Here is a 56,192-nt window from a genome sequence, read left to right on the forward strand (position 1 = left end):
TATAGCTCAGCTGGGAGAGCGCTTGCATGGCATGCAAGAGGTCCGCGGTTCGATCCCGCGTAGCTCCACCAAATTCTTGTTACAAGAAGCAAAAAGGCCACCGCATCGCGGTGGCTTTTTTGTTTTCTCCATCATTTATTTTCTCCATACGTCCGCGTCTTTCATTTGTAAATCCAATGACCTGAATGAAAAAGCCCGCGAGACTCGCGAGCTTTGCTTGCACTATCAGATACGCCAGTGGTTAACGGCGACGTCGCCAGGCCAGTGGCAACAGGGCCAGCAGGCCGAGTCCCAGTGCACCACCGCCTGAGGAAGTGTCCGGTTTGGTGGCATCGCTCTCCAGTCTCAGGTCGACGATGATGGGATCATGGTCGGAGGCACTGAAGGGGTTGTCAGACTTGAGCAGGGAGCCGGTGTACTGGCTGCCGTATTCGAACAGGGAGCTCTCGAAGGAGTTGATGTGCCAGTCGGCGACACCTGCCACCTTGCTGGCCAGCGCCGGGTTGGCGAGGGCGTAGTCCAGGGTGCCCAGCTCCCCGTCGTAGCTGTAGGAGATGGCTTTCTCCTTGTTGAATTTGACGTTGAGATCGATCAGGCCGTAGCTGCGAGTCACTTCGCGACCGAGCTGTTCATAGGACTGCTCACCGATAAAGGTGTGGGAGGCTGATACGATCTTCCGCTCGCTGGTGGCCGGGTTGTAGTCGGTCAGTACCCGGATCGGATCTTCCTTGGCGTAGGAGTTGAAGTCGCCCACCAGCAGCACCTGGCCCGGCAGTTTGCTGACCGCTTCACCCAGCACCTTGGCGGCAGAGACTCGGAACTCGGTGCACTTGCCCTGCAGATCGGCCGGTTCTGTCTTGCCATCGCCATTTTCGTAGCAGCCTGACCCCTTGGATTTGAGGTGGTTGACCACCAGCGTCAGCGGCTCCTTGCTCTTGGCGAGGGTGAAGGTCTGAACCAGCGAGTCGCGCTGACCGGCTGTCTTGGCCACACCACCAGTGGTGTAGCGCTGCTCCGGCAGCTTGATGACGCTGGCATCTCCGCTGGGGGTGAGCAGGGCAGGACGGTAGATCATCGCCACCATGATGGCGTCACCGCCGAAGAACTTGCCATCGGTAAGGGCAGTGACCGGCAGACGTACATAGGCGTAGTGTTTGCTCGCATCCTTCTGCTGTTCGTTGAGGCGGGTCACCAGATTGTGGAGGGCCGAGTTATCCTCGAAGCCGTTGTTCTCCATCTCCATCAGGCCGAGCAGATCGGCATCCATTGCTGTAATGGCATTGACGATCTTGGTGCGCTGTTTCTCGAACTCGGGCTGGCTCTTGGCACCCCGGTTGCAACCTTTGGTGCTGTCGGCATCTGCCTGATCCTTGCACAGGATATTAAGTGCACCGCCGATGCTGGAGTGACTGGTGAAGTAGTTGAGCACGTTGAAGCTGCCGATCCGCAGATCGCTGCCAGAGAGGTGAGCCGGTGCGTCTTGACGATCCTCTTCAGGGCTGCGCAGCAGGGCACCGGCAGTCAGGGTGACATCGCTCGGTACCACCAGACGGAAGGCATCCTTGTTGTAGACGATCACCCCTTCCAGCCCGGTCAGTTGATCACCGATACGCAGATAGCCCTGATCGGCATCCCAGCCCGAGAACCAGGGCAGTACGCCATCCGGCGCTTTGTAATCAGACTCGACCACCAGACGGTTGCTGCCATTTTTGGCTGCCAGAGCGACCGCTTCCGGACTGCTGGCAACATGGATCTGGGTCGGCTTGAGCAGCGGCGCCTTGTGTGAGAGTTCGACGTTGTTGCGATAAACCTTGTAGTCGAAACCGTAGTTGCGGGTCAGATGGAGATCGCTGCTGCTGTTGAGCCGTACCCGCATCCCTTCGTGGCGATTGAGCGCCTGTGCCAGCGTCTCTCCTTCATTGACCTGCAATATGCTGGTCGGCACATTCAGCCCTTGTGCTGTGACCTGCAGGCGGGCTTTGTTGGATTCGAAGGTAGGCTTGAGCTGGGTGCCGCCGTAATACTCCTCGACTTTGGCTTCGAGGCAGAGTTCTGCCCCCGGTTTGATGTCGGCATAGTTAGTCGCAAACTCCTTGTCGTTCAGATAGACAAAGATGCCATCGGAGGTCTCCGGATTACCATCACCCACCGGGTCGGTCAGATAGAAACCCTTGGTCAGACTTTGGCCCAGCGCCGTCACGATACCGCGAACATTGAAGGTCCCGGGGCTTATTTTGCCGGTTACATTACCGTTTTTGTCGGTCACCGTGTCGGTCGCGAACTGGCTACCTGAGCCTGTTCCCTGAATGGTCGGGATCGGGGTGAGTTGCGCCGGATCGGTGGGACAGACGAAGGCGGCATGGGCGCCGGGTGCAGCGAGGGCCAGCCCCACAGCCAGAGACAGTAGGGTGCGAGTACCTTTCATAAGTGTTCCTTTTTTATTTTTGCCAGTGTTTCCATAGCCTTGGTCGCTGACCAAGGGCGCGCATTGTCACATTTTCGGCATATCGTACCAGTGAGCCAACGCACATTACCGGGATACAAATGAGCGCAATTCGGCGTTTTTTGACTTGGCTAACACTCTGAAATTACTGATGAAAAACTTACCAATGGGCGTGGTGGGAAATGTGATCCCGCTGGCAACCACATATTTTTCTTCGAGAATGAAGATTGAGACACTGCGGGTTGATTCCTATACTCGACTTGTTCCTCACGGAACCCAGGTAAAGGGCAAACCGGTCGAAATGCCGGGACGCAAAACCTCCGGTCTGCCGATCAGACGATGATCCAGATAGCGGGGTTTCCCCGGGTGAAGAGGCTGTGTGCGGCGAGTCCATGGCCGGTAGTCTCCCGTCTTTCACGCAGGTTGCGTTTGTGCTTTGCCTTGGTCACCAATGCCAAGACAAAACAAGGAAGATAACAATATGCAACAGTTCCTGAGGCCCAGCCGGCTTGCCGTGCTGGTGGCCATCGCTGCCATGCCCGCCTGGGCGCAGGCAGCTTATCCCGCCTACAAGGCCGGTACTGCCTACAAAGCCGGTGATATCGTCAGCAATGCCGGCGCCCTCTATGAATGCAAAGAGTTCCCCTACTCGGGCTGGTGCGGGGCATCACCCTATCACTATGAACCCGGTGTCGGGGTGGTCTGGGCGGATGCCTGGAAGCTCTACGGCGGCGAAGTGCCGCCACCTGCGCTCGGTGTGGCCGTCAGCTCACCGGCTACCGGTGCCAGTTTCAACGAAGGGGCCAGCGTGGTGCTAGCGGTGACCCTGAGTGGCCCGGTCACTGCGCTGGTCAAGGTCGAATACCTTGTCGACGGCAAGCTGGTCGCCACGGCCAGCGCCTCGCCCTGGGGGGCCAGCTGGAGTGCTGCGGGCGTTGGGGCGCACGCCCTGAAAGCGCGGGCGCTGGATAAGGATGGCAAGGTTCTGAGCGAAGCTGATTCGAGCTTCAACGTTGCGGCCGTGGTAGCGCCAGAGGCGCCCAAGGTGAGCATCAGCAGCCCGGCCAGCGGTGCCAAGGTGACCCTGGGTCGCAGCGTGGCGGTGAGCGGCAACGTCACCGATGCCAACAACGATGTGGCCAAAGTCGAGCTGTTTGTCGATGGCAAGAGGGTAGGAGAAGACAATGCCGCCCCCTGGCAGGTGAACTGGACGCCGGATGCCAAAGGCAGTGCCGCCCTCAAGCTGGTCGCCACCGACAAGAGCAATCTGAGCGGCGAGTCGGCGGCGGTGACCGTCAATGTCGAGGAGGCCGCGCTGCCGCCCACCGGTGGCAACCTCTCTTGTGACATTCGCCAGATCTATCGTCCTGATGGCTACGAGTGCATGGGGGATGACCATGCCCGCCGGGTCATCGGCTACTTCACCTCTTGGCGCACCGGCAAGAATGGCCTGCCCGCCTATCTGGTGAGCGACATTCCGTGGAGCAAGATCACCCACATCAACTACGCCTTCGCGGCGGTGGACGAGCAGAGCCACACCATCAAGGTGGATGACTCGGCGACCAAGATGACCTGGGATGGCGTGCCGGGAGCCGAGATGGATCCGGAGTTCGCCTACAAGGGGCACTTCAACCTGCTGTCGAAGTTCAAGAAGCAGTATCCGGACGTGAAAACCCTGATCTCGGTCGGGGGCTGGGCCGATACGCGCGGCTTCTACACCGCCACCACCAAGGGCGACTGCTCGGTCAACACAGATGGCATCAATGCGCTTGCCACGTCTGCGGTGAGTTTTATCCGTCAGTACGGTTTTGACGGGGTCGATATCGACTACGAATACCCCACCTCCATGAAGGATGCGGGCAACCCCAACGACTTCCCGCTCTCCAACCAGTGCCGCAGCAAGCTGTTTGCCAACTACAAGGTGATGATGCAGACCCTGCGCAGCAAGCTGGATAGGGCGGGCAGCGAGGATGGCCGCAAGTACATGCTGACCATCGCCTCGCCAGCTTCCGCCTATCTGCTGCGCGGCATGGAGAACTTCCAGGTCACCCAGTATCTCGACTATGTCAACCTGATGACCTACGACTTCCACGGTGCCTGGAACCACTTTGTCGGCCACAACGCCGCCCTGTTTGACAACAAGGCTGACGCCGAGCTGGCGCAGTGGGGCGTTTACACCCAGAAAGAGTTTGGTGGCATCGGTTACCTCAACGCAGCCTGGTCTGCTCACTACTTCCGTGGTGCACTGGCGGCCGGCAAGATCAACGTGGGTGTGCCTTATTACACCCGTGGCTGGCAAGGGGTCAGCGGTGGCACTCACGGCCTGGCCGGCAAGGCAGCCCTGCCGAGTCAGAGTGATTGTCAGCCGGGTACCGGTGGCAGCACCATTCCGTGCGGCAACGGGGCGGTCGGCATCGACAACATCTGGCACGATCTGGACAAGAACGGCAAGGAGATCGGCGGTGGCGCCATCCCCATGTGGCATGCCAAGAACCTGGAACACGCAGCCGACTTGGGGATCACCACCATGCCGAGCTACGGTCAGGCCTGGGGTCTGGATCCCAACAACCCGGCGCACGTGATGCAGGGCAAGTATGTCCGCTACTACGACGACAAGGCCCATGCCCCCTGGTTGTGGAACGAGGAGAAGAAGGTGTTCCTCTCCACCGAGGATGAGGAGTCCATGGGTCACAAGCTGGACTACATCGTCAATCGTGGTCTGGGTGGTGTGATGTTCTGGGAGATGGCGGGTGACTATGCCTACGATCCGGTGAAAAAAGAGTACGGTATGGGGGATACCCTGACCACGCTCGCCTACGACAAGTTCGCCAAGGCGACCAAGTACAACACCAAGCAGAACGATCTGGCTGCGCCAACTGCCCAGCTCGACATCGCTGTGAGCCTCTCCGGCTTCAAGGAAGGGGATTCCAACTATCCGATCAACCCGACCCTGAAGCTCACCAACAACTCGACCCAGACCATTCCGGGCGGCACTCGCATCGAGTTTCTGGTACCCACCTCTACCTCCGACACCATCACTGACCAGAGCGGGGTGGGGCTGAAAGTGGTGGAGAGCGGTGGCAACCAGAACTCTGACGGGATTGCCAACGAGAAGGATTTCCACAAGGTGGCTCTGACGCTGCCGACCTGGAAAGCCTGGACGCCGGGCAGCGATGTGGAAGTGGCGATGACCTACTATCTGCCGGCAGCCGGTGTGCCGAGTGGCATCCGCATCATCAGCGGCAGCCAGACTGCGGGTCTCAAGGCCGAGTTCCCGACCCTGCCGGAGGCCGTACTGGGTTCGGGCGGTGGTGAGGGCGGTGCGACCTGCAGCAGCCAGAACATCAATCCGGCGGCCTACAAGGCTTACCCGACCTGGCCGCAAGGGGATCATGCCAACGCTGGCGATCGCATCACTCACAACAAGGTGGTGTGGCAGGCCAACTGGTGGACCAGCAGTGAACCCAAGGCCACCGATGGCAGCTGGAAGTCTGTATGTAGTTATTGATTTTGAAATCAATGAGATAAGTGAGGCTTCGGCCTCACTTTTTTTATCTGGGTGGTTGCTCTGGTTGAAAATGCGCCTGCCTTTCCTGGCTGGCTGCCTCTATACTAGAGTCGATTAATAATCAGATGGATATCAGCGTATGGCGAGTATATTGGATTCCGTTGATCAACGAACTCAACTGGTAGGGGAAAACCGCCTTGAGTTGTTGATGTTTCGTCTCGGCACCCGCCAGATGTTCGCCATCAACGTCTTCAAGGTGCGGGAAGTGGTCAAATTACCTCATCTCAGCAAGATGCCCGGCTCCCATCACAACATCAGCGGGGTGGCCAATATCCGTGGTACTTCTATTCCGGTGATCAACTTGCGCAGCGCTATCGGCATGCGCCCCATGCCCATCGACAGCGAGTCCAACCTCATCATCACCGAATACAACCGTACCATTCAGGGCTTTCTGGTGGGGCAGGTGGCCAATATCGTCAACATGACCTGGAAGGATATCCTGCCACCGCCGCGCTCTGCGGGGCGTGCCAACTACCTCACCGCCATCACCCGCATCCCGGAAGACGGGGTCGATCAGATCGTCGAGATCATCGACGTGGAGAAGGTGCTGGCGGAGATCATCACCTATGACATCCGCATCTCCGAAGAGGTGCTGGATCGGGAGATCCTGCCGGAAATGCATGGTCGCAAGGTGCTGATTGTCGATGACTCCAGTACAGCCCGTACCCAGGTGCGTGAGACCCTTGGTCAGCTGGGGCTGGAAGTGATCGAGTGCCAGGATGGCTTGCAGGCGCTGACCCTGCTCAAGGGATGGTGCGATGCAGGCAAGAAGGTGACCAACGAGATCCTGTTGATGATCACCGATGCCGAGATGCCCGAGATGGACGGCTACCGGCTGACCCACGAGGTGCGCAGTGATCCGCGCATGTCCGATCTCTTTATCACCCTCAATACCTCCCTGAGCGGCAACTTCAACGAAGCCATGGTCAAGAAGGTGGGCTGTGACCGCTTTATCTCCAAGTTCCAGCCTGACCTGCTGGTAGGCGTTGCGCAGGAGCGGCTGCGTCAGGTGCTGGGAACCTGACCGATACCAACCCGCTAGTCAGCCATACCAATGAGAAGCTCGGGAGATGCCATTCGCTGGTAACTCCCTTGCTCCGTTATTCCAATACTGCCAAATCCCCATTCTGGATGTTGAACGGTGAATATTTGTTCTGGCTGCTGATGATGGCGCCATCGTCGAATACCTGCACCACCTCGAACAGACCGTCGGCCGGGTTGCGCATCATGCGCGACTTGCCGTAAGGGTCGATGAAGTCGGCATTGTGCTGGATGCGAAACTGGTCGCCGAGCTTGACGCCGTTGCGCCGTCCCAGATTGATGTAGGGGCCGCGTTCGTTCTGGCCGACCACCCGGGCGGTGACCGGGGCGCAGGTAAGCTGGGCCACCAGATCCTGAGCGGCTTGCTGCAACTGGTAGTTGACCTCTTGGCCGTAGCTCGATTGCCAGAACTGGCCGCTGCTGCTGCCCACCTGATCCCGCTTGCCAAAGGTCCAGGTGGCGCGCCCTTCGTAGACCTTGCGGTTGATCAGGCTGCCGTTGATGCCGTCGAACAGGTAGAGCTGCATGCGAAAGTTGCGCACGGGATCCTCATACCAGCTGGTCAGCTGGTTGCCCTGTGGCTCGATGGAGAGATCATCGATGCTGCCGAGTACCAGATACTGGCTGTCGGTGCGCAGGCTAAGCGCCTTGATCTCTTCGAGGGCGCTGCGATCTCCCTGTTGCAGGTGGAGCGGATCAATGCGCAGGTTTTCATCCAGCCACTGGCGCACCGCGACCCCTTGCGGTGCGTTGGCGAGGGTTTCGAACAGCCGGCGCGAGAGATTTTCCGGCATGTCGTCCATGGCGCCATAGCTGGCCTGATCGGGGTAGCGCAGGCGTAGCCTGACCAATGTCAAATCCTTGGCGAAGTGCTGGGTCTGGCAGATCTGGCGCTCGGCCTGAATGTCGGCCACTAGCGTGATATACATGCGACCGTTGCGCACCTCTTCCCGCTTGAGCCGGTACTGGCGAATGTCGCCGCCGGAGCGGATCTGGATCTGCTCGGATCGCAGGCTGCCATTTTCCAGACGCTGGACGCTGGAAACGGCCGCGCCGCTAGCCAGCAGCGCCTGACGCAGGGCGTCGCGGGTCGCCTGCTCGCGGGCATAGACCTCATCGCCCCCCAGAATGGCGGCGCTGCCCTGCGCTTCGATAAGCTCGGCGCGGGCGCTCAGGCTGGCCAGCAGCAGGGTCAACAGCAGCGGTAATTTCATAACAGATACCTTGATTAGGCGACTCGTAGCCCCTTCTCTTGAAGAGGACATGGCGGGCCGACATGGATCACACCAGTTGTTCGATGACGTTTTTCTGACCATCCGCCAGAGATTGGCTCAACAGCGAAGCTTTCAGCAAGAATCATGCCTCATTCCCGGCTCAAGGTTTGTCCGGCGCGTCCGATAATAAGTCAGGTGCAGATACAGGAAAGGTATCCATGAACAAACTCATCACGGCGTTGGCGCTCGCCCTGGCATTGACCGGGTGCGGCTCCGACCCTATCAATCGGGATCTGGGTGACCCCCGCCAGGCGGCGCAGGGGATGGAGCTCAACTGGCTGGTGGCGCGTATGACCGATCAGCTGATGGAGCGCAAATCGCTGACCACCCTGACCGAGCCCATCGCGGTAGCCTCATTCGTCGATCTCGATACCCTGCAGGATACCAACTGGATGGGGCAGCAGATTGAGGAGAGCTTTATCTACGAGCTCAACCGCCGCGGCGAGGTGGTGGTGGACTTCAAGCTGACCGGTAGCATCAAGGTGACGCCACAGGGTGACTTTGTTTTGAGCCGCAACTACAAGGAGCTCTCTTCCCGCCTGCCCATCTCCCGCATTCTGGTCGGCACCTTCAGCCGCAACAACAAGGGGATCCTGGTCAACGCACGCATCATCGACATGCGTACCAAAATGGTGGAGACCACGGCTCAGAGCCTGATCCCGCAAAAATATCTGTTCGGTGCCAACAATTCGTTTGGTCGGGCATCGATCAATCGCGGTTATCTGATGCGTGACAGCCAGGCGCGGCCGGGCGGTCATCTGGTCAATCTGACCCCGTGAGGAGCGAGTCATGAAGATCCTGTTTGGTTGCCTGTTGGCACTCTTGCTCACCGGTTGCAGTGGTAACCGGGTCGTGGATTACACCCAGGGTGGCAAGCCCGATGATTTTCCGGTGCTCAAGGCGGTGGGGTATGCGGTGATCGACATCCAGCCCGGCCCTTCCCAGTCTGAGAAAATGTTGCAAGCCATTCGCGCTTCAAAGATGGATGCTTATCGCGAGCTGGCCGAGCAGCTCAATGGTCAGCAGGTCCGCGGCCAGAGCAGCTATCGTGACTTGACCCAGACCTCCAACTCGCTCGATGTGTCGGTAGCAGGCGTGGTGCGCGGTGCCCGGGTGGTGGCCTCTTATCCACGCGGCAACACCTATGCCACCGAGATGGAGCTCGATACCCGCGCCCTCTACAACATCAATCAGCTGATGGCTGGTCAGTTCTGAGTTATTGCCTGACCTGAAAACAGGCATCAACAAAAGGCGAGCAGGGTGCTCGCCTTTTGTTGTTGTGGACTGGTTAGCTCCCCATCAGCACCGGCGGCACTGCGGTGGGTTTCACATCCTCGCTCGGGTAGCAGCCAAGCACCTTGATATAGCGAGTGATTTTGGTCAGCTCCACCAGTGCTGCCTGCATCGCCGGGGTCTGCAGGTTGGCGGAGACATCCAGGTAGAACATCTCTTCCCACGGGTTGCCCTGCACCGGACGGGACTCCAGTTTGGTCATGTTTATCTCGTGGTTGCGCAGTACCAGCAGCGCTTCCACCAGCGAGCCCGGTTTCTGGGAGGTGGACATGATGAGGGTGGTCTTGGCCGGGATCTGCGGTGCCACGTCGATGGGCTTGCGCGCCACCACGATAAATCGACTGTAGTTCTCTTTCTGGTTGGCCAGCTGCTCGGCCAGCACGTCCAGGCCATAGAGCTCGCCACCAGCGGCGCTGCCGATGGCTGCCGCCTCTGGGCTCGCCAGCTCTTTGACCTTCATCATGGCGCTGGAGGAGGAGTCGCAGATCTCGTGACGGGCTCCTTCCAGCTTGCTCAGATAGTGGGAGCACTGCTGAAACACCTGCGGGTGGGCATAGAAGGTCTTGATGCGGCTTAACTCGGTCGGCACGGCGGTGAGAATGCAGTGCTCGATGGGGTAGGTGAGCTCACCAACGATGGAGAGGCTGGTATGCTGCATCACGTCATAGACTTCGTTGATGGAGCCCGAGCTGGTGTTCTCGATGGGTAGCACACCGAAGGCGGCGCGGCCTGACTCCACCGCATCCAGCACTTCGCGGAAGTTCTGGCAGTTCACCTCGATCACCTGATCCTTGTAGCGCGCCAGATATTTGCGGGCGGCGAGGCTGGAGTAGGAACCGCGTGGCCCCAGATAGGCGACGCTGGTCATCGGCTCTTGCTGCTCCGGGTTGAGCAGGCTCTGCAGATAGGCCTGCTGGGAGAGCACAGAGTCTTCGATGATGGTGTGATAGATACGGGTGATGTACTGGGCATCCAGCCCCAGCACGCGCCCTTTCTGGATCAGGGCGACCAGCAGCTCCTGCTCCCGCTGGTGATCACGGATGGGGCGCGGGTTGGCTTGCTTGGCACGGGCGACCTCGATGCTGAGGGTCTTGCGTTTTGCCAGCAGGGCAAGCAGCTCCTGATCCAACCGGGTGATGTCTTGTCTGATCTCGTCGAGCGTTGCCATGATTGTTCCCTATCCAAGTAATCGATTGATATTAATGCAAAAAAAAGCCTCCGCTAGGGGAGGCTCGATTCGTCTTTGCTTTCTGTTCACACGACGACAGGCCTTCCCTCAAGCGGGCCTGATAAACGAGAAAGCAAAGAAGAATGGTGCGTGCATAGGTGTGTCCTTGAAGTAACGTCATAACCATTAAGGGATTTGCCGCTGCGATGCAAGTAAAACTTGCCCGCAGGCTGGGATGGGGGCAGGGTATCCGGTTAAGAAAATGGCGTATAAGCGATGTTCTATTGACTCTGTTTTGATGATTGCAACCCAGTGGGGGAGGTAAAGACGATGGCGATTATTTTCGATCTGGGACGGGTGGTGGTGAGCTGGGATCCGGTAGGCATAGTGCGTTCGGTGCATGGCCCGCAAGGAGCCGAACAGTTGGCCGAGCAGCTCTTTAACCACCCGGACTGGCTAGAGGTAGACAGAGGCACCATGTCACTCCACACCATGGCCCGGGAAGCACAAGCGCGCACCGGCCTCTCGGTGGCGGAGAATCTGGCCATTTTACAGGCAGTTCCCGCCTCCCTGCAGCCAGATCCCGCTATGCTAACCCTGATAGCCGAGCTGCACGGAGCGGGCCATTCGCTCTATGCCCTCTCCAACATGGGGCATGCCAGCATCGACTGGCTGGAGCAGCACCAGGCTTTCTGGCGCTTTTTCAGTGGCAAGGTGGTCTCGGCGCGGGTGCGGATGATGAAGCCGGAGCCGGATATCTATCGCTATCTGCTGGTGTCGTTCGATCTCAAGCCGGCAGAGTGCATCTTCATTGATGACAGTCCCGCCAATATTGCGGCCGCCGAGGCCCTCGGCATCAGGGGGATCGTCTTTACCGACGTGGCGAGTTGCCGTCAGCAACTGGGTGAGTTGGGCTGTTTGCCTGTCACTGACAAGGGGTGATGCCCCTGTGGGAGCACTATGGAGCATGGCCGGTTTCGCAATTGGCTCAGTCACTATCCCGAGGCAACCCTGATTATCGCCTGCAAGGATGGCAGCGGTTATCAGCTCTGTATCGAGGCGGAAGGGGAGTATCTCTGTCTGACCGACAGCGAGGGGGAGCACCTGACCTTCACCTCACTGGATCAGGCGCAGGGTTTTTTGCGAGCCCATCGGGTACATCAGGCCAGATTGCGAGTGTATGACGCTCAAGATGTTGATTTTACGGATAAATCACGGGAAATAATCATCAAGTTTTAATTTTAACCTGACTCTGTAAGGGCCTATTCAGCTTGTTTCCCGCACAATAAGCCACCTGTTTATCATCCGGAGCTGTTTAATGGATGCCAATGTTGTTGTCTTGAATCAGGGATATGATCACTCTTTTCAAGCCAGGGAGCTGCAGCTGATTGAGCAACTGGCAAATTTTGACGAGCTGATAGTCTCTTTTTCGGGGCGGTTGGAGTCCTGTTACAGCATCGATCTGTGTCGTGCCAGCGGCGTCAAGATCCGCGCCATCACCCTCGATAATCCGACCCGCAGCCGCAGTGAGGTGGCTCGGGCCCGGCGTTATTGCCAGCGTTACGGTATCGACCACTGGATCATCAAGAGTGACGAGATCATCTTTTGCGATCGCCTGCCGAATATGGAGGGGTTGATCGATCCGGTTCGCCGCATTGGTGAGTATGTGCAGGCTCGTCCGGAATGGGCTCATCTGCCGTTGCTGGTCCCGGCCGCGGTGGAGGAGCGTGATGACTATCTTGCCCAGTTCGGCTCACTGCCTGCCAACACCATCTGGTTTTTTGCCGATAACGGGGTGATGAGCCGTGATTTTCGCTATGGCTTCAACAAGCGTCAGCTCGGTCGTTGGGGCAAAGGGAGCAACGGTTGTCTCAGCAATCGCTTCACCAATCCACGGCAGTTGAAGCAACGTTATCTACGAATGGTGGATCAGGCCGAACAGATGCTGGCCGACATGGGGCTGGATGAGGCGCAGGTCTTTTTCCATACCCTGTGCGACTGCTCTACCACCCTGGCCCGGGTGCGTCTGCCCGAGCATCAGCGTGCTCAGGCCTTTGATATGCAATCGGATATTCTCTCTGCCCTCAAGAGGACCGAGTTCGATCTGGTGACTCTGGATATGGCGCACAAAGAGCGGCACGATCTCGCCATCTAGCCCGTGGGCAAGCGACGCCGGAGCCGGAACGTGAGTGCTGTCATAGGCAAGGAGGGGGGCGACTGTTTATACTGTCGCCCTTTCACCCGTTACCGAGTGTTCATGCCATGAAAGCTTTCTCCCGTTTGCTGGTTGCTCTCTGTCTCTCGCCCGTGTTGGCGCAGGCAGCTCCTGTTACCCAGGTGACCCTGCCTGATGGTCGGCAGGTTCAGCTCAACGATGACTTTACCTGGGAGTATCTGGTGGTCAAACCGGCCGAACCCGTGCAGGGTATAGCTGCTGATGGGAAAGCGGGGGCCGTGGTGGCGGTTGCCGCCCCGGTACTGACCGAGCAGGCCAAGGCCAACCCCGAATTGCTGTCACAAGCGGCACGCGACGGTGTGGTGGTCAAGCTGGACAAGCTCGAGGGATCGGATCCGTTGGCGCTGACCTTTATGGTGAGCAATACCGGCAGCCGCAATGTGGTCGGGGTGCGCGGCATGGTGACTCTGTTCAGTGCTGACGGTGTGCAGTTGGTGCGTCAGGAGGCCCGTTTCTGGGTCGCCGAGAATCGCTTGCCGGAGACCTACCTGCGCAAGGGGCAAGCCCGTCCGTCGCTGGCCCTCGAGATCCCCCGTCCTGCCGGATTGACCGGGCAGCCCTTGGTCAGGGTCGAAATTGATGAGGTGGTCTTCCGCTGATTTGGTGTTGTCCGGCCCATGCAAACCGCTTGGGCCGGCAATTTGTTACCCCTGACATCTCGGGAAATATCTGCTTACATCTGACATGGTTTTGCAACAGCTTGCCACTCGGCAAGCCGGGATGCTGACCGCACAATGACTCCATACCAGCTCGCTAGCAACGGGCCCAATCACATGGAGTTATCATCATGAAAAAAGCAACTGTATCTCTTCTGGTTCTGGCCGGTTTCGCCTCTACTTCCGCTCTGGCACAGGATGCCTTCAGCTACGCAAAGGGCGGTTTGACCTGGGCCCACACCAAGTCTGATTACCTGAGCCAAGACAGCGCTGCATTTCCCCGTGATGCTGCCAGCAAAGGTACCCGTGATTTTGGCGGTCTGAGCCTGGATCTCTCCAAGAGCTTTGGTTCCAACTTCTACGGTCGTGCCGGAACCGAATTCACCTCCCGCAACGACGGCAACGACAGCATGTCCATCTCCAGCCTGGGTGTCGGTGTCTTTACCCCGCTGAGCACTGGCCTCAATCTCTATGGTGAGACCGGTTTGATGGGCTACAAGCTCGAGCGTGAAATGCTCAAGAATAACAATGGGTGGGACGAAGTGGCGCGCAAGAGCAGCGGCAGCATGTATGGTGAAGTGGGTCTGCGCTACGACATCGGCAATGTCGAGCTTTCCACCGCTTACCGTTACGCCAACATGACCGACGATATGCATGACTTCAAGGTAGGCGGTGCTTACAAGCTCAACCAGAACTGGGCGCTGACTGCCGACTACACCTATCGCAGCTGGGATCTGCAGAAAGGCTCCATCTCCAGCCTGGGTGTGAAATACAGTTTCTAATCCCCCTTCCAGTAGTCCGTAGTGTCTTGATTTTTACCCATGGCGTTCGCCATGGGTTTTTTCGTTTTCCAGTGATCTCTTTTTTCTCCTTGTGTCGTATCAGTCGGCGATAGTTATACAACTTCCATTTTTTTGTATAACTGCTATAACTGAATCAAGGTTTATACAAGGAGTGCCATCATGTACAAGATTAAAGTCGGTATCAGTGCTTGCCTGCTGGGACAAGAGGTGCGTTTCGACGGGGGCCACAAGCGCTCCAGCTTCTGCGAACGGGATCTTGGCGCTCACTTTGACTATCACCCCGTCTGTCCCGAGATGGCTATCGGTCTGGGGGCGCCTCGCGCCGCCATCCGGCTGGTCAAGCGCAACGGCGAGATCCGTGCCGAAGCGAGCAATGGTAGCTTCGATGTCACTGAAAAGCTGATTGCGTTCAGCGAGCAGAAGGCACGCCAGCTCGACTTCATCTCCGGCTATATCCTCTGTGCCAAATCACCCAGCTGCGGTATGGAGCGGGTCAAGGTCTATGGCGCCAACAATGAGGGGAGCGCCAAGGAGGGGATCGGCCTCTTTGCCAAGGCGTTGATGGAGGCCAACCCCCTGTTGCCGGTGGAAGAGGATGGCCGGCTCTGTGATCCCATCCTGCGGGAGAATTTCGTGCTGCGGGTCTTCGCTTACCACGACTGGCAGCAGCTCTGTGCGCGTGGTATCACCGCCTCTGCGCTGATCCGCTTCCACTCCCGCTACAAGTATCTGGTGCTCTCCCACGCCACCACCCACTACAGGGCGCTCGGCAAGCTGCTCGGCAATCTGGGCAAGTCCACCAATTTGCAGGAGGTGGCCGACAACTACATCAAGGGATTGATGACCGCGCTGACCCTGCGGGCCAACCGTCGCAGCCACACCAATGTGCTGATGCACCTGCAGGGCTACTTCAAGCGGGTGCTGACCCCGGCCCAGAAGCAGGAGCTGGCCGATACCATCGACAAGTACCGCACCGGCATCTTCCCCTTGCTGGTGCCGCTCACCTTGATCCGCCACTACCTGCGCGAGTACCCCAATCCCTATCTCGCCGAGCAGGTTTATCTCAATCCGCACCCCGATACGCTCAAATTGCGTTACGGGCTCTGAATCCGTTCTGTTGCCCCGGCGCATGGTTTGCATCGGGGCGCTTTACACCTCTGTTTGATGGACGTTGTCATGTCTGATTTATCGCAAGAAGTTGCTCCTCTGGCTGATGAGGGGATCTACCCCATTCGCGAGGTCTCCCGTCTCACCGGCGTCAACGCCGTGACCCTGCGTGCCTGGCAGCGCCGCTATGGTCTGGTGCAACCGGCCCGCACCGAAAAGGGCCACCGCCTCTACAGCGAGCAGGATATCCGCCAAATCGGCGAGATCCTGAGCTGGCTGGAGCGGGGTGTGAGTATCGGGCAGGTGAAGGGGCTCTTGAGTGAACCCCATTCCGAGCCAGTGAGCGATCACTGGCAGCAGACCCTGGAGCAGTTCAGTCAGGCACTGCTTGCCTTCAATCAGCGCAAGGCGGAGGCCGAGCTCAGCGATCTGTTGGCTAGCTATCCGTTCGAACTGGTGCGCAGCCGGATACTGCAACCGCTTGTGGAGCGGCTGCTGGGGTTGTGGCGCGAGCGGCCGGATGGCGAGTTGCTGCAACAGGTGTGGCTGGGCTGGCTCCATACCCGCTTCGCCCGCCACCTGATCGAGCAGGAGAAGGGCGTGCCGATTACGCTGGCGAGCTGGGGACAGGTTGGCCCCCTCGATCTGGTGTGGGCTGCTTACGAGCTGATCGGTCAGGGTTATGAGGTGCAACTGCTGGGGGCGGTGGAGCCCCGCCATGCCAGCCTGCTTGAGGGACGTGCTGCCACCCCTTGGTTGGTGCTGCTGGGGGCAGGGCTCGGTAAGCAGGAGCTGGCTACCGGCTGGCCCGCCGGCACGCGCCTGTTTGGTGAGCTGGGGCGCCTCTACGACGATGAGTGGCTTAAAGCCCATGGCTGGCAGGCGAGCCTTGCCGAGCTGATGGCGGATGCCCCAGATGCTGCTGGCACCAGCGGACGCGGGAGGAAAGAATCATGAAACTGGTCTGGTTTCGCAATGATCTTCGCCTTGCCGACAACCCCGCGCTGCGGCATGCCTGCGCTGGTGATGAGCCGGTCGCCGCCCTCTTTATCATCTCCCCCACCCAGTGGCAGCAGCACAAAATGGCCCCCATCCGTCAGCGCTTTATGTTGGCGCAGGTGAATGAATTGGGCCGCGAGCTGGCGGCGCTCGGCATCCCGCTTCATCTGCTGCGAGTGGAGACCTTTGCCGAGGTGCCAGCAGCGCTGGCAGATCTTTGCCGCGAGCTGGGCGTAACCCAGCTCTACGCCAATCAAGCCATCGAGATCGATGAGCTGCGTCGTGACCACACCGTCACTGCCGCACTGGCAGAGCAGGCGGTGAGCTGTCACTGGTTCAACGGCTGCTGCGTGTTGCCGCCGGGGCGTGTGCTGACCGGGTCAGGGGAGATGTTCAAAGTCTTCACCCCCTTCAGCCGTGCCTGGCTCAAGGCTCTCGACGAGGATGGTTTTGTCATTCATCGGGCGCCGACACCGCGTGGCGAGCCGTTGCCGTGGCAGCCGCTGGCCGAACGTGCGTGGGTTGATGAGGCTCTCGGCGAGCTGACGGCGGATCCCCGCTGGCCAGTGGGGGAGGCAGAAGCTCTGCGCCGTTTGAACATTTTTCTGGAGCGTGCCGTGGTTGACTATGGCGAACAGCGTGATTTTCCAGCCATCGCGGGCACGTCCGTGCTCTCCCCCTATCTGGCTGCGGGCATCATCAGCCCGCGCCAGTGTGTGGCGGCGCTCCAGCAGCGCCTTGGCTACCGGCCCCAGTCCAAGGCCCAGCCCGGCTTTGTCTGGCTCAATGAGCTCATCTGGCGCGAGTTCTATCGCCACCTGCTGCTGCTGATCCCGACTCTCTCCATGAATCGCCCCTTCAAACCAGAGACGGCAGCCTTGCCGTGGAGCTGGGATCCGGATGCCTTCGCCGCCTGGTGCGAGGGGCGCACTGGCTACCCCATCGTCGATGCTGCGATGCGCTGTCTCAACACCACCGGCTGGATGCACAACCGGTTGCGGATGATAGTGGCGAGTTTTCTTACCAAGGATCTCCATATCCACTGGCGGCTCGGGGAGGATTACTTCATGAGTAGACTGATCGACGGGGATCTGGCAGCCAACAACGGTGGCTGGCAGTGGGCGGCGGGCACCGGTGCCGATGCGGCACCCTACTTTCGGGTTTTCAACCCCACCACTCAGGGGCAACGATTTGATCCACAAGGGGAGTTTATCCGTACTTGGGTAACTGAACTGGCCGATATTCCCGCCGCTTACGTGCATCAGCCCCACGACTGGCTACGGCTCAAGAGGCGGCAGGATTATCCGGCCCCCATGGTGGATCACGCCATTGCCCGGGTGAGAGCCATCGAGATGTTTCGCTCTCTGGAGAAATAGGATGAACGAGCCGCTGGCCCGCTTTATTGGCCTCTATCAACAACTGGACAAACAGCAGTTGCACCGCTTGCCCGAGGTCTATGCCGAACAGGTGGTCTTTATCGATCCGGCTCACCGTATCGAGGGGCTGGCGGCCCTTGGCGACTATTTTGCCGCCCTCTATCAGCGTCTCGCCTACTGCCGTTTCGTCATCACCAGTCAGCAGCAGCAGGGGCCACAGGCCTGGCTCGGCTGGACCATGACCTTCTCTCACCCCAGATTGCGTGGTGGTGAGCCGGTGACGGTGGAGGGGGCCACCCGCCTCGAATTCGACGAGGCGGGCAAGGTGTGCCAGCACAGGGACTATTTTGACCTGGGCGCCATGCTCTACGAGCAGTTGCCGTTGCTCGGGCCAGTGGTTCGCACCATCAAGATGAGGCTTGGCGCATGAGCGGCCGAGTGCTTATCACAGGCGCGACCTCCGGCATAGGTCGCCAGTTGGCGCTGGATTACCGGCGCGCCGGCTGGCAGGTGTGGGGTTGTGGCCGCGATGGCGAACGGCTGCAGGCGCTGGGGCTGGATGGCGTGACGCCGCTGCAGTTCGATGCCCGGGATCTGGCCGCAATGAGCGGGGTGGCTGCTACGCTGCCATCCCTCGATCTGCTGATCCTCAACGCAGGCAACTGCGAGTACATGGATGTGGCGGAGGGGTTTGACAGCGCGCTGTTTGCCCGAGTGATTGAGACCAATCTGACCGCCACCAGCCATGCGCTGGCCGCCTTCTTGCCGTTGCTCGGGGCTGGGTCACGGCTGGCCATCGTTAGCTCGTCGGTGAGCTGGCTGCCGCTGCCTCGGGCCGAGGCCTATGGCGCCTCCAAGGCTGCCCTCGACTATCTGGCGAATACCTTGCGCCTCGATCTGGCCAGCAAAGGGATCGGGGTGACCCTGATCCGCCCCGGCTTTGTCCAGACGCCGCTCACCGCCAAAAATGATTTTCCCATGCCCTGTCTGGTGACGGTGGAGCATGCCTCTCGCGCCATCATGGACGGGCTGACCGCTGGTCGTCACCAGATCCACTTTCCCCGCCGTTTCATCTGGTTGCTGCGCCTGCTTGGTGCGCTGCCGGTGGGGCTCTGGCTGCGCCTTGGCCGCGCACTCGTATCGAAAGGAAGCCATTCATGAAGAAAAAGATCGCCATCGTCGGTTCAGGGATCTCGGGGCTCACCGCCGGTTTTCTGCTCCACAAACTCCATGACATAACCCTGTTCGAGGCGGCGCCGACCCTGGGCGGCCACACAGCGACCGTCGATGTGAATCAGGCTGGCCGCAGCTATGCCATCGACACCGGCTTTATCGTCTTCAACGATCGCACCTACCCCAACTTCTTGAAGTTGCTGGCGCGGATCGGCATGGCGCGCCAACCGGCCGAGATGAGCTTCTCGGTGAAGAGCCCGGAGGGGCTGGAGTATAACGGCCACAACCTCGACACCCTGTTTGCCCAGCGCAGCAATCTGTTGAGCCCGCGCTTCTACGGCTTCGTTGCCGAGATCCTGCGTTTCAACCGGGAGGCGCGGGCCTGGCTGGCGGATGGTCAGCATCAGGGGGCTGGCCCCGAGCTGACTCTGGGGGATTTTTTGCTGGCGGGGGAGTTTAGCGACTACTTCGCCCGCCACTACATCTTGCCGATGGGCGCGGCGATCTGGTCATCGACCCTGGCCGATATGCGCGCCTTCCCCCTTGGCTTCTTCCTGCGCTTTTTTGCCAACCATGGCCTGCTCGATGTGGCCAATCGTCCCCAGTGGTATGTGATCCCGGGCGGCTCGCGGGAATATATCGGCCCCCTTACCGCGGGTTGGCAGTCGCAGATCCGCCTCGCCTGTCCGGTGCAGAGCGTACGGCGGGACGCGGATGGCGTGGTGATCCAGAGCAGTTACGGCGAGGAGCGGTTTGACGAGGTGATCTTCGCCTGCCACAGCGATCAGGCGCTGGCGCTGCTGGCAGATCCCGGCGAGCGGGAGCAGGCTATTCTCGGCGACATGCCCTATCAGGCCAACGATGTCTGGCTCCATACCGATGCCCGCTGCCTGCCCACCCGCCGCAAGGCATGGGCCAGCTGGAACTATCAGCTCGATGGCAACGACGAGGCGCGGCCGCTGGTGAGCTACAACATGAACATCCTGCAGGGGGTGAACTCGCCGGAGCCCTTCTGCGTCAGCCTCAATCCCAAGGGCAAGGTGGATGAGAGCAAGGTGCTGCGCCGCTTTGTCTATCACCATCCGGTGTTCAATCAGGCCTCCATCGCCGCCCAGCAGCGCCGCGCGGAGATCTGCGGCCAGCAGCACACCCACTTCTGTGGCGCCTACTGGTACAACGGCTTCCACGAGGATGGGGTACGCAGCGCGCTGGACGTCGCCAGGCGCTTCGGGGCCGAGCTATGAACGGCGCCACAGTGGCCACCGAACATGAGCGTGCCGACGAACTGGCTGGCGTCACCAGCGCCATCTGGCAGGGCTCGGTACGCCACCGCCGTTTTGCGCCGCGGGCTCACGCCTTCTCCTACAGCCTCTTTATGCTGGGGCTGGATCTCGACGAGCTGCCGCAGCTCGATCAGGGGCGCTGGTTCGGGGTTGAGCGAGCTGGGCTGCTCTCGTTTCACCGCGACGACTATCTCAAAGGCAGCGAGGGGTGCCTCAAGCAGGCGGTGTGGCATAAGGTGAGCGAGCTGGGTGGCGATGCCGACCCCGAGGGGCGGGTACTGCTGCTCGGCAACGTGCGCTGTCTGGGATTCTACTTCAGCCCGGTCAACTTCTACTTCTGCTACCGGCAGGGCGAGGCGCGCTATCTGCTGGCAGAGGTGTCGAACACCCCCTGGAACGAGCGTCACTACTACCTGCTGGATCTGGCGGCGCTGGCACCCCATGACAAGGATTTTCACGTCTCCCCCTTTATGGGGCTGGCGATGCGTTATCACTGGCGGATCAGGCCGCCCGTGCAGGAGACCCTGATCCATATCGAGAGTCATCCCGTATCCGGTGAAGCCAAGCTGTTTGACGCAACCCTGGCGCTCACTCGCGAACCCTTGTCGCGCAAGGGGCTGGTGGCCCTGCTGGCCCGCTGGCCATGGATGACCATGAAGGTGCTGCTCGGGATCTACTGGCAGGCCCTGCGTCTATTTATCAAACGAACCCCGATTTTTACCCATCCGGAGAGCCGCTAATGGAACTTGCTCAATCAACCCTCTCTGCCTCTTTCATCGACAAGGGGGCAAGACAACTGCTGCTCAATCTGCTGGGTCGCCTCGAACATGGCCAGCTGCTGCTGCGGGATGGCGGTGAGCGCCACAGCTTTGGCGTCGCGGGTACCGATCTGCATGCCGAACTGGTGGTGCAGGATCCGACCTTCTATCGTCGCCTGTTGCTGGGGGGCAGCATTGCCGCCGGAGAAACCTGGGTGGAGGGACTCTGGACCAGCCCGGATCCGGTGGCGCTGGTGCGGCTGCTGGCCCGCAATCTGACCCTGCTCGACTCCCTCGAACGGCGCCTCGGCTGGCTCAGCTTCCCCTTCAACAAGGTGCGCCACTGGCTCAACCGCAATACCCTGACCGGTTCGCGCTCCAACATCGCCGCCCACTACGATCTCGGCAATACCCTCTATCAGGGCTTTCTCGACAGCCATATGCAGTACTCGAGCGCCATCTACCCGAGCGCCGAGGCCACTTTGGAAGAGGGTCAGCAAGCTAAGTTGCGCACCATCTGCGAGCGGCTGGAGCTGGGGCCTGACGATCATCTGCTGGAGATCGGTACCGGCTGGGGTGGCCTCGCTGTCTATGCCGCCCGCCACTATGGCTGCCGGGTGACCACCACGACTATCTCCCGGGCCCAGCATGACTATGCCAAGGAGTGGATTGCGCGGGAGGGGCTGGGGGATCGCATCACCTTGCTGCTGGAGGATTACCGCAAGCTGGAGGGGACGTATGACAAGCTGGTCTCCATCGAGATGATAGAGGCGGTGGGCCACGCCTTCCTGCCCGACTATTTCCGCCAGCTGTCGCGGCTGCTCAAACCCGGTGGCCGTCTGCTCATTCAGGCCATCACCATCGCCGATCAGCGCCACGCCCAGTATCTGCGCGGGGTCGATTTTATCCAGCGTTACATCTTCCCCGGTGGCTGCCTGCCCAGCGTCTCCCAGATGGCGGGGTTGCTGGCGCGGGAGACCGACATGCAACTGGTACGGTTGCACGATCACGGCCATCACTATGCCCGCACCCTGGCTCACTGGTGCGATCGCTTTCTGGCGCTGGCGCCCGAGCTGCCCAAGCTCGGTTACAGCCAGGATTTCATCCGGCTGTGGCACTTCTACTTTGCCTATTGCGAGGGGGGATTCTGGGAGCGCAGTATCAGTCTGGTGCAACTGGAGGCCGCCAAGCCGGGGCCCGCTGGCTGGTCGGGTGATGTGCCAGTAAGCGGTCATTGACCATGTGGCAGTGGGCTCACCTGCTGGGGTTCAACCTCTACTGGTTGCTGGCGGTGAAGTGGCAGCAGCCGAGCCCGCTGCTGGCAATGTTGCTGCTGCACTTTCTCTTCTCACCCAGCCGCCAGCGTGACTGGCGGCTGCTTCCCATCGCGGTTGCCGGCTGTCTGCTGGATGCTCTGCTCTGGCAGCTCGGCCTGTTCCGTTTCCCGTCCGGTTTTCCCCTCTGGCTGGTGCTGCTCTGGCTCGGTTTTGCCCTGACGCTGGCCCACGGTATGCGCTGGCTGCTGCGCTTGCCTCGCTGGCAGCAGGCGCTGTTTGGCATAGTTGGCGGTGCTTCCTCCTATGTGGCGGGGGCTGCCATGGGGGCAGTAAACTTACCCTGGGGCATCTGGATCAGTACGGCGCTGCTGGCAGTGATCTGGATGTGGTGGTTACCCGTACTCCTGTGGGTAATGGTCAAGCTGGAGGGTGAGTCATGACAAACACCTTTTCGACCGACTCGTTGCTTTTTTCCAAATGGACCAAAGAGAGCCAGCATGAGCTGACTGATCGCTTCTATCTGGTGGTTGCCTGCCAGCGGGATGCGCAGGGGCAGCTGGTGCAGGTGGTGATGCAGGATATCAACACCCTGCAGGAACAGGAGATGGACTGGCATGAACTGGAAGACCCCAACCACTGGCATATGGGGTGGAATTAACCCGCGACTGCTGGCGTTTGCGCTCTTTGCTGCAACCGCGGTGCAGGCTTCTGCCGCCCCCTGGCAGCAGTTGCGCCCGGTCGGGCAGGGGGAGATGAACTGGCTATGGTTCAAGCTCTACGATGCCACCCTCTACAGCGTGAGCGGGCGCTATCAGCCCGGTCACTATCCACAGGCTCTGACTCTCACCTATGCCAGACCCATCGAGCGGGAAGATCTGCTGAGCGCCACCGCCGCCGAGTGGCAGCGGCTAGGTCTTGGCACTGACGCCGAGCGTCAGCGCTGGCTCGGCCAGCTCGCTGCACTCTGGCCTGATGTGCAGGCGGGCGACAAGCTCACCTTTTATGTCGACAAGGGCGGTGCAGGCCACTTCTGGTGGCAGGAAAAACCCCTCGGCACTCTGGCCGATCCACATTTTTCGGCCGCTTTTCTCGCCATCTGGCTGGCTGACAATAGCCGCGATCCTGCCCTGACCCGCCGCCTGCGTGGCCAACCCTGAACATGGAGCTCCTGATGTCTTTCTATCGTGCATATCGCTGGTTACTGTTGATCCCTTTTTTGTTGCTGAGCGGCTGTGGTGCCAGTCTCGATGACTATCGGGGGCAGGGGCCAAACTGGGATCTCGCCCGTTTCTTCAACGGCAAGCTGGTGGCTCACGGCCTGGTGACCGACCGCAGCGGCGAAGTGACCAGTCGCTTTCGGGTGGAGATGGTGGGGCGCTGGCAGAACGGTAAGGGAGAGCTGTTCGAGCAGTTCTACTTTGACGATGGCCGCCAGCAGACCCGAACCTGGTATCTGAGCAAGGGGGCTGATGGTCACTGGCGCGGTACCGCTTCCGATGTGGTGGGAGAGGCGGTAGGTAAAAGCCAAGGGTTTGCCCTCAACTGGCGTTATCAGCTCGATCTGGCGCTGCCGGATGGCGAGGTGGTGCGGGTGAGCTTCGATGACTGGATGTATCTGCTGGATGAGGAGCGACTGATCAATCGCGCCGCTATCAGCAAGTTCGGCATCCATTTGGGGGAGGTGATCCTCTATATCGAGCGAAAATTATGACCGGCCTACACTGCATGAAAGCCAATAAAAAAGCGCGCCACCAGCGCGCTTTTGTTTATCGAGAAATCAGGGTCATCAGATGATGCGGTTCTCTTCCAGCATCTTGCGACGGGCCTCTTCCTTGGCCATCTTCTTCTTGCGATTGTCGCAGGGTTCCGGGCAATCGCACTCTTTCTCGATGCCAACGCTCCCCAGACCGCCACAGGAGCCGGAGATGGATTTTTTCTGGAAGATATAGCCGATAGCCATGGCGGCTATCACCAGCATGAATACCCCGAAGGTGATCAGAAAAACCTGCATCTATCCTCCCTATTTCCTGACCAGATACTGTTTGAACGCATCGGAGTAGGCCTCTTCAAAGCCGTTGTCCGTCTTGGTGATCACGAAGATCGCCAGACCACGCTCTTTGGCATAGGCCAGGCTCTTTTCCGGTCCCATGACCATGAATACGGTCGCCAGCCCGTCTGCGGTCATGCAGGAGGGATGGATCACGGTGACCGACACCATGCGGTGCTGGATCGGCTTGCCGGTGCGTGGATCTATGGTGTGGGAGAAGCGCTGGCCATCCATCTCATAGTAGTTACGATATTCACCCGAGGTGGCCACCCCGTTGTCACCCGGAACGATCACCTCCTGCACCGAACCGGCATTGGCGGTTGGCTTCTCGATGGCAACGCGCCAGGGGTGTCCCTTGCCGTTGACGCCATTGATCCGCAGCTCGCCGCCGATCTCTACCAGATAGTTGCGCGCACCCAGAGACTCCAGATACTCGGCTACCTTGTCGACACCAAAGCCCTTGGCAATGGCGGATAGATCAACGTAGAGGTCGGGAATATCCTTTTGCAGGGTATCGGCATCGACCGAAGTGATGATGTGCAGGTTGCCCAGGCCGGTCTTCTGACGGGTCTGGGTGATCAGCTCCTCCGATGGTATTTTGGTCGGTCGCTTGTCCGGACCGAAGCCCCACAGATTGACCAAGGGGCCGACGGTGACGTCAAGCGCCCCCTGGCTCTCACGGCCAATATGAATGGCTTCTGTTATGACCCGAGCCGTGTCCCGAGATACCACTACCGGTGTCGAACTGTGGTGCTGGTTGAAGCGCGACAGTTCGGAATCGGGACGATAGGTGGACATCTGATCGTTGACTCGCTCCAGCAGTACGTCGACCTCGGCCTGAAACTTGGCCGCATCGCTGATGACGTTGTCCGCCACCTTGATGGAGTAGTAAGTGCCCATGGTGCTGCCGGTGATATGGATCTCCGGCTTCGACTGGACCGTGCTTTCCTGACCGCACCCTGTCAAGAAAAAGGCTAGCCCGAAGGCTAGCCAGGTTTTTACAACGCTGTTCATGGATTAACCACCAAAATCATCCAGCAGGATGTTCTCGTCTTCAACGCCCAGATCTTTGAGCATGTTGATGACGGCTGCGTTCATCACGGGAGGTCCACACATGTAGAACTCGCAATCTTCCGGCGCTTCGTGGTTCTTGAGATAGTTCTCGTAGAGCACATTGTGGATGAAGCCGGTGTAGCCATCCCAGTTGTCTTCCGGTTGCGGATCGGACAGGGCGACGTTCCAGGTGAAGTTCTCGTTCTCGGCCGCCAGCATGTCGAAGTCTTCGACATAGAACATCTCGCGCTTGGAACGGGCACCGTACCAGAAGCTCATCTTGCGCTTGGACTTCAGGCGACGCAGCTGGTCGAAGATGTGGGAGCGCATAGGCGCCATACCCGCACCACCACCGATAAAGACCATTTCTGCATCGGTATCCTTGGCGAAGAATTCACCGAACGGACCGGAGATGGTCACCTTGTCACCCGGCTTCAGGCTGAAGATGTAGGAGGACATCTGTCCCGGAGGGGCAGTCCAGTTGCTCGGGGGCGGTGTGGCGATACGCACGTTCAGCATGATGATGCCGAACTCTTCCGGATAGTTGGCCATGGAGTAGGCACGGATGATCGGCTCATCGACCTTGGACTCCAGATCAAAAATCTTGAAGCGATCCCAGTCACCACGATACTCCTCGGGAATATCGAAGTTCTTGTAGTAAACGTGGTGAGCCGGCGCTTCGATCTGGATATAACCACCGGCGCGGAACGGCACGCTCTCGCCATCGGGGATCTGCAGCTTGAGCTCCTTGATGAAGGTGGCCTTGTTATCGTTGGAGATAACAGTACATTCCCACTTCTTCACCCCGAATATCTCTTCCGGCAGTTCGATGTCCATGTCGCCACGAACGGTGACCTGACAGGCAAGACGTTCGCCGTGACGGGCTTCGCCCTTGCTGATGTGATCCAGTTCGGTCGGCAGGATGTCGCCGCCACCGGATTTCACCCGTACCTTGCACTGGCCGCAGGAGCCACCGCCGCCACAGGCGGAAGAGACGAAGATACCGTTGCCGGCGAGTACGCCGAGCAGCTTGCCACCGGCCGGGCTGGTCACAGCCTTGGCCGGGTCACCATTGATGCTGATTGTCACGTCGCCCGCGGTCACCAGCTTGGACTTGGCGAACAGAATGACTGCCACCAGTGCCAGCAGGATCACGGTAAACATGACCACACCCAAAATAATTTCCATCTATCGTTCCTTTCTGATTGCAGGAAAGCCGATTACAGGGAGATACCAGAGAAGGACATGAAGCCCAGCGCCATCAGACCGGCGGTGATGAAGGTGATGCCCAGACCACGCAGGCCTTCCGGAACATCGGAGTACTTCATCTTCTCGCGGATACCCGCCAGCGCAACGATCGCCAGCATCCAGCCTGCACCTGAGCCTACACCGTAGACCACAGACTCCACGAAGGTGTAGTCACGCTGCACCATGAAAGAGACGCCACCGAAGATGGCGCAGTTCACGGTGATGAGCGGCAGGAAGATACCCAGGGCGTTGTAGAGAGCCGGGAAGTACTTGTCCAGCGCCATCTCCAGGATCTGCACCAGCGCCGCGATCACCCCGATAAAGGTGATGAAGCTCAGGAAACTCAGATCCAGGTCAGGGGAGAGGGCTCCGGCCTTCAGCACGTAGTTGTAGATCAGGTTGTTGACCGGTACGGCGATGGTTTGCACCACGATAACGGCAACACCCAGACCCATGGAGGTCTTTACCTTCTTGGACACTGCCAGGAAAGTACACATCCCCAGGAAGAAGGAGAGTGCCAGGTTTTCGATAAAAATCGAACGAATCAACAGACTCAGATAATGTTCCATACCTTAATCCTTCGCCTCCACCTGCTTGGGATCCTTGGTGCGCACGCCCCAGATGATCAGACCAATGATGAAGAATGCACTCGGCGGCAGCAGCAGCAGGCCGTTGGGTACATACCAGCCACCGTTGTTCACCAGCGGCAGCAGCTCGATGCCGAACCAGGTGCCGGAGCCCAGCACTTCACGCACGGTCGCGACACTCAGCAGAATGGCGCCATAGCCCAAACCGTTACCGATACCGTCCAGGAAGGAGGGGAGCGGCGCGCTCTTCATGGCATAGGCTTCGGCGCGGCCCATCACGATACAGTTGGTGATGATGAGGCCGACGAAGACCGACAGCTGCTTGGAGATGTCATAGGCATACGCCTTGAGCACCTGGTCAACCACGATAACCAGCGAGGCGATGATCGCCATCTGGGCAATGATCCGCACGCTGTTCGGGATCTGGTTGCGGATCAGGGAGATGAACAGGTTTGAGAAGGCGGTGACCGCCATGACCGCAAGGGTCATTACAAACGCTGTCTTCATCTGGCTGGTAACCGCCAGTGCGGAACAGACACCCAGCACCTGCAAGGCGATGGGGTTGTTGCCCAGCACTGGAGTCAACAGCAACTTTTTCATTTCGCTCTTGTCAGCCATTGTTGATTTCTCCTGCACGAACCTTGGCCAGGAAAGGACCGAAGCCCTTTGGACCCATCCAGAAGTCAAAGGTATGCTGTACACCGTTACCGGTCAGGGTGGCGCCGGAGAGACCGTCGATCTCGTGCTCGGAGCCCGCCGGAGCGTGACCCTTGATGACGCGCAGCGCCGGCATGCCATCCTGATCGAACAGCTTCTTGCCAACAAACAGCTCGCGCCAGGCCGGATTCTCGATTTCACCGCCCAGACCCGGGGTTTCACCGTGGTCATAGTAGGTGATGCCCTTGATAGTCTGGCCATCAGCGGCAACGGCGACGAAAGCATACATGGTAGACCACAGACCCTGACCGTAGATGGGCAGGATGATGTTGTCGATCTTGCCATCGGCATCCTTGGCGAAGAACACCGGAACCAGCTTGGAGATCTGGCGCAGGCCAGCCTTGTCCTCGGCAGCAGCCAGACGGATGTTTTGCGCCGGATCTTTGGCCGCCTGTTTGGTATCGAAGTTGTCGGCATCGCCGTCAACAAAGTTACCGGTGGCGAGATCCACCAGACGGGCTTCGATCTTGTCGCCATACAGCTTGGCCAGATCGCGCTTGGCTACATCGCTGATGTCCACGCCGGCTACGGAGAGAATATTGCTCTGTTTATCCAGCGCCTTGTTCTCCTCTTGGGTAGAACGCAGGCCAACGGCAGCAACGGATACCACGATGGAACAGGCCAGACAGAGGCCGGTGACCACGCTGATGGTGCCGAATGTTGAGTCTTTATTAAACGCCACGAGCAATCCTCCGCTTGATGTTTGCCTGAGCGACGAAATGGTCAAACAGGGGAGCAAACAGGTTTGCAAACAGAATGGCCAGCATCATGCCTTCCGGGAACGCAGGGTTGACCACGCGAACCAGCACGACCATCACGCCGATCAGGGCGCCATACCACCACTTGCCCTTGTTGGTAAAGGCGGCGGAGACGGGGTCGGTCGCCATGAAGGCCATACCGAAGGCGAAGCCACCCAGTACCAGATGCCAGTGCCACGGCATGTTGAACATGGGGTTGGTATCGGAACCGATGACGTTGAACAGCAGGGAAGTGGCGATCATACCGACCATCACGCCGGCGATGATGCGCCAGGAGGCGATGCGCATGTAGACGATCATGGCTGCGCCCAGCAGGATCATCAGGGTAGAGACTTCACCAATGGAACCCGGCAGGTTGCCAAGGAAAGCGTCCATCCAGCTGATAGCCTGACCGGTGGCACCGTTGATCAGCGCCATCTGGCCGCCCTGAGCCCACTGGCTCAGCGCGGTTGCGCCGGAGTAGCCATCAACGGCAACCCAGACTGCGTCACCGGAGATTTGGCCCGGGTAGGCGAAGAACAGGAACGCACGACCAGCCAGCGCAGGGTTCAGGAAGTTTTTGCCGGTACCACCGAACACTTCCTTGGCCATTACCACACCGAAGGTGATGCCCAGAGCAGCTTGCCACAAGGGCAGCTCGGGCGGCACGATCAGGGCAAACAGGATGGAGGTCACGAAGAAGCCTTCGTTGATCTCGTGCTTGCGCACCATGGCGAACAGCACTTCCCAGAAACCACCGACAAAGAAGACTGTGATGTAGATCGGGAAGAAGTGGGTGGCGCCAATCAGCATCTTGCTGCCGATACCGGCAACAGCCGGATCGAGGGAGGCACCCAGCATGGTGGCCAGGGCATATTGCCAGCTGCTGGCACCGGCTGCCGAGCCCATGTGGGCAATGGCGGCGATGGCCTGGTTGCCAACGTTGTACATGCCCCAGAACATGGCCGGGAACACGGCCAGCCACACCATGATCATCATGCGCTTCAGATCGAGCGCATCACGGACGTGGGCGGCATTGCGGGTAACGGTACCCGGGGTATAGAACAGGGTATACGCCGCTTCGAACAGGGCGTAGTACTTGGCGTACTTTCCACCCGGTTCGAAGTGATGTTCCATATTTTCAAGAAGTTGCTTGAAACTCATCGCTTAACCTTCCAGTTCAATCTTGGTCAGGCACTCACGCAAGATAGGGCCGTACTCGGTCTTGCCGGGGCAAACGAAAGTACAGAGGGCCAAATCTTCCTCATCCAGCTCCAGGCAACCCAGTGCTTGCGCACCGTCGGTATCGCCGGAGACCATATCCCGCAGCAGCAGGGTAGGCAGGATGTCGAGTGGCATCACCCGTTCATAGTTGCCGATAGGCACCATGGAACGGTCACTACCGTTGGTAGTGGTGGTGAAGTTGATAAGGCGACCCTTCATCAGGTGAGAGAGGGTGGTGCGGGTGATGGAGAACTTGTTGGCGCTGGGGTTGATCCAGCCCAGGAACTCTTTCTCACGACCCTCGCCCAGTGCACAGACCTGATTGTGGTAACGACCCAGATAGTCGTGAACACCATCAGCCTTGGCGCCGCTCAGCAGGGAACCGGAGATGACGCGGTTTTCATCGGCACGCAGCTCATTGTTGGTGAGCTGGCTGATGCAGGCACCCAGACGGGTACGCAGCAGACGCGGTTTGAGCACGTTCGGGCCAGCCAGCGCGATCACCTTGTCGGTATAGATCTGGCCGGTGGTGAACAGCTTGCCGAACGCGATCACATCCTGATAGTTGATGTGCCACTGCACCTTGGTGCTGCTGACCGGATCCAGGAAGTGGATATGGGTACCAGGCAGACCGGCAGGATGCGGACCGACGAAGATCTCTTCTTTGACCTGAGCCAGCGGAGAGTGGGGCAGGCTGCCTTCGCCTTTACAGACATAGACGGTGCCGTCGGTCAGACGAGTCAGCACGGCCAGACCGTCTAGAAACGCCTGAGACTGCTCTTTGATGATCAACTCTGCGTTGGCGGCCAGCGGGTTGGTGTCCATCGCGGTCACGAAGATGGCGCGCGGGGCTGAGCCTACCGCAGGGACTTTGCTGAACGGGCGAGTGCGCAGTGCGATCCACTGGCCTGATGCAACCAGGATCTCTTGCACCTTGCTGCGCTCGAGCTTGGCCAGCTCGGAAGAGGCAAAATGCTCGAAGGTCACCTGCTCATCGGAGCCGTCGAGGTCGATGACCACAGACTGGAGCACACGTTTGGCTCCACGGTTGATCTCTGAAACTACGCCGGTGGCGGGGGCCGTGAATTTAACGCCGGGATTCTTCTTGTCTTCGAAGAGCTCCTGACCTTTGATGACGCGATCACCTACTTTGACGAACATAGTAGGTCGCATCCCCACGAACTCCTCGCCCAGTGTAGCAACACGGGTGATGGCGGGGCCATCGTAGATTACTTGCTCTGGCGCACCCAGCACGGGGATGTCCAGTCCTCTTTTGATTGTAATCATACTTAATTGCACTACCGTTACGGGAAGAGAGGTTGGTTAGCGCCGAGAAATACATCACGACGGGTGGTTGAATGAGTCGCTGTTGTGGCTGCGCCGGGTGGTCAGGCTCAACAATTATTCAACATGCGAGGTCACTCAAAAGCGCTTGAGTCTACCACTTAAGGCCCATTTTCTGCCATGCCAAATAGGCAAAATCCCTGCGTCATCACAAAATTAACCTGCAATGAATAACCCCTGAATTCCTTGTAAGCTGTGGTTTTAAAGGTTTTTTTATTTTAATACCCCAATGTGGGTATGTTTGTGTAAGGCTGTGACTCAGCTTCTAGGGAAAACTGAATTAAATACCTATTTATGGTTGTCAGGATCAGCAGGCTGGCGGCTTTTTGTTTAATTTTTGTGTGTTTGTCACCCATAGGGCGGTGGGGCAGCGCAATGGGTGACAGCCAGCCGATCAGGAGTGCGAGGGGTTGCCTACACAAGCTGGTGTGCGTGGTGCCTTACCCTTCTCCTGCCACTCGCTTGCCGTGTAGGTATGCAGTGCAAGTGCATGGACAGCGCCGGCCAGCTCATCTGCCAGGATGGCGTTGACCTGACGATGGCGAGAGAGAAGGCGCTGACCCGCAAACTGTTCGCTGACGATCACCACCTTGAAGTGGCTCTCTGAGCCCGGTTCCACGCGATGCATATGGCTCTCATTGATCACTTCCAGCAGAGTGGGGGAGAGGGCTGCCGTCAGCTTGGCTTCAATCAGTTGTTGGATAGTCATAGGATCAGCTTCCAGAGTGAATGTCGGACCATTCTATCGGCTGTCTGGGTGTGGAATAAGCCCCCGCAAAAGGAAAATCACCTGCTATCCGTTCATTGGCACGCTCCGAACTGGTGAAATTCCTGCTCCTCGCTAGAATAGCGCCACTTTGCGTCGCACCTGGCGCCTGTATCCATGAATGAAGCCGAGGTTGGACTCTTCTTATGCAAACCCTTCTCGACACTCCCCATTGCCGACTCACGCTCTACCGCTACCCACGCCAGAGTCAGGAGACCCTGCAAGCCTGGGATGCAGCTGACGAATATCTGATCAACACTCTGGCGGAGTCCCCCCTCGAGCAGGCGGGCCCCGTCATCATCATGAATGACGGTTTTGGCGCGCTGGCCGCCTATCTGCATCCGCACTCCCCCTGCTGCGTCACCGACTCCTACATCAGTGAGCGGGCGACCCTGGCCAATCTGGCCGAAAACGGACTGGATGCGGGTGGTATCCGCTTGCAGGATGCGCTGGCGCCGCTGCCCGATGCTCCTGCGCTGGTGGTGATCAAGGTCTCCAAATATCAGGCACTGCTGGAGCAGCAACTGCTGGCGCTGCGGGAGGTGGTGACACCGGCAACCCGCGTTATCGCTGCCGGCAAGGCGAAGGATATTCATACCTCCACCCTCAAGTTGTTCGAGAAGTATCTGGGGCCTACCCGTACCTCGCTGGCCTGGAAGAAGGCGCGCCTCATTCACTGCGAGCCGCAGGCCGGGCAACCCGAGCTGGCCAACCCCTTCCCGACCGTGTGGCCGCTGGAGGGGAGTGGCATGCTCATCCACAACCATGCCAATGTCTTCTCGCGCACCAGTCTCGATATTGGTGCCCGCTTTATGCTGGACAATCTGCCCATCCACAGTGCCCGCAAGGTGATCGATCTGGGCTGTGGCAATGGGGTGCTGGGTCTGTCGCTGCTCGCCAAAGACAGCGAGGTGGAGGTGACCTTTATCGATGAATCCTATATGGCGGTTGCCTCGGCACAGCTCAACGTCGAGCACAATCTGCCTGATGCTCTGCCGCGAGCCCGCTTTATGGTCAACAACTGTCTCGACGGGGTGGCGGTCGGTTCGGCGGATCGGATCCTCTGCAATCCCCCCTTCCATCAGTTGCAGGCGATCACCGATCATATCGCCTGGCAGATGTTCAGTGATGCGCACCGGGTGTTGCCTCGCGGAGGGGAACTCTGGATAGTAGGCAACCGTCATCTGGACTATCACAACAAACTCAAGCGCTTGTTTGCCAACGCACAAGTCGTTGCGTCGAACAGCAAATTCGTTATTTTGAAAGCCATCAAACGCTAAAGCCAAAGGAAACCATGATGAAAAAGTCACTCTTGCTGCTGGCCGCCCTGATGCTGGGCGGGTGTGCCACTCATTGGCCGGAGACGGCGCTGCTCAATCCGCAGGTGATCCCCGCCAACCAGCAATATTACTCTGGCAATCGCATCACCATGGAAGGGGTAGACAAGCGTGAGGCTGCCTATGTCTTCTCCATCAAACACAAGGAGAAAGCGCCGGTGCTGGTCAACAGCGAGCGCCCGCTCAATCTGCTGATGGCCGAACGGCTGGCGGAAGGACTGCGTAGTCAGGGTCTGGAAGTGGGCAACAGTGGTACCACCAACCTGACGCTGGTGATCTCCAGTGCCGCGGTCAATGTGGAAGAGAAGACCTTTACCTATGTCACCAAGTCCCGTGTCAGCCTGCAGGTGATCGCCGATTTCCAGGGTAACCGTCTGACCAAGCAGTTCAACATGTCCTCCAGCAAGGAGAGCCCGAGCGAGCCAAGCATGGCCGATCTCGAGTCTACACTGAACCTGCAACTGGGTAGCGTGCTGCAGCAGATCATGGCCGATGAGGCGCTGCGCGGTTACCTTAAAGGTCAACCGAACGGCGCAGGGGTCTGATGATGAAAAAACTCTGGTTGCTGGCCATGTTGATCGCCCCGCTGGCGTTCGCGGGTCCGAAAGTCAGAATGGAGACCAACCACGGCAATATCGTGGTGGAGCTGGCGTCCAAGCAGGCGCCCCAGACGGTGAAAAACTTCCTGCGCTACGTGGCTGATGGCAGCTATGACGGCAGCATCTTCCATCGGGTGATCCAGGATTTCGTGGTGCAGGGTGGGGGCTACAACCAGCAGTTCCAGCAACTGCCAACTTATGAGCCGGTGGTCAACGAGTCTCGCGGTGGCTTGCCCAACAAGCGCGGCACCATCGCCATGGCCCGCACCCAGGCAGTCGACAGTGCCACTCGCCAGTTCTACTTCAATCTGGTCGACAACAATAACCTCAACGCCGGTGGCTCTGCGGGTTATACCGTGTTCGGCCAGGTGGTGCAGGGGATGGAAGTGCTGGACAAGTTGGCCCAGGTTCAGACCGGTTACAGCCCCATTCTGCGTGCCAACGATGTGCCGACCAGCCCCATCATTCTGAAGAAGGTGGTATTACTGGCAGAAACCCCGACAGACAAGAAAGCGGGCAAGTAACTCTCGCCAGACAGAGTGCGTCACTTCGCACTCGTCAGGCCACAATACAAGGCTCATCCCCTCCGGGATGGGCCTTTTCTCTGGCCAGGCTTCTTGCGCCTATCTCCTTACCTGCCTTGGCTATCTGTCATCAACCTGCCAAAATGACGCACTTTTCCAAAGTCGTCAGGTAGTTGAATATGATCCGCACACCGAGTTGGCGGGAATCGCTAGCCGTTTATCTCGAAGCTCGAGTACTCATTCTCTTTGCCATGGGCTTTTCATCGGGTCTGCCGCTGTTGCTTGTATTTGGCACCCTCTCATTCTGGTTACGCGAGGCAGATGTCAGCCTGACCGATATCGGTTACATGAGCTGGGTGGCGCTGGCCTACGGCTTTAAATGGTTGTGGTCGCCGCTGGTGGATCGTATGCCATTGCCACTGCTCTCTACCCTGTTGGGGCGTCGTCGTAGCTGGATGTTCTTCTCCCAGCTATTGATCGCGGCTGCGTTGGTAGGGATGGCGTTTTGTGATCCCAAGAGCGGGTTGACTCATTTGGCCTTGTTCGCCCTGCTGGTGGCCTTTGCCTCGGCGACTCAGGATATCGTGATCGACGCCTATCGCATCGAATCCGCGCCCGAGCGACTGCAGGCTGCGATGGCGGCCTCCTACATGACTGGCTACCGGTTGGCGATGATCATCGCCGGTGCCGGCGCATTGGCGCTGGCAGCCTGGTTTGGCAGCAACAGCGGCTATGACTATCGTGGCTGGCAGATCACTTATCTGGTGATGGCCGGTCTGATGTCGCTTGGGATGATTACCACCCTGTTCTGCCATGAACCGGATATCGATCTGGCCGGTCAGGGCAGGCAACAGGCTGAGCGCAAGGCACTGCTGCAGGAAAAGGGGTGGCCCGCTCCCTTGGCAAGTGCCGGAGCATGGGGTTATGAGGCGGTCTGGAGTCCGTTTGCCGACTTCTTTCGCCGCTATGGTCGCTCGGCGCTGCTGATCCTGTTGCTTATCGCCTGTTATCGGATTGCGGATGTGGTGATGGGGGTGATGTCCAACAGCTTCTATGTGGATATGCAGTTCAGCAAGACCGAAGTCGCCACTATCACCAAGGTGTTTGGCGTTATCATGACGCTAGTGGGGGCGGCACTGGGGGGCGTGCTGGTGATGCGGTTTGGCACGCTGCGGATCCTGTTTCTGGGGGCGCTGCTCACCGCCAGCACCAATCTGCTGTTCGCTCTGCTCAATCAGGTTGGCCATAATCTCGAGCTGCTGACCCTGATTATTTCGCTGGATAACCTCAGCGCCGGCATCGCCACTGCGGCGTTTGTCACCTATTTGTCCAGCCTGACCAATGTGGCGTTTTCAGCGACGCAATACGCCCTGTTCAGCTCGGTGATGTTGTTGCTGCCCAAGTTGCTAGCCGGTTTTTCGGGACAGGTGGTGGAGCAGATTGGCTACAGTGCTTTCTTCGTCGGCACCAGTCTGTTGGGCTTGCCTGTGTTGTTGTTGATTGTGCTGGTCGCCCGCAAGGGGAGTGAGTTGTTCTCAGATGCTGACAAATAGCAAGCGTTTGCGTAGAATCGGGGGTGATTAGATTCACACTTCCGGATAAAGTTCCCGAGAAGTTGTTTCACCCCCAATTTTATTTGATTAGAATTCCTCTCGCTCCTTGTGGGCAGGCTACGGAAAACCTCAACTAACGCACAAGAGACCAATAAAATGGCCAAATTTACCAAGACTCTGATCGCTGCCGGTCTGCTGGCTGCCGCCGCTACTCCGGCCTTTGCTGCTGACTACAGCGGTGACATCCACAAGAATGACTACAAGTGGATGCAGTTCAACGTAATGCACACTATCGACCAGCGTCCTTTCACTACCGGTGAAGAGGACTACAACGATACCTATTTTGAAATGGAGTTCGGTGGTCGCTCCGGCCTGTTTGACCTGTACGGTTACGTCGACGTATTCGATATTTTCGACTCCCGTCACAGCAATAAACACCATGGTCAGAACCTGTTCATGAAGTTTGCACCGCGTATGTCTCTGGATGCGCTGACAGGTAAAGATCTCTCCTTTGGTCCTGTGCAAGAGCTTTACATTGCCAACCTGAACAACGTTGGTGACAAGCAGATGGAAAACCAGCTGGGTCTGGGTGCCGATGTGATGGTTCCCTGGTTTGGCAAGGTTGGCATGAACCTGTATGCACGTCACTCCACCGAGAACCAGTTCTTCACCGAAGAAGAAGGTGAGTGGAACGGTTATCAGTTCTCCATGAACTGGTTCAAGCCTTTCTATACCTTCGGCAACGGCAGCTTTGTCTCCTACCAGGGTTATCTGGATTATCAATTCGGCCTGGATACCCATGACCGTGCTGACCGTACCAGCGACAACCTGGCTACCTTCCACGGTATCTACTGGCACTCCGATCGCTACGCGGTTGGTTATGGCCTGAAGTATTTCATGGATGCCTACGGTACCAAAGATGGCTCCAAAGCCTACGACGGTACCCCGTGGAAGAGCACCGGCTTCAGCCACTACTTCTCTGTTACCTACAAGTTCTAATAAAACTTGGGGAACAAAAAACCGGAGCATTTGCTCCGGTTTTTTTATGGCCGCGATTTAGATAGCGTGGCGCGAGTCATCAAGTGCGCCACGGCTGAGTGGATAAATCAGTCGCGGAAGTTCTGGAACTGCATCGGTTGACCCAGTTCGGCGCCACGGACCAGTGCCATGGTCTCTTGCAGATCGTCACGCTTCTTGCCGGTGACACGTACTTCATCACCCTGGATGGCGACCTGTACCTTGATTTTGGAGTCCTTGATCAGCTTGACCAGCTTCTTGGCGATCTCTTTCTCGATCCCCTGCTTGAATTTGACGGTCAGGTGGAAACGCTTGCCGGAGTGAACCGAGTCACCCACTTCCATGGAGCTGTTTTCGATGTTGCGCTTGAGCAGGGCGCCGCGCAGGATTTCGACCATCTGCTTGAGCTGGAAATCGGCATCGGCTTCCAGTTTTACCTCTTCCTTGTTCAACTCGAAGCTGGCTTCTACCCCACGAAAATCGAAACGGGTGGCCAGTTCACGATTGGCGTTGTCGACAGCGTTCAACACCTCGTTCATTTTGACTTCAGAGACAATATCGAATGACGGCATAGCCGGAGCTCCTCATGTTGCGTTATCGGGGGGCAAATCTACCAGAAAACGGGCAAATTTGCTGATTTTGATGGGGTTGCTCTGCTAGAATCCCCTGCGCACAGGACGGGTGGACCCGTTAGTGTCCACCAGCGACATCTTCACTTATCCCCGGTAACAGGTTGAGAGGATTGCAACCCTTACCCTGACAGAGTCACACCATGCCAAGCGGATTAAAAAATTCCCGACAGCCCGTTATTCCACCCGTTACTCCGAAGTGGTCACTGTTGGGTTGTGGCGCCCTCGGCGGCGTTTTTGCCTCCCTGCTGACCCAGAGTGGTCAATCCACCCGTGTCTTGTTGCGCGAACATCATAAGTCCACGCTCCATCCGGGGATCGATTTCACCTCGCTGGAGGGGCATGTCCAGCTGCTCAATATCGAGCGCGGATTTGTCAGCAAACCCGGCAAGATCCAGCGTCTGCTGGTGATGACCAAGGCCAGTCAGGTGATTGCCGCACTGACGCCGCTGGTGGGTAAGCTGGATGCCGGCGTGCCGATCGTCTTGCTGCACAACGGGATGGGCATTGCCGAGCAGGTGATCGAGATGTTCCCGCACAATCCGGTGATTGCCGGTGTCACCAGCCATGGCGCCATGCAGTGCGGCCATTTTGTCTTCCGTCATACTGGCAAGGGTGAAACCTGGCTTGGCCCGATCAACGACGCAGCCAAGGCCCACGCCGCGCTCGCGGATGAGCTGGCGCTGGCACTGGGCCAGGCTGGCTGGGATGAGCAGATATTGACGCGCCAGTGGCAAAAGCTGGCTATCAACTGTGCCATCAATCCCCTGACGGCTCTCTACAAGCTGAAAAATGGCGAGCTGGCTGGTCCCCGTTTTGCCGATGCCCTGCAGCAAATCTGCGTGGAAGTGGCGGATGTGATGTGTGCCGAAGGGATTGCAACCACAGCCGAAGAGTTGCAGCGTCGGGTGATGACAGTGGTGGAGCTGACCGCTGACAATTACTCCTCCATGCATCAGGATATGGAGCTGGGACGCGAGACCGAGATTGAGGCCATCACCGGCTTCCTGTTGGCCAAGGCTGCCCGGCATGGCATTGCCGTACCGGTCAATCAGGGTCTCTATCAGGCGATCAAAGAGAAGAGCCAGGCCGTCTGATCTTTTACATGGCAGAGCAAGCAGCAAGGAGGCGAACATGAGTGTACTGGTGCTGGTGGCCCCCGGGTCGGAAGAGATAGAGACGGTTGCGATTGTCGATACCCTGGTGCGCGCCTGCATCGAGGTGGTGCTGGCCTCTTGTTGTCCAACCGGATCTCGGCAGGTGAAGGCATCGCGTGGGGTACAGCTGGTGGCTGATTGTCATATCGACGAGCTGACCCGTCGGGACTTTGAAGCCATCGTGGTGCCCGGCGGTTTGCCCGGCAGCGAAGTGATCCGCGATACCCCGCTGGCCATCGATCTGCTCAAAGAGCAGGCCGCTCTTGGCCGCTGGCGCGCGGCCATATGCGCCGCCCCTGTGGTGGTCTTGCAACATCACGCTCTGCTGGATGGTGCCATTGTCACCTGTCATCCCGGCTTTCAGTCCCGACTACCGGCATCGCAGCTGTCACATGAGCGGGTAGTCAGAGATGAGGCTCATCGCCTTATCACCAGCCAGGGGCCGGGCAGCGCCATCGAGTTTGCGCTCGAACTGGTTCGGGTGCTGCGCGGGGATGATGTGGCGGCCACTGTCGCTGGCCCTATGGTGCTGCCTTGAGCGCACTCTGCTGCAGAATCAAGCTGGTCATGCTTTGAAAAATGGGCCCCGGTCATCTTGATCGGGGCCCGTTTGTTATCTGCTGTTGTCGGTCACGCCATCTTGTCCGGCTCAGTAGTCGTACTGTGAGCACTGTTTTTTGTTGTACTCAGTTTTCCAGCGTGCCAATTCTTGCTCTGTGCCGAGCTTGTCCCCTTTCTTGATGGCCTGTTCCAGTATCTCAATCCGGTCGTACAGGCAGCGGCACTCTGCCGTCGGGTTGTTCTTGCCGATGCCGGTCAACGGCAGCAAACAGAGTCCCAGCCAAAGATATTTCATCCCGAACGCTCCTTGTCATTGTGGTAGTAAAGGTCTCCTTGGAGTCTACTATTTTAGCCGCAACGAGAGAGATAGAGCTGCGGTTATCCTTGGGGTAAGATGATGCCATGTCTGTTTATTTATACAGTGGTATGCGCAAGATCATCCATATCGACATGGACTGCTTTTTTGCCGCGGTGGAGATGCGGGACAATCCGGCCTTGCGGGAGGTGCCGCTCGCCATCGGTGGGGCCTCCGAGCGGCGCGGTGTTATCTCGACCTGCAACTATGTGGCGCGCCGGTTCGGGGTGCGCTCCGCCATGCCGAGCGCCCTGGCGAAAAAACTCTGCCCGCCGCTGGTACTGATCCCTGGGCGAATGGCGGTGTACAAGGATATCTCTCGCCAGCTCAGGGCCATTTTCCTCCGCTATACCGATCAGGTTGAACCGCTGTCGCTGGATGAGGCTTACCTCGACGTGACCCACAGTCGCTGTTGTGGCGGCAGCGCCACCCTGATGGCGCAAGAGATCCGGCAAGCTATTGTCACCGAACTGGGGTTGACCGCTTCGGCCGGAGTGGCCCCCAACAAGTTTCTCGCCAAGCTCGCCTCGGAGCAGCGCAAACCCGATGGTCTGTTTGTCATTCGTCCCGACGAAGTGGCCGAATTTGTCTGCCAGTTGCCCCTCGGCAAACTGCCCGGGGTGGGGCGCAAGACTGCCGAGCGGCTGGAGGCACAGGGGCTCTACACCTGTGAGGATGCGCGGGCCTTGTCGGCACAAGAGCTGTGCAGCCGTTTTGGCAAGCTGGGGGAGATGTTGACGACCCGGATCTGGGGGCTGGATGAACAGCCGGTGCAGGCGCACCGGATCCGCAAAACCATCGGGGTGGAGACCACCCTGGCGAGCGATGTTTGTGACGAAGCCGCCTGCCTGACGGTATTGCAGCAACTGCTGCCGGAGCTTGAGCGGCGATTTCAGCTGGCGTGTCCTGCCGAGCAGGTGATGGGGCAGGGGATTAAGCTCAAGTTTGCCGATTTCCACCAGACCACCGTCTATCGCAGTCAGGGTGGCTATCAGCCAGCCTTGTTCGTTCCCCTGCTCAAAGAGGGGTTACAGCGGGCGCAAGGGCGTTCGGTTCGCCTGCTGGGCTTGGTGGTGGGTTTGCCAAAAGAGGGTGAAGTTAATCAACTCTCGCTGGATTTGCTGTGAGAGAGTTAAGTTTTTGTTTATAAAGTCGATAATCTATCCATATCTGTATGACGTAGGAATATTGGCATGAGCGCTCTTTCTGTCCAGGGTCGGATTACCCTGATCGCCGGTTGCTGTCTGTTGGTGACAGCCGCCGCTCTGGTTGCCTCTTCGATTTACAACGCGAACAAGATGCAACAGCAGGTGCGGCAAGCCACCATGCACGAGGCGCAGCAGTCTGCCGAAAACTGGATGAAGGCGATGGGCTCGGAGCAGGCGGCCAAGGTGACCAGCTATCTCGATGAGGCCTATTTCCGCGCCAGTTTGCTGGCGGAGAGCGTGTTGTTCCAGCGCAAGAATGCGGCCGAGAACTTTGTCCATTCGGAGGCGCTGCGCAGCGCCGTCAATCAGCAACTGCACGATGCGGCTGCCTCCTCTACCAACCTGCTCGGTGTCTATGCGGTGTTCGAGCCTGACCAGCTGGATGGAGAAGACAGCAACTATCAGGGCTCAACGTCGCTGGGTTCCAACGACAAGGGGCGTTTTTCCAGTTACTGGGCCTACGACAACGGCAAGATAGAGCCGGAAGTGCAGAATGAGGATGTGCTGGCCGATGAGAGCCCGACCGAGGCTGGTGGAATTGAAAACGAGTGGTATCGCTGCAGCATTCGCACCCGTGCCCTCTGCCTGCTGGAGCCCTATCTGGACGATGTGGGCGATAAACAGATATTGATGACCTCGGTGACGGTCCCGCTGCTGGAGCAGGAGACCTTGCTGGGGATGGTCGGGGTCGATATTTCGCTGGCCACTTTGCAGAGTCTGGTCAGTACCATGGACAAGGAGCTCTATGACGGCAAGGGCAGAATCTTGCTGGTCAGTCACGAGGGGCGCGTGGCGGGAGCCGATGAGTTCGATGTGACCATGGGGCGTGGGCTGGATCAGAAGTATCAGGGGCTGGCCAGCGAGCTGAAAGGGTGGCTCAGTCAGGGTCAGGAGCTGACTCGCTGGAGCAGCGATGGCACCTTGTTGCAGACCTTTGTCCCGGTATCCATGCGTGGCACCGACCGTAAATGGGGCATCTACATTGAATTGCCACGGGCCGTAGTGCTGGCCTCGGCCCAGCAACTGCAAGATGAGCTGGCCAGTGAAGCCAATCGCAGCGTGGTCTCGCAGCTGTCAATCGGGGTGCTGATCTCGCTGGTGGCCCTGAGTTTTATCTGGTTGATGGCGCGCCAGATTGTGGCACCCATCCGCGCCGTAGTTGCCCGTCTCAAGGATATCGCCAGCGGCGAGGGGGATTTGACCCAGCGTATCGAGATCCAGCGGCAAGACGAGATCGGCGAGCTGGCCAAGTGGTTCAACAGCTTCCTCAACAAGTTGCAATCCACCATCAGTCAGGTGATTGATACTGTCTCCGGTACGCGTAACAGTGCCGAGCGAGCCGCGCAGGTGGCCGAGCGCACCAGCAGCGGCATGCAGGCCCAGTATCAGGAGATCGATCTGGTGGCGACGGCATTTGAGGAGCTGAGCGCCACGGCGTTGCAGGTCTCCGGTAATGCCGGCTCGGCGGTGGCGGCCGCCAACACCACTGACGCCGCAGCGCAAGAGGGCAAATATGTCGTTGCTGACACCCAGGAGGCGATGCGCAAGCTGATGACCATCATCAACGATGCCCAGCCGGTGGTGGAGCGACTCTCCGCCAACAGCGACAACATCAACGATATTCTCACCGTGATCCAGGGAATTGCCGAGCAGACCAACTTGCTGGCGCTGAATGCGGCTATTGAAGCGGCGAGAGCCGGTGAACAGGGGAGAGGTTTTGCTGTGGTGGCCGATGAGGTGCGCAATCTGGCCGGTCGAACCCAGAATGCCATTGTCGAGATCCAGAACCTGATCAGCCAGCTGCAATCCGGTACCGGGGCAGTGGTCAAGGCGATCCGCGATGGCCATGACCAGGCTGACGAGACGCTTGCCAAGGTAGATCTCTCGGTACAGGTTCTGGAGCAGATCATCCAGTCTGTCTCCACCATCCATCAGATGAATGAGCAGATTGCACGGGCGGCACAGGAGCAGAGCCGGGTAGCAGACGAGATCAACCGCAACGTCAGCAACATTCGCGATGTGAGTCATACCATACGGGCCGAAGCGGCGACCTCCGCCGAAAATGGTCGTGAGCTATCCGTACTGGCTGACAAACAGCAGCAATTGGTGGGACAGTTCAAAGTATAAAAAGTGCAAAAAAAAGGCGCCATCCAGCTGGAGGCGCCAAACACATTCAGATGACAGACTGGGTCAAACCGGTGAGATTTGAGCCCCTCTTCCCGCAGAGGAAGAAACACAACACCACAATCACAGTCGAAAGACTCACGAAAAACACATGAAAACCAGCATGTAGTAGAAAATGTGAGCCATATGACGACTGATTGCTGGGCGAATTATGTTTATTCACTGGTCGGCCCGCAACCGACAAATTATAATGCGCTCCATTAGAAAAACTCATCGTCGGCTGGTGTCATGTCTCGTCGTTTACCACCGCTCAATGCTCTCAAGGCATTCGAAGCAGCGGCTCGCCACTTAAGCTTTACCCGTGCAGCAGAAGAGCTGTTTGTTACTCAGGCTGCCATCAGTCACCAGATCAAGGCGCTGGAGGAGTATCTTGGCATCAAGCTGTTCCGTCGCAAAAACCGTTCCCTGCTGCTGACTGAAGAGGGGCAGGGTTACTTCCTCGATATCAAGGATATCTTTGCCTCCATCTCGGAGGCGACCGACAAGCTGCTTGCTCGCAGTGCCAAAGGGGCGTTGACTGTCAGTCTGCAACCGAGTTTTGCCATCCAGTGGCTGGTGCCGCGGTTGGTCAAGTTCAGCGAGCGTCATCCCGATATCGATGTGCGGATCAAGGCTGTCGATCTCGACGAAGGGTCGTTGACTGACGATGTGGATGTGGCTATCTATTACGGGCGCGGCAACTGGCCGGGTCTGCGTAGTGACAAGCTGCATACCGAATACCTGATCCCCGTCTGTTCTCCCTTGCTGCTGACTGGACCCAAGCCACTGCGCACTCCGCAGGATCTGACGCACCATACCTTGCTGCACGATACCTCCCGCCGTGACTGGAAGGCCTGGTTCCGTCAGCTCGATATCGATGCCCCCAACGTCAATCAGGGGCCCATCTTCAGCCACTCCACCATGGTGATCCAGGCGGCGATCCACGGCCAGGGTGTGGCGCTCGGCCACAGCGTGCTGGCACAACCCGAGATTGAGGCCGGCCGCCTTATCTGCCCGTTCGAGCAGGTGCTGGTGAGCAAAAATGCCTTCTATCTGGTGTGCCAGGAGCAGCAGTCGGATCAGGGCAAGATCGTTGCCTTCCGCGACTGGATGCTGGAGCTGGTAGAGCAGGAAGAGGCTCGTCGCAGGGCAAGGCTCGCCGATGCCTGATATGATCCGCGAGGGGGCAGTTGATGCCCCCGTTCGCATTTTGCTGGCCCACGGTGCGGGTGCAGGGATGGCTCACCCCTTTCTTGCCGGGTTGTCACACCTGCTGGCTGGCCCTGACATCGAAGTGGTGCGCTTCAACTTTCCCTATATGACCAGGCGTGCACAGGATGGCAAGCGCCGCCCGCCGGACAGGGCGCCTGTGCTGCTCGCTCATTGGCACGACATGATCCGCGAGTTTGCCCATCCACGACTGTTTCTGGCGGGCAAGTCGATGGGTGGGAGGATGGCGGCGGAACTCTATCGTGAAGGCGAGGGTGAGATGAATGCTGCAGGATTGCTCATTCTCGGGTATCCTTTCCACCCTCCGGCCAAGCCCGACAGTTGGCGAGGCGAGGTACTCAAGCATATTGCAGTGCCAACTCTGCTGTTGCAGGGGGAGCGCGATACCTTCGGTAGTCGCGCCGAACTGGCCGATTTCCCCTTCTCACCCGCCGTATCGGTCCATTGGTTGACCGATGGTGATCATGGTTTCAAACCGCGTAAAGCCAGTGGCGTGAGTGAGCAGGAGAATATGCTGCATGCAGCGGCGGCCATCAGCCATTTTGTGGCCCGGCATGGATAGCACGAGAGGGTTGGCTTTATTGCCAGCCGTGATGAGAGAGGGAGTGTGAGGATGCAGATCCATCGACATTGGCTGGTACTGGCCGGTCTCTTCGGGTTGACCGCCACCATGCTGGGGGCTTATGGCGCCCATGGATTGGCGGCGACCGGCATTACGCCCGATCGTCTGGCGGCGTTCAATACCGCCGTGCAATATCAGTTTTTTCACGCATTGGCCCTGCTGGTTCTGGGCTGGTGTGGTGTGCGCAGCAGGGTGATCCACCTGGCTGGCACCGCTTTTGTGCTGGGGATCATCGGATTCTCCGGCAGTATTTACGCCATGGTGCTGCTTGGCAGCAAGGGGCTGGGGTTGATTACCCCGGCCGGTGGCCTCTGTTTTATGTTGGGATGGACGGCCCTGATCTGGGCTGGCTGTCGTCTTGGAGGAAAAAATGAATAATCTGCTGCTTTATTGCCGCCCCGGTTTTGAGAAAGAGGCGGCTGCAGAGATCACCGAGCGTGCCGGTAACATGCAGTGCTACGGTTTCGCCCGGGTCAAGGACGACAGCGGTTATGTGATCTTCGAACTGTATGACGAGGAGCAGGCGGACCTGCTGGCTCGCAAGCTGCCGTTCCGGGAGCTCATCTTCATCCGCCAGATGTTGGTGGTCACCCATGAGCTGAAGGATCTGGATGTCGCGGACAGGATCTCCCCCATCCTTGAGGCGGTGAGTGACTACACCATTTGCGGTGATCTGCGGGTCGAAACCGCGGATACCAACGAAGCGAAAGAGCTGTCGGCCTTCTGCCGCAAGTTCACCGTACCGCTTCGTCAGGCGCTGCGCAGCAACGAGATCCTGACCAAGAAGGAGACGCCGAACCGTCCGGTGTTCCACGCCTTCTTCATGGCCAATGATCACGTGTTGCTGGGTTACTCCTACTCGTTCAACAACTCCGGATTCCACATGGGGATCCCGCGCCTGCGCTTCCCGGCCGATGCACCGAGCCGCTCCAGCCTCAAGCTGGAGGAGGCGTTTTATGTCTTCGTGCCGCGGGAAGAGTGGGATGTGCGTCTCTGTTCAGGCATGAAGGCGGTGGATCTGGGCGCCTGCCCGGGTGGCTGGACCTATCAGTTGGTGCGCCGTGGCATGATGGTGACGGCGGTCGACAACGGCATGATGGCCCAATCCCTGATGGATACTGGCCAGGTCAAGCATATCCGGGATGACGGGTTCGTCTGGCGTCCGAGCAAGAAGAACACCTACTGGCTGGTGTGCGACATGGTTGATAAACCGGCGCGGGTCGTTCACATGATTGCGGACTGGTTCCGTGAGGGCGACTGTCAGGAGGCGATGTTCAACCTCAAGCTGCCGATGAAGAAGCGGTATGCCGAATCGGTGCACAATATCGAGGTATTGCGCGAGATGCTCAAGGAGATCGACAACGCGTTCGTGATCCAGGCCAAGCAGCTCTATCACGATCGGGAAGAGATCACCGTGCATGTTTATAACAAGTACTGGGTCTCCAAGCTCGAGCCCAAGGCGTGATGTAAGCTTTCAGCCCGTACGATAAATACCAAGGCCGACAGGGAAACCTGTCGGCCTTTTGATATCCGGCTGCCGGAAAATATCAGAAACGGTAATCGAGGCGCAGGGAAGATTCGTCGTCAGTCACCTTGATCTCGATCTGCAGCGGGATGGTTTTGTCGACCGGATTGAACTGCATTTTTATCCCGTCTGCCCTCAGCCTGAGGGCGGTGTTCATGCCGCCAGCCTTGAACTTGACCTTGGGTCTGAAGCGTTCAACCGACAGGCTGACGCTCTTTTCCGGGGTCAGATTGAGTTGCGGGTAGGAGGTGATCTTTTGATTACCAAAGTTGTCGGTGGAGACTTCAATACCAAACGACAGGGGTTTGGGCGCCTTGAGCAGGTCGTTGGTATCCAGGCTTGAACGCCATACCTCGGTGGCAGTCCGTTTTTCCTGCTGCGGTAGTTTGGCAGTTAGGGTTGGTTGAGTCTGTTCGAAGGCACTTGCAGTACCACAAACCAGCATCAGACCCGAAACCAGATAGCACCCGTATCCCTTCATGAAAAACACTCCCTGTTCTTCTTCTCTATTGAACATAGTTGCTGTTTCGGGAGTGGCAAAGTAATCGTAAACATAAAAAAGGGAGCCGAAGCCCCCTTTTAAAATCAATAATTTAACTCACAGTCTATCTATGATCGCCTGGGTGAATTCGCTGGTGGAAGCCGTGCCGCCCAGATCGCGGGTGACCCGATCACCGGATTCGATGGTGGCTCGTACTGCCTCGCGGATCCGCTCTGCTTTATCCTGCATGCCGAGGTACTCCAGCATCTGGATGGAGGCGAGGATCACCGAGGTCGGGTTGGCAATGTTCTTGCCTGCGATGTCGGGCGCAGAGCCATGGACCGCCTCGAAAATGGCGGCGCCATCGCCGATGTTGGCGCCGGGCGCCATACCAAGGCCGCCGACCAGACCGGCGCAGAGATCCGAGAGGATGTCGCCAAACAGGTTGGTGGTGACCATGACATCGAAACGCTCCGGGTACATCACCAGGTTCATGCAGGCGGCATCGACGATCATCTCTTCGCTCTGGATATCCGGGTAGTGGCTGGCGATGTCACGGGCCACTTCGAGGAACAAGCCGGAGGTCGACTTGAGGATGTTCGCCTTGTGGATGATGGTGACCTTCTTGCGCCCTTCCTGACGAGCCAGCTCGAAGGCGAACTTGACGATGCGCTCGGCCCCTTCGCGGGTGATGATGCTCATCGCCTCGGCACTCTTGTTGTCGTCGCTGCGCTTCTGACCTGCACCCGAGTACATCCCCTCGGTGTTTTCACGCACCGTGATGATGTCGATATTGTCGTAACGGCTTCTGGTGCCCTTGAAGGAGATGACTGGGCGCACGTTGGCGTAGAGGTTGAACTTCTTGCGCAGGGAGACGTTGATGGAGGTAAAACCGCCGCCGACCGGTGTAGTCAATGGCCCTTTCAGGCTCACCTTGTTCTTCTCAATCAGATCCAGGGTGGCTTGGGGCAGCAGCTCGCCATGCTTCTCGAGGGCAACCAGACCTGCATCAGCGTATTCGTACTCAAAGTCACAACCCGCATGGGTCAGGATCTGGATGGCTGATTCAATGATGCTGGGGCCGATGCCGTCGCCGGGGATCACGGTAATTTTTCTTTTAGACATGAGAGGGTTCCACTTCCAGGGTATAGGGGAGGATGGGGCTGTTTTATAGCATTTACTCAGCAAACCAACCACATTCCTTTACATTCTACTCACTTTCATCAACAGCGAGGGTGAGTCTCGTCATGGTTCGCGCCCTTGCCTGCATTTTTGTTCGGCCATTTAGTCCGGCTGGGGCGGGTAGCGGATGTCCCGCAGGTTGAATCCCAGTGGAATATCCCGCTGCAAGCGCACCAGCCGCTGGGCCAGTAGGGCCTCATCCTGATGCTGGCGCAGCTTGAGCAGTGGCTTGGCGGCATCCTCTTGCTGGCAGGCTTCGAGCATGGCCGCCAGATTGCCATATTGCTGCAACAGCTGGGTGGCTGTCTTGGGGCCGATCCCCGGAACCCCCTTGATATTGGAACCGCCGATGCCGGTCAGGGCCCAGAAGTCGACCAGCTGAGCAGGGGATACTCCATATTGCTGCTGGACGAAGGCGGCATCCAGCCAGCGTTTGTTGAAGTAGTCGCGCACCCGGATCTGTGGGCAGATAAGCTGGCAGAACCCCTTGTCGGTGGAGATGATGGTCGCCTGATGGCCGTGGCTGGCGATGCCGCTGGCCAGGGTGGCGATAAGGTCATCCGCTTCATCGGTCTCGGAGAGCAGGGCATCGACACCGCACTCCCAAAAGGCATCCTGCAGGGTCGCCAACCCCTCACGCAGTTCGGGGGGCATGGGGGTTCGCCCCTCCTTGTAGGCCGGATAGACCTCCTTGCGCCAGCTATGCACCTCGCCATCAAACACGGCAATGACATGGGTCGGCTCGCTATTGGCCAGCAGCTTGCGGCAGGTATTGATAAGGTTGGCGCGGGTTGCAACCAGCGCCTGAGCTGGAGTCAGTGCTTGTTGGGCTTGTACCGCGTGCAGACGGCGAATGAGGTTGAGGGCATCGATGATAAGCAGGTGTGGCCGGATAGTTGACATGGGGCACTCTTGGCGATCGGGACGCACCATTGTAACAAACCACTAGCCTCATGGGGGATTGATGGCTGTCGGGAAAATATAGAGTCAATAAAGAGGGGCGCCGATGCGCCCCTCTGTCGATGATGTGACAGTCTGTCCCCTAACGAACAATGTCGTAGCAGGGCACATACTGGCTGCCTGGCAGCTTCATCCGCTGCTGCTTGACGAAGCTCTCCAGCAGCTTGTCCATCAGGTGCATCAGCTCCTTGTCACCGTGCAGCTTGAAGGGGCCTTTCTTCTCGATGGCGCGAATGCCCCCTTCCTTGACGTTGCCGGCGACGATGCCGGAGAAGGCACGACGCAGGTTGGCGGCCAGCAACTGGGGCGGCTGGTTGCGGTGCAGATCCAGACTGGCCATGCTGGCGTGATCCGGTTCGAAGGGAAGCTGGAACTCCGGCTCAATCTTGAGGGACCAGTTGAAAGAGTAGGCATCGCCGACCGATTTGCGATATTCGCGGATTTTCGGCATCGCCTCCTTCATCACTCGGGCCACTTCCGGCGCATCGCCGACAATGATCCGGTAGAGCTTGGTCGCCGGTTCACCGAGGGTTGCCTTGATGAAGTCGTCGATGGCACGGAAGTAGTCGGCACTCTCTTTCGGGCCGGTCAGGATGATGGGCATCGGCTGCCGCTCGTTGGCCGGATGCATCATGATGCCGAGCAGATAGAGCAGCTCTTCGGCGGTACCGACCCCGCCCGGGAAGATGATGATGCCGTGGCCCAGACGCACGAACGCTTCCAGGCGCTTCTCGATATCCGGCAGGATCACCAGCTCGTTGACGATGGGGTTGGGGGGCTCGGCTGCGATGATGGAGGGCTCGGTAAGGCCGATGTAGCGCCCGTTGCGTACCCGCTGCTTGGCATGTCCGACGGCGGCGCCCTTCATTGGCCCCTCCATGGCGCCCGGGCCACAACCGGTACAGATGTTCAGCTCACGCAAGCCCAGTTCACTGCCCACGGCGCGGGTGTACTGGTACTCGATCTCGTTGATCGAATGGCCACCCCAGCAGACGATCAGGTTGGGATCGGCGCCTGGCAGAATCACCTTGGCGTTGCGCAGGATGGCGAACACCACATTGGAGATATGGGTGGAGTTGGTCAGATTGACCTGGCGGTTGGATTCGAGCTGATTGGAAACATAGAGAATGTCGCGCAGCACCGAGAAGAGGTGCTCCTGAATGCCGCGAATGATCTCGCCATCGACAAAGGCGTGCTCGGGGGCATTGAACAGTTCCAGCTTGACCCCGCGCTCGCGCCGGATCACATGAATATCGAACGATTTGAAGCGCTCCAGGATCTCCTTGGAGCTGTCGGTATGGCTACCGGAATTGAGCACTGCCAGCGAGCAGTTGCGAAACAGTTGATAGATATCGCTGGAGGCAGTCTGCTTGAGGCGATCCACCTCAAGCTGTGACAGCAAATCCATGCTGCCAACGGGATTGATGTGCGTAATCATAGGTTCCCCTTTACTCACTTGTTATCGTTGTGTTTTTTCCCTGGGGAGAAAAGGGATGCTATGTTGCATCCCCTGAGTTCGATAGTAGTGGTAACAGAGGGGGGAGGGAAATAGGGAGACGACTGTTCGCTGTTTTTTTAGCCACCACTCAGGCCAGTGTCACTTGATCCCGACCTGCGTTTTTGGAGTGGTAGAGCGCCTTGTCGGCCCGTTCGAACACATCGGAGGGGTTGTCACCATCCTTGAAGAGGGTAGCGCCGATGGAGATGGTGATCTCCACCTTGGCATCGCGAAAACGGAACGGGATGCTCTTGATGGTCTGGCGCAGGGTCTCCAGCGGCTTCTGGAACTTGTCAGGGTTGATATTGGGCAGCAATACCACGAACTCTTCACCGCCGAAACGGGCGATGAAGTCGGTGTCACGCAGTGCACTCTGCAGCGCCTTGGCGACGACCTTCAACGCCTTGTCACCGGCCATGTGGCCATAGTTGTCATTGATGTTCTTGAAGTGATCGATATCGATGATCGCCATACAGAGCGGGGTTCGGTAGCGCAGCCAGCGTTTGTACTCCTGCTCCAGGCGCTCGTCGAGGGCGGCCCGGTTGTGTACCTGGGTCAGGCTGTCGAGGAACAGCTTGTGCTTTTGAATGGTCAGCCGCTTCTTGTATTCGGCGGTCTCATCCTTCATCAACCTCAGTTTGGACTCCATGGTGGAGAGACGGGTGAGCAGGTGGCGTTCCCGTGCAGCGGTACTTTCCCGTTCTTGCAGCAGCAGATTGATGGCACCCATATGGCCGGAGATGGCACGCTTGAGCGCATCGATGGAGTTATGACTGGCCAGCGAGTGGTCGATGGCCTGCAGTTCGCAGACCAGAGCTTCGCGAGTTTCACGGGTTTCATTCTGTAGTGCACGCCCTTCGTCGAGGGATTCGGTAAAGCCGACATGCACTGCTGACAGGCTCTCGTTGAGGGAGCTGAGAAAGGCGCGTGAGGCTTTGCGCTCCTCGCGGGTGCCCTCGATGATAAGTTCGATGACCTGCATACAGGTCTCTGCCAGCATGGCAGGATTGATGCCGATTAGCAGTTGACGGCGGATATCCCCGAGGCTCTCGCCAATTGAGCCGGCGAAATCAAGTTCGGTGATGAGCCGCTGCAGTTCGTCTGCGATACGCGCATGATCTTTGAGATCAAACGTTTCAGCATCAGGTTGAGGGTCACAACCGGGCTCGCTCTCTTGTTGGGGAGCTGAAGATCCTGACAGTGGCTGGCTTGGCAGCAGCTGGATCTTGATTGCCTGCTGATAGAATTCAAGCAGGCGAATCACCTTCTTTTGATGATCTGCAATACCATAGCCGGCGGGGCTTTTCAGAAATTCCTTGAGGGATTTTCGGGTCTCTTCCGGGAAGCCCTTGATGGTTTTTAGCTGTTTTGAGCCAAGATCAATGGCTGCCTGGGTCAGGGTGAGCGACTCTTCCAGTGCATTGCTGTGCTGCTGCAGCAACTTCTCGATGGCAAGTAGCTCTGTATCCAGAGAGGTGAATGCGGGATTGCTATCCAGTCTCTGCTTGAGTTTGGCGAAGCGATTATCCAGCTCGCGATCGAAGCCGCGGCAAGAGAGCATCAGCTTGTTGATAAACTGGATGCCACGAGCTCGTTCTGCGTCGGAAAAGGAGAGAACGCCGTCGAGCTCCAGCTGTTTTTGCTGGAGGGATTCCCTGAGCCTGGCCAATTGTCCTGCTACGGCAGCGATGTCATTCATTATCAGGTCGCCCTGTTGTCATTATTGTTTTTGGTGTTGGATAGCAACAGTGGCCGAACCCGAGGTTGAGCATCGTCTGTCATCTATTTGCCGGCTGGCCTTCAGCCGCTTGCATCCTTGCGAGGCTGGGCCAGTTAACCCATTGCTTTTCATGAGAAGAATTGACTTTTACCAGCCCCTTGTCAATTGCCATCAAGCCGCATTGCCACACATCCCCATTAAAAAATGCAGCCTGCTGGCAATCTATGGCGGCGAGCTCCAGCCAGGCGTTTTGCCGGTATTTTTCACTGAGCTGAATGGCTCCCGACAGGGCGAGATAGCAGAGATCAAACAGGCCATTGTGATCGAGTGCGGTCGCCGCCTTGGGCAGGAAGGGGTGGCTGACAATCCCCAGGCTTATCTGGCGATCCAGTGCGTATTGGCAAGGGAAGGCGGCGACGGCGGTTAGCAGGTCTCCCGCAAGTTGATGCAGGTTGGTAACGTGGCGCTGCGGCACAACGTAGAGCATGTGCCCTTCACGCAGATCATAGATACGGCCATCTTGCGGGGTCAGGGTATCCATATAGGTGCCAAACGCCTGCTCGATTTCACGGCTGGCCTGGTAGCCGTGGCGCTCGAGGGTGTTGACCATAAAGGGCACCCTGAACAAGAGATAGTGCAGTTTGTCATCGAATTCGCTAGTGGGCTCTTCGCTCAGATACCAGCGATCCGATTTCAGCTGGCGTTTTGCCATCTCTCGGGGCCAGCGATTCATCAGCCGCTGCCAATTGGCAAGACCGGATCTTGGTTCGATCAGCAGGGCCTCACCAGTGCGTTTCAGTTGCAGGCGGGTGGTGCGCAATTTGAGCCAGAGGGTGAAGAAGAGATAGATAAAGAGTGCCAGCAGCAGGCTGGTTGTAATGCTCGACCAGAGATAGCGTTCCTGCTGGTGCTGGCTGTTGTTAAGCTGCTGTTCCAGCTCCTTGATGTGCTGTACCCGCTCGACCTGGACATAGTTGTCGCGGATTGCAGCTTGTTCATGATCAATTTCCTGCTGGCGAACCTCTTCTCCCAAACGATGGAAACGTTTGTAACTGTCGAGGGCCTGGTGCAGGTATCCCTTCTGCTCATAGGCAAGCGACAACAACCGGAATACTTCGTACTGGCGGCGAGTGTCACCTACCTGATTGGCCAGTGCCCGGGCATTTTCCAGCTGCAGGATGGCGATGGCCGCTTCCTGTTTCTTCAGATAGAGCTCGCCGAGCAATAGCAGGGTATCGATCAGCGGCTCTTTGGCATCGCCCAGCTCGTGGGACTGCCGAGCTGCATTGAGGTAGTTGCCGGCCAGCGAGAGGTTACCGCTTTGCAGATAGGTTTTGCCAATCTCGTACTTGAGCAGAGAGGCCTGTGGCCGACTGCTTCCCTCATCGAGCAAGTCCAGCGCATTGAAGAAGTAGACCAGCGCCATGTTGAGATCGCCCTGATCGCGGTTGAGCCGGGCCAGCACGATAAGTGAGTCACATAGCAGTGACGGATTGCCGATGGAGTGAAAATAGTTGGCCGCTTCATTGGCATATTGCAGCGCTTTCTGGGGTTCTTGTTCTTGTTGATAGAGTTTGACTATCTGGTTGGAGAGCAAGCCGAGAAAGAGCGGGTCGTTGAGATTTTTGGCCTGTTGCTGGGCATCGATATATTCACCCAGTGCCAGCTGAGGTTGTTGCAGCACCCGATAAAGGTCACCACTGATGGCGCTGACCCAGGCGCTGGCAAGAGGATTGGCAGCTTTGGCTGCCCAGATCCGAGCATCTGCCAAGTGGGCCTTGGCCTCGTCAAGATGCTGATTCTCAATTTCATAGCTGGTGCGTTGCAGGCGGCTATAGATCTGTAACTGGCTCTGTTTGAGGTCGGGACGGGCCAGCTGTTCATCCAGTTGTTCCAGCAGGATACGGCTGTTGTTCTGGCCATCTTGCCTTAGCCCCTGGCTACGGATTTTGAGATAGAGGGCGTGGGCCTTGAGTTCGGGTTGACGCTCTCTCTCTGCCAGCTCCATCGCCTTGTCGAGGGTTTGCTGGGTAGCTTGATATTGGCCAAGCTGGATTCGGCACTCCCCTTCAAGCAGGTGTGCTCCGATGGTTTGCGAAACGGTGCTGTAGCTGAGCAGAGGCTCGCGATAGCCGAACTCCTGACGATTACTGATGATTTGCTGGGGATTATTGGCTGCACGCGTCAGAAAGGCGGAGGTGATCTGAACACATCTGGCAGGGTTGGTCAGCACCAGTGATTGGGCCTGTTGCAGATCGAGAGATAGTTGCTCCTTGTCCAGATCCAGATTCGGAGCGGACAGAGAAGACATCATCATGGCCAGAAAAAACAGTTGATTCATTGGATTAAGGACGGCGCAGAGGTGTTGGCATGTTATCCAAGCCCACCCCTGCGAGTCCAGCGTTTACTGATGGTGTACTAAGGCTCCTTTGTAGCCAGGTGCATCAAGGTGCCAGCAGGGTTGAGATAGCAGGGTGCTCGGGTGTGATACCGGGCAGCCCTTTATCAACCTCTGCTCTTATTGACGGATCAGACGCAGGTTGGTGGGCACGGCTTCGAAATCGGAGCGGAACGGGTTGATGTCGAGGCCACCGCGACGGGTATAGCGGGCATAGACGGTCAGCTGCGCGGGCTGGCAGTAGTGTTTGAGGTCGATAAAGATCCGCTCGATGCACTGCTCGTGGAACTCGTTGTGCTGGCGGAACGAGATGAGGTAGCGCAGCAGCTTCTCCCGATCGAGTTTCGCCCCCTTGTAGCGGATCACTACGGATCCCCAATCCGGCTGGCTGGTCACCAGACAGTTGGATTTGAGCAGGTGGCTGTGCAGGGTCTCTTCTACCTGCTCACTGCCGGCCGCCCCTTGCAGCAGGGATGCATCAAACTCGTAATGGTCTACCTCGATATCCTGCTCATCGATGCACTCGCCAGGCAGCAGGGCAATCTGGTGCGGCGCCTTGTCGAGTGGGAACAGGGTGACCTTGACGGTCTCGCCCGCACAGGCACTCAGATCCTTGGTCAGCATGGCGGCGACTGCCTCGATAGAGTCGCAACGGGTCTGGTTGAAGGAGTTGAGGTAGAGCTTGAAGGATTTGGATTCGATCAGATTTGCACTGGTGGCCGGAATGGTCACTTCACCCACCGCCACCATCGGCTTGCCTTTGGCATTGAGCCAGGAGAGCTCATAGAGGGTCCAGACATCGCAACCGCTAAAGGGCAGGTCATCGCTCAGCTGGAGATCATCCCGGTTCAGGCTGCGGGGAACCGGCTGCAGCAGGGAGGGGGTGTACTGGCTGATGTAATCGGATTGCTGGCCCAGGCTCAGGCCGGTCAGGGCGCTGGCCCCGGCGTATCTATCTTGTTTGCTCACAGGGTTGCTCACGTAATCTGTTCATGATGAGTGGAATGAAATGGGCCATTGCAGGACCGGATGGTTGCAGCGGTTTGGCTTGGGCGTCGGCTTCTCTGTATCCCGGGTTCTGTTTCCCGGGTCACAAGGTCGGCTGGCAACCTTGTCTGTTACCGGGTTTGGTGGTGCAATAGCGGACTTTGCCAGCAATTGTGGGGATTTTCGATGTCGGATCAAGTTTTGTCTGCCTTGGAGCACTTTTTTGCCCGCTGGCAACGGGATGGCGAGGCCAGACGAGGCCTGCCCCTGTGCGAGTGGGAGGCGGACTGGCGTTCCCCCTGCCAGCT

56 protein-coding genes, 1 riboswitch and 1 other annotated feature (1 of these 58 running past the window's edge) are annotated in these 56,192 nt (G+C 58.2%); of the genes, 35 read left to right on the forward strand and 21 right to left on the reverse strand.

The genetic code is table 11. The features are described 5' to 3' along the window. Positions 1-241 precede the first annotated feature (241 nt). Positions 242-2,425: an ExeM/NucH family extracellular endonuclease gene (locus tag G5149_RS13990; protein WP_421212688.1), complete on the reverse strand. Its 2,184-nt coding sequence runs from the start codon at positions 2,423-2,425 to the stop codon at positions 242-244. Between the two features lie 294 nt (positions 2,426-2,719). Next, a riboswitch (cyclic di-GMP riboswitch) is annotated at positions 2,720-2,808 on the forward strand. 116 nt (positions 2,809-2,924) lie between these two features. On the opposite strand from G5149_RS13990, the gene G5149_RS13995 reads away from it, so the two are divergent. Together G5149_RS13995 and G5149_RS14000 are read left to right on the forward strand one after the other, a co-directional pair. Continuing rightward, positions 2,925-5,951, forward strand: a complete 3,027-nt coding sequence (locus tag G5149_RS13995; RefSeq protein WP_337073766.1) for a glycosyl hydrolase family 18 protein — start codon at positions 2,925-2,927, stop codon at positions 5,949-5,951. A 139-nt stretch (positions 5,952-6,090) separates the two neighbouring features. Beyond that, entirely contained in the window at positions 6,091-7,035 is a 945-nt protein-coding gene (locus G5149_RS14000; RefSeq protein WP_216979357.1) for a chemotaxis protein CheV, read from the forward strand. Positions 7,036-7,111: 76 nt separating this feature from the next. On the opposite strand, the gene G5149_RS14005 is transcribed toward G5149_RS14000, so the two are convergent. Then, entirely contained in the window at positions 7,112-8,266 is a 1,155-nt protein-coding gene (locus G5149_RS14005) for a flagellar assembly protein FlgT (protein ID WP_005343626.1), read from the reverse strand. Positions 8,267-8,484: 218 nt separating this feature from the next. Between G5149_RS14005 and G5149_RS14010 the strand changes: the two genes are divergently transcribed. Next, the gene (locus tag G5149_RS14010; protein WP_421212691.1) at positions 8,485-9,105 is read left to right on the forward strand and encodes a FlgO family outer membrane protein; all 621 of its coding nucleotides are present in this window, start codon (positions 8,485-8,487) and stop codon (positions 9,103-9,105) included. A gap of 10 nt (positions 9,106-9,115) precedes the next feature. Then, complete coding sequence (locus tag G5149_RS14015) at positions 9,116-9,541, forward strand: LPP20 family lipoprotein (RefSeq protein WP_005338717.1); 426 nt, start codon at positions 9,116-9,118, stop codon at positions 9,539-9,541. A gap of 73 nt (positions 9,542-9,614) precedes the next feature. Here G5149_RS14015 and pheA read toward each other — a convergent pair whose 3' ends face one another. Continuing rightward, positions 9,615-10,787, reverse strand: coding sequence for a prephenate dehydratase (pheA, locus tag G5149_RS14020; RefSeq protein WP_021230338.1), 1,173 nt, complete (start codon positions 10,785-10,787; stop codon positions 9,615-9,617). A 38-nt stretch (positions 10,788-10,825) separates the two neighbouring features. After that, positions 10,826-10,947, reverse strand: a sequence feature (Phe leader region). 170 nt (positions 10,948-11,117) lie between these two features. Between pheA and G5149_RS14025 the strand changes: the two genes are divergently transcribed. The 17 genes from G5149_RS14025 to G5149_RS14105 all read left to right on the forward strand — a co-directional run bounded on the left by G5149_RS14025 (position 11,118) and on the right by G5149_RS14105 (position 24,166). Then, positions 11,118-11,729: an HAD family hydrolase gene (locus tag G5149_RS14025; RefSeq protein WP_421212693.1), complete on the forward strand. Its 612-nt coding sequence runs from the start codon at positions 11,118-11,120 to the stop codon at positions 11,727-11,729. A gap of 18 nt (positions 11,730-11,747) precedes the next feature. Beyond that, the gene (locus G5149_RS14030) at positions 11,748-12,026 is read left to right on the forward strand and encodes a DUF6482 family protein (RefSeq protein ID WP_421212695.1); all 279 of its coding nucleotides are present in this window, start codon (positions 11,748-11,750) and stop codon (positions 12,024-12,026) included. Positions 12,027-12,105: 79 nt separating this feature from the next. Beyond that, positions 12,106-12,942: a hypothetical protein gene (locus G5149_RS14035; protein ID WP_319919339.1), complete on the forward strand. Its 837-nt coding sequence runs from the start codon at positions 12,106-12,108 to the stop codon at positions 12,940-12,942. A gap of 107 nt (positions 12,943-13,049) precedes the next feature. After that, positions 13,050-13,622, forward strand: a complete 573-nt coding sequence (locus tag G5149_RS14040) for a DUF3157 family protein (protein ID WP_337073770.1) — start codon at positions 13,050-13,052, stop codon at positions 13,620-13,622. Positions 13,623-13,810: 188 nt separating this feature from the next. Then, positions 13,811-14,461, forward strand: coding sequence for an outer membrane beta-barrel protein (locus G5149_RS14045; RefSeq protein ID WP_319919341.1), 651 nt, complete (start codon positions 13,811-13,813; stop codon positions 14,459-14,461). A gap of 180 nt (positions 14,462-14,641) precedes the next feature. Then, positions 14,642-15,589 carry a YbgA family protein gene (locus G5149_RS14050; RefSeq protein WP_005343644.1) on the forward strand — a complete coding sequence of 316 codons (948 nt, stop codon included), beginning with the start codon at positions 14,642-14,644 and terminating at the stop codon, positions 15,587-15,589. Positions 15,590-15,658: 69 nt separating this feature from the next. Beyond that, the gene (locus tag G5149_RS14055; RefSeq protein WP_216979350.1) at positions 15,659-16,546 is read left to right on the forward strand and encodes a MerR family transcriptional regulator; all 888 of its coding nucleotides are present in this window, start codon (positions 15,659-15,661) and stop codon (positions 16,544-16,546) included. Continuing rightward, on the forward strand, positions 16,543-17,964 hold the full coding sequence (gene phrB / locus G5149_RS14060) for a deoxyribodipyrimidine photo-lyase (RefSeq protein WP_216979349.1): 1,422 nt from the start codon (positions 16,543-16,545) through the stop codon (positions 17,962-17,964). The genes G5149_RS14055 and phrB overlap by 4 nt, the downstream gene beginning before the upstream one ends. A gap of 1 nt (position 17,965) precedes the next feature. Next, positions 17,966-18,394, forward strand: a complete 429-nt coding sequence (locus G5149_RS14065) for a nuclear transport factor 2 family protein (protein WP_139410959.1) — start codon at positions 17,966-17,968, stop codon at positions 18,392-18,394. Further along, positions 18,391-19,125, forward strand: a complete 735-nt coding sequence (locus tag G5149_RS14070; RefSeq protein ID WP_216979348.1) for an SDR family NAD(P)-dependent oxidoreductase — start codon at positions 18,391-18,393, stop codon at positions 19,123-19,125. Before G5149_RS14065 ends, G5149_RS14070 begins: the two co-directional genes overlap by 4 nt. Next, the gene (locus G5149_RS14075; RefSeq protein WP_107682467.1) at positions 19,122-20,381 is read left to right on the forward strand and encodes an NAD(P)/FAD-dependent oxidoreductase; all 1,260 of its coding nucleotides are present in this window, start codon (positions 19,122-19,124) and stop codon (positions 20,379-20,381) included. Before G5149_RS14070 ends, G5149_RS14075 begins: the two co-directional genes overlap by 4 nt. After that, complete coding sequence (locus tag G5149_RS14080; protein WP_216979347.1) at positions 20,378-21,160, forward strand: DUF1365 domain-containing protein; 783 nt, start codon at positions 20,378-20,380, stop codon at positions 21,158-21,160. The genes G5149_RS14075 and G5149_RS14080 overlap by 4 nt, the downstream gene beginning before the upstream one ends. Continuing rightward, positions 21,160-22,416, forward strand: coding sequence for an SAM-dependent methyltransferase (locus G5149_RS14085; RefSeq protein WP_144714836.1), 1,257 nt, complete (start codon positions 21,160-21,162; stop codon positions 22,414-22,416). The genes G5149_RS14080 and G5149_RS14085 overlap by 1 nt, the downstream gene beginning before the upstream one ends. Before the next feature lie 2 nt (positions 22,417-22,418). Further along, on the forward strand, positions 22,419-22,895 hold the full coding sequence (locus G5149_RS14090) for a DUF2878 domain-containing protein (protein ID WP_337073771.1): 477 nt from the start codon (positions 22,419-22,421) through the stop codon (positions 22,893-22,895). Continuing rightward, positions 22,892-23,113 (forward strand): TIGR02450 family Trp-rich protein, encoded by a 222-nt coding sequence (locus G5149_RS14095; RefSeq protein ID WP_005338671.1) that lies wholly within the window; start codon positions 22,892-22,894, stop codon positions 23,111-23,113. Before G5149_RS14090 ends, G5149_RS14095 begins: the two co-directional genes overlap by 4 nt. Continuing rightward, positions 23,070-23,612, forward strand: a complete 543-nt coding sequence (locus tag G5149_RS14100; protein WP_216979345.1) for a chalcone isomerase family protein — start codon at positions 23,070-23,072, stop codon at positions 23,610-23,612. Before G5149_RS14095 ends, G5149_RS14100 begins: the two co-directional genes overlap by 44 nt. Before the next feature lie 14 nt (positions 23,613-23,626). Beyond that, positions 23,627-24,166: a DUF3833 domain-containing protein gene (locus G5149_RS14105; protein ID WP_337073772.1), complete on the forward strand. Its 540-nt coding sequence runs from the start codon at positions 23,627-23,629 to the stop codon at positions 24,164-24,166. A 75-nt stretch (positions 24,167-24,241) separates the two neighbouring features. Here G5149_RS14105 and nqrM read toward each other — a convergent pair whose 3' ends face one another. From nqrM to G5149_RS14150, 9 genes are all read right to left on the reverse strand, one after another. Further along, a complete protein-coding gene (gene nqrM / locus G5149_RS14110) occupies positions 24,242-24,466 on the reverse strand; it encodes a (Na+)-NQR maturation NqrM (protein ID WP_216951909.1) in 225 nt (74 codons plus the stop codon). Positions 24,467-24,475: 9 nt separating this feature from the next. Next, a complete protein-coding gene (locus G5149_RS14115) occupies positions 24,476-25,516 on the reverse strand; it encodes an FAD:protein FMN transferase (protein WP_337073773.1) in 1,041 nt (346 codons plus the stop codon). Positions 25,517-25,519: 3 nt separating this feature from the next. Beyond that, entirely contained in the window at positions 25,520-26,743 is a 1,224-nt protein-coding gene (nqrF, locus tag G5149_RS14120; RefSeq protein WP_005343670.1) for an NADH:ubiquinone reductase (Na(+)-transporting) subunit F, read from the reverse strand. Between the two features lie 32 nt (positions 26,744-26,775). Next, entirely contained in the window at positions 26,776-27,372 is a 597-nt protein-coding gene (gene nqrE, locus G5149_RS14125) for an NADH:ubiquinone reductase (Na(+)-transporting) subunit E (RefSeq protein ID WP_337073774.1), read from the reverse strand. A gap of 3 nt (positions 27,373-27,375) precedes the next feature. Further along, positions 27,376-28,008, reverse strand: coding sequence for an NADH:ubiquinone reductase (Na(+)-transporting) subunit D (locus tag G5149_RS14130; protein WP_005343673.1), 633 nt, complete (start codon positions 28,006-28,008; stop codon positions 27,376-27,378). Next, a complete protein-coding gene (locus G5149_RS14135; RefSeq protein WP_005343676.1) occupies positions 28,001-28,789 on the reverse strand; it encodes a Na(+)-translocating NADH-quinone reductase subunit C in 789 nt (262 codons plus the stop codon). The genes G5149_RS14130 and G5149_RS14135 overlap by 8 nt, the downstream gene beginning before the upstream one ends. Continuing rightward, on the reverse strand, positions 28,779-30,008 hold the full coding sequence (locus tag G5149_RS14140) for an NADH:ubiquinone reductase (Na(+)-transporting) subunit B (RefSeq protein ID WP_005343679.1): 1,230 nt from the start codon (positions 30,006-30,008) through the stop codon (positions 28,779-28,781). The genes G5149_RS14135 and G5149_RS14140 overlap by 11 nt, the downstream gene beginning before the upstream one ends. A 3-nt stretch (positions 30,009-30,011) precedes the next feature. Continuing rightward, on the reverse strand, positions 30,012-31,355 hold the full coding sequence (locus G5149_RS14145; RefSeq protein WP_005343681.1) for a Na(+)-translocating NADH-quinone reductase subunit A: 1,344 nt from the start codon (positions 31,353-31,355) through the stop codon (positions 30,012-30,014). Positions 31,356-31,806: 451 nt separating this feature from the next. Continuing rightward, on the reverse strand, positions 31,807-32,121 hold the full coding sequence (locus G5149_RS14150) for a BolA family protein (protein WP_227341207.1): 315 nt from the start codon (positions 32,119-32,121) through the stop codon (positions 31,807-31,809). Between the two features lie 203 nt (positions 32,122-32,324). On the opposite strand from G5149_RS14150, the gene G5149_RS14155 reads away from it, so the two are divergent. The 5 genes from G5149_RS14155 (at position 32,325) to G5149_RS14175 (ending at position 37,190) form a co-directional block, all read left to right on the forward strand. Then, entirely contained in the window at positions 32,325-33,458 is a 1,134-nt protein-coding gene (locus G5149_RS14155; RefSeq protein ID WP_216979342.1) for a methyltransferase, read from the forward strand. 17 nt (positions 33,459-33,475) lie between these two features. Next, positions 33,476-34,060 (forward strand): YajG family lipoprotein, encoded by a 585-nt coding sequence (locus G5149_RS14160; protein WP_005343685.1) that lies wholly within the window; start codon positions 33,476-33,478, stop codon positions 34,058-34,060. A 2-nt stretch (positions 34,061-34,062) separates the two neighbouring features. After that, positions 34,063-34,638: a peptidylprolyl isomerase gene (locus G5149_RS14165; protein ID WP_337073776.1), complete on the forward strand. Its 576-nt coding sequence runs from the start codon at positions 34,063-34,065 to the stop codon at positions 34,636-34,638. A 173-nt stretch (positions 34,639-34,811) separates the two neighbouring features. After that, positions 34,812-36,191 carry an AmpG family muropeptide MFS transporter gene (locus G5149_RS14170; protein WP_421212703.1) on the forward strand — a complete coding sequence of 460 codons (1,380 nt, stop codon included), beginning with the start codon at positions 34,812-34,814 and terminating at the stop codon, positions 36,189-36,191. 156 nt (positions 36,192-36,347) lie between these two features. Next, positions 36,348-37,190 carry an outer membrane protein OmpK gene (locus tag G5149_RS14175; protein ID WP_421212705.1) on the forward strand — a complete coding sequence of 281 codons (843 nt, stop codon included), beginning with the start codon at positions 36,348-36,350 and terminating at the stop codon, positions 37,188-37,190. 107 nt (positions 37,191-37,297) lie between these two features. Here the strand turns inward: G5149_RS14175 and G5149_RS14180 are convergent, their stop codons facing one another. Further along, entirely contained in the window at positions 37,298-37,780 is a 483-nt protein-coding gene (locus tag G5149_RS14180; RefSeq protein ID WP_005338634.1) for a YajQ family cyclic di-GMP-binding protein, read from the reverse strand. 200 nt (positions 37,781-37,980) lie between these two features. Between G5149_RS14180 and G5149_RS14185 the strand changes: the two genes are divergently transcribed. Both G5149_RS14185 and G5149_RS14190 read left to right on the forward strand, forming a co-directional pair. Further along, on the forward strand, positions 37,981-38,934 hold the full coding sequence (locus G5149_RS14185) for a ketopantoate reductase family protein (RefSeq protein WP_421212707.1): 954 nt from the start codon (positions 37,981-37,983) through the stop codon (positions 38,932-38,934). A gap of 37 nt (positions 38,935-38,971) precedes the next feature. Next, a complete protein-coding gene (locus tag G5149_RS14190) occupies positions 38,972-39,532 on the forward strand; it encodes a DJ-1 family glyoxalase III (RefSeq protein ID WP_421212709.1) in 561 nt (186 codons plus the stop codon). Between the two features lie 111 nt (positions 39,533-39,643). Here the strand turns inward: G5149_RS14190 and G5149_RS14195 are convergent, their stop codons facing one another. Continuing rightward, positions 39,644-39,850 (reverse strand): hypothetical protein, encoded by a 207-nt coding sequence (locus G5149_RS14195; RefSeq protein ID WP_421212710.1) that lies wholly within the window; start codon positions 39,848-39,850, stop codon positions 39,644-39,646. A gap of 131 nt (positions 39,851-39,981) precedes the next feature. Here G5149_RS14195 and dinB point away from each other — a divergent pair, with 131 nt between their 5' ends. From dinB to rlmM, 6 genes are all read left to right on the forward strand, one after another. Further along, positions 39,982-41,037, forward strand: coding sequence for a DNA polymerase IV (gene dinB, locus G5149_RS14200; RefSeq protein WP_031227617.1), 1,056 nt, complete (start codon positions 39,982-39,984; stop codon positions 41,035-41,037). A gap of 66 nt (positions 41,038-41,103) precedes the next feature. Next, positions 41,104-43,245, forward strand: a complete 2,142-nt coding sequence (locus G5149_RS14205; RefSeq protein WP_421212713.1) for a methyl-accepting chemotaxis protein — start codon at positions 41,104-41,106, stop codon at positions 43,243-43,245. Between the two features lie 285 nt (positions 43,246-43,530). Next, positions 43,531-44,451: a transcriptional regulator GcvA gene (locus G5149_RS14210; protein WP_005343697.1), complete on the forward strand. Its 921-nt coding sequence runs from the start codon at positions 43,531-43,533 to the stop codon at positions 44,449-44,451. Next, on the forward strand, positions 44,444-45,073 hold the full coding sequence (locus tag G5149_RS14215; protein ID WP_216979335.1) for an alpha/beta family hydrolase: 630 nt from the start codon (positions 44,444-44,446) through the stop codon (positions 45,071-45,073). The genes G5149_RS14210 and G5149_RS14215 overlap by 8 nt, the downstream gene beginning before the upstream one ends. Positions 45,074-45,124: 51 nt before the next feature. Beyond that, positions 45,125-45,511 carry a DUF423 domain-containing protein gene (locus G5149_RS14220; RefSeq protein WP_005343703.1) on the forward strand — a complete coding sequence of 129 codons (387 nt, stop codon included), beginning with the start codon at positions 45,125-45,127 and terminating at the stop codon, positions 45,509-45,511. Then, complete coding sequence (rlmM, locus tag G5149_RS14225) at positions 45,504-46,598, forward strand: 23S rRNA (cytidine(2498)-2'-O)-methyltransferase RlmM (protein WP_005338617.1); 1,095 nt, start codon at positions 45,504-45,506, stop codon at positions 46,596-46,598. Before G5149_RS14220 ends, rlmM begins: the two co-directional genes overlap by 8 nt. A gap of 82 nt (positions 46,599-46,680) precedes the next feature. Here rlmM and G5149_RS14230 read toward each other — a convergent pair whose 3' ends face one another. The 7 genes from G5149_RS14230 to queF form a co-directional block, all read right to left on the reverse strand. Next, positions 46,681-47,139 carry a hypothetical protein gene (locus tag G5149_RS14230; protein ID WP_216979334.1) on the reverse strand — a complete coding sequence of 153 codons (459 nt, stop codon included), beginning with the start codon at positions 47,137-47,139 and terminating at the stop codon, positions 46,681-46,683. Positions 47,140-47,256: 117 nt separating this feature from the next. Beyond that, complete coding sequence (locus tag G5149_RS14235; protein ID WP_136501477.1) at positions 47,257-48,264, reverse strand: isocitrate dehydrogenase; 1,008 nt, start codon at positions 48,262-48,264, stop codon at positions 47,257-47,259. A 159-nt stretch (positions 48,265-48,423) separates the two neighbouring features. Next, positions 48,424-49,224, reverse strand: a complete 801-nt coding sequence (gene xni / locus G5149_RS14240; RefSeq protein ID WP_421212715.1) for a flap endonuclease Xni — start codon at positions 49,222-49,224, stop codon at positions 48,424-48,426. A 139-nt stretch (positions 49,225-49,363) separates the two neighbouring features. Further along, on the reverse strand, positions 49,364-50,719 hold the full coding sequence (gene ppnN / locus G5149_RS14245; protein WP_005343711.1) for a nucleotide 5'-monophosphate nucleosidase PpnN: 1,356 nt from the start codon (positions 50,717-50,719) through the stop codon (positions 49,364-49,366). A 148-nt stretch (positions 50,720-50,867) separates the two neighbouring features. Beyond that, complete coding sequence (locus tag G5149_RS14250; RefSeq protein ID WP_005343715.1) at positions 50,868-52,478, reverse strand: GGDEF domain-containing protein; 1,611 nt, start codon at positions 52,476-52,478, stop codon at positions 50,868-50,870. Positions 52,479-52,557: 79 nt separating this feature from the next. Beyond that, positions 52,558-54,840, reverse strand: coding sequence for a hypothetical protein (locus G5149_RS14255; RefSeq protein ID WP_005343716.1), 2,283 nt, complete (start codon positions 54,838-54,840; stop codon positions 52,558-52,560). A 177-nt stretch (positions 54,841-55,017) separates the two neighbouring features. Then, positions 55,018-55,866: an NADPH-dependent 7-cyano-7-deazaguanine reductase QueF gene (gene queF / locus G5149_RS14260; protein ID WP_005343718.1), complete on the reverse strand. Its 849-nt coding sequence runs from the start codon at positions 55,864-55,866 to the stop codon at positions 55,018-55,020. A gap of 204 nt (positions 55,867-56,070) precedes the next feature. Here queF and syd point away from each other — a divergent pair, with 204 nt between their 5' ends. Further along, positions 56,071-56,192 carry the 5' end (the start) of a SecY-interacting protein gene (syd, locus tag G5149_RS14265; protein ID WP_201996107.1) on the forward strand. It continues 427 nt past the right edge of the window, so the window shows 122 of its 549 coding nt (coding positions 1-122); the start codon lies at positions 56,071-56,073; the stop codon falls past the right edge of the window.

The sequence above is a fragment of the Aeromonas sp. 600479 genome, assembly GCF_049175515.1.
GTDB classification, from domain to species: domain Bacteria; phylum Pseudomonadota; class Gammaproteobacteria; order Enterobacterales; family Aeromonadaceae; genus Aeromonas; species Aeromonas veronii_A.

Bases quoted from the DNA above. Each gene is read 5' to 3' on its own strand.
- G5149_RS14035 (WP_319919339.1), top strand. From the start codon at position 12,106: ATGGATGCCAATGTTGTTGTCTTGAATCAGGGATATGATCACTCTTTT.
- G5149_RS14070 (WP_216979348.1), top strand. From the start codon at position 18,391: ATGAGCGGCCGAGTGCTTATCACAGGCGCGACCTCCGGCATAGGTCGC.
- G5149_RS14045 (WP_319919341.1), top strand. From the start codon at position 13,811: ATGAAAAAAGCAACTGTATCTCTTCTGGTTCTGGCCGGTTTCGCCTCT.
- G5149_RS14155 (WP_216979342.1), top strand. From the start codon at position 32,325: ATGCAAACCCTTCTCGACACTCCCCATTGCCGACTCACGCTCTACCGC.
- nqrM (WP_216951909.1), bottom strand. From the start codon at position 24,466: ATGCAGGTTTTTCTGATCACCTTCGGGGTATTCATGCTGGTGATAGCC.
- G5149_RS14250 (WP_005343715.1), bottom strand. From the start codon at position 52,478: ATGAATGACATCGCTGCCGTAGCAGGACAATTGGCCAGGCTCAGGGAA.
- G5149_RS14145 (WP_005343681.1), bottom strand. From the start codon at position 31,355: ATGATTACAATCAAAAGAGGACTGGACATCCCCGTGCTGGGTGCGCCA.
- G5149_RS14115 (WP_337073773.1), bottom strand. From the start codon at position 25,516: ATGAACAGCGTTGTAAAAACCTGGCTAGCCTTCGGGCTAGCCTTTTTC.
- G5149_RS14220 (WP_005343703.1), top strand. From the start codon at position 45,125: ATGCAGATCCATCGACATTGGCTGGTACTGGCCGGTCTCTTCGGGTTG.
- G5149_RS14095 (WP_005338671.1), top strand. From the start codon at position 22,892: ATGACAAACACCTTTTCGACCGACTCGTTGCTTTTTTCCAAATGGACC.
- G5149_RS14105 (WP_337073772.1), top strand. From the start codon at position 23,627: ATGTCTTTCTATCGTGCATATCGCTGGTTACTGTTGATCCCTTTTTTG.
- G5149_RS14030 (WP_421212695.1), top strand. From the start codon at position 11,748: ATGGAGCATGGCCGGTTTCGCAATTGGCTCAGTCACTATCCCGAGGCA.
- G5149_RS14175 (WP_421212705.1), top strand. From the start codon at position 36,348: ATGGCCAAATTTACCAAGACTCTGATCGCTGCCGGTCTGCTGGCTGCC.
- xni (WP_421212715.1), bottom strand. From the start codon at position 49,224: ATGTCAACTATCCGGCCACACCTGCTTATCATCGATGCCCTCAACCTC.
- G5149_RS14160 (WP_005343685.1), top strand. From the start codon at position 33,476: ATGAAAAAGTCACTCTTGCTGCTGGCCGCCCTGATGCTGGGCGGGTGT.
- G5149_RS14140 (WP_005343679.1), bottom strand. From the start codon at position 30,008: ATGAGTTTCAAGCAACTTCTTGAAAATATGGAACATCACTTCGAACCG.
- G5149_RS14215 (WP_216979335.1), top strand. From the start codon at position 44,444: ATGCCTGATATGATCCGCGAGGGGGCAGTTGATGCCCCCGTTCGCATT.
- G5149_RS14055 (WP_216979350.1), top strand. From the start codon at position 15,659: ATGTCTGATTTATCGCAAGAAGTTGCTCCTCTGGCTGATGAGGGGATC.
- G5149_RS14165 (WP_337073776.1), top strand. From the start codon at position 34,063: ATGAAAAAACTCTGGTTGCTGGCCATGTTGATCGCCCCGCTGGCGTTC.
- G5149_RS14025 (WP_421212693.1), top strand. From the start codon at position 11,118: ATGGCGATTATTTTCGATCTGGGACGGGTGGTGGTGAGCTGGGATCCG.
- rlmM (WP_005338617.1), top strand. From the start codon at position 45,504: ATGAATAATCTGCTGCTTTATTGCCGCCCCGGTTTTGAGAAAGAGGCG.
- ppnN (WP_005343711.1), bottom strand. From the start codon at position 50,719: ATGATTACGCACATCAATCCCGTTGGCAGCATGGATTTGCTGTCACAG.
- G5149_RS13990 (WP_421212688.1), bottom strand. From the start codon at position 2,425: ATGAAAGGTACTCGCACCCTACTGTCTCTGGCTGTGGGGCTGGCCCTC.
- G5149_RS14015 (WP_005338717.1), top strand. From the start codon at position 9,116: ATGAAGATCCTGTTTGGTTGCCTGTTGGCACTCTTGCTCACCGGTTGC.
- G5149_RS14130 (WP_005343673.1), bottom strand. From the start codon at position 28,008: ATGGCTGACAAGAGCGAAATGAAAAAGTTGCTGTTGACTCCAGTGCTG.
- G5149_RS14010 (WP_421212691.1), top strand. From the start codon at position 8,485: ATGAACAAACTCATCACGGCGTTGGCGCTCGCCCTGGCATTGACCGGG.
- G5149_RS14210 (WP_005343697.1), top strand. From the start codon at position 43,531: ATGTCTCGTCGTTTACCACCGCTCAATGCTCTCAAGGCATTCGAAGCA.
- G5149_RS14065 (WP_139410959.1), top strand. From the start codon at position 17,966: ATGAACGAGCCGCTGGCCCGCTTTATTGGCCTCTATCAACAACTGGAC.
- phrB (WP_216979349.1), top strand. From the start codon at position 16,543: ATGAAACTGGTCTGGTTTCGCAATGATCTTCGCCTTGCCGACAACCCC.
- G5149_RS14005 (WP_005343626.1), bottom strand. From the start codon at position 8,266: ATGAAATTACCGCTGCTGTTGACCCTGCTGCTGGCCAGCCTGAGCGCC.
- G5149_RS14050 (WP_005343644.1), top strand. From the start codon at position 14,642: ATGTACAAGATTAAAGTCGGTATCAGTGCTTGCCTGCTGGGACAAGAG.
- G5149_RS14090 (WP_337073771.1), top strand. From the start codon at position 22,419: ATGTGGCAGTGGGCTCACCTGCTGGGGTTCAACCTCTACTGGTTGCTG.
- G5149_RS14205 (WP_421212713.1), top strand. From the start codon at position 41,104: ATGAGCGCTCTTTCTGTCCAGGGTCGGATTACCCTGATCGCCGGTTGC.
- G5149_RS14235 (WP_136501477.1), bottom strand. From the start codon at position 48,264: ATGTCTAAAAGAAAAATTACCGTGATCCCCGGCGACGGCATCGGCCCC.
- G5149_RS13995 (WP_337073766.1), top strand. From the start codon at position 2,925: ATGCAACAGTTCCTGAGGCCCAGCCGGCTTGCCGTGCTGGTGGCCATC.
- G5149_RS14185 (WP_421212707.1), top strand. From the start codon at position 37,981: ATGCCAAGCGGATTAAAAAATTCCCGACAGCCCGTTATTCCACCCGTT.
- G5149_RS14040 (WP_337073770.1), top strand. From the start codon at position 13,050: ATGAAAGCTTTCTCCCGTTTGCTGGTTGCTCTCTGTCTCTCGCCCGTG.
- G5149_RS14080 (WP_216979347.1), top strand. From the start codon at position 20,378: ATGAACGGCGCCACAGTGGCCACCGAACATGAGCGTGCCGACGAACTG.
- G5149_RS14075 (WP_107682467.1), top strand. From the start codon at position 19,122: ATGAAGAAAAAGATCGCCATCGTCGGTTCAGGGATCTCGGGGCTCACC.
- pheA (WP_021230338.1), bottom strand. From the start codon at position 10,787: ATGGCAACGCTCGACGAGATCAGACAAGACATCACCCGGTTGGATCAG.
- G5149_RS14000 (WP_216979357.1), top strand. From the start codon at position 6,091: ATGGCGAGTATATTGGATTCCGTTGATCAACGAACTCAACTGGTAGGG.
- G5149_RS14085 (WP_144714836.1), top strand. From the start codon at position 21,160: ATGGAACTTGCTCAATCAACCCTCTCTGCCTCTTTCATCGACAAGGGG.
- G5149_RS14100 (WP_216979345.1), top strand. From the start codon at position 23,070: ATGAACTGGAAGACCCCAACCACTGGCATATGGGGTGGAATTAACCCG.
- nqrE (WP_337073774.1), bottom strand. From the start codon at position 27,372: ATGGAACATTATCTGAGTCTGTTGATTCGTTCGATTTTTATCGAAAAC.
- G5149_RS14190 (WP_421212709.1), top strand. From the start codon at position 38,972: ATGAGTGTACTGGTGCTGGTGGCCCCCGGGTCGGAAGAGATAGAGACG.
- G5149_RS14255 (WP_005343716.1), bottom strand. From the start codon at position 54,840: ATGAATCAACTGTTTTTTCTGGCCATGATGATGTCTTCTCTGTCCGCT.
- G5149_RS14180 (WP_005338634.1), bottom strand. From the start codon at position 37,780: ATGCCGTCATTCGATATTGTCTCTGAAGTCAAAATGAACGAGGTGTTG.
- dinB (WP_031227617.1), top strand. From the start codon at position 39,982: ATGCGCAAGATCATCCATATCGACATGGACTGCTTTTTTGCCGCGGTG.
- G5149_RS14195 (WP_421212710.1), bottom strand. From the start codon at position 39,850: ATGAAATATCTTTGGCTGGGACTCTGTTTGCTGCCGTTGACCGGCATC.
- G5149_RS14150 (WP_227341207.1), bottom strand. From the start codon at position 32,121: ATGACTATCCAACAACTGATTGAAGCCAAGCTGACGGCAGCCCTCTCC.
- nqrF (WP_005343670.1), bottom strand. From the start codon at position 26,743: ATGGAAATTATTTTGGGTGTGGTCATGTTTACCGTGATCCTGCTGGCA.
- G5149_RS14230 (WP_216979334.1), bottom strand. From the start codon at position 47,139: ATGAAGGGATACGGGTGCTATCTGGTTTCGGGTCTGATGCTGGTTTGT.